This is a genomic window from Rubrimonas cliftonensis, assembly GCF_900107585.1.
Classification (GTDB): Bacteria; Pseudomonadota; Alphaproteobacteria; order Rhodobacterales; family Rhodobacteraceae; genus Rubrimonas; species Rubrimonas cliftonensis.
In genome coordinates this window covers 54028-108625 of sequence record NZ_FNQM01000011.1, presented here as the reverse complement: position 1 = coordinate 108625, position 54598 = coordinate 54028, and the positions used below count along the sequence as shown (strand labels likewise).

At 72.6% G+C, this 54598-nt stretch carries 58 protein-coding genes (2 of these 58 running past the window's edge); 46 read left to right on the top strand and 12 right to left on the bottom strand.

Features of this window, described 5'->3' with window-relative positions; translation table 11 throughout:
• The 4 genes from BLW43_RS15745 to BLW43_RS15730 form a co-directional block, all read right to left on the bottom strand.
• Positions 1–347, bottom strand: the 5' portion of a protein-coding gene (locus BLW43_RS15745; protein ID WP_093254890.1) for a DUF3775 domain-containing protein. It extends 46 nt beyond the left edge of the window; 347 of the gene's 393 nt are visible here — the first part of the coding sequence; its start codon is at positions 345–347; its stop codon lies off the left edge, out of view.
• Positions 348–516: 169 nt separating this feature from the next.
• The gene (locus BLW43_RS24395; protein ID WP_093254888.1) at positions 517–1557 is read right to left on the bottom strand and encodes a collagen-binding domain-containing protein; all 1041 of its coding nucleotides are present in this window, start codon (positions 1555–1557) and stop codon (positions 517–519) included.
• 188 nt (positions 1558–1745) lie between these two features.
• Entirely contained in the window at positions 1746–3128 is a 1383-nt protein-coding gene (locus BLW43_RS15735) for a M20/M25/M40 family metallo-hydrolase (RefSeq protein ID WP_093254887.1), read from the bottom strand.
• A 360-nt stretch (positions 3129–3488) separates the two neighbouring features.
• The gene (locus tag BLW43_RS15730; protein ID WP_093254952.1) at positions 3489–3920 is read right to left on the bottom strand and encodes a nucleoside deaminase; all 432 of its coding nucleotides are present in this window, start codon (positions 3918–3920) and stop codon (positions 3489–3491) included.
• A gap of 13 nt (positions 3921–3933) precedes the next feature.
• Here BLW43_RS15730 and BLW43_RS15725 point away from each other — a divergent pair, with 13 nt between their 5' ends.
• The 30 genes from BLW43_RS15725 to BLW43_RS15585 all read left to right on the top strand — a co-directional run bounded on the left by BLW43_RS15725 (position 3934) and on the right by BLW43_RS15585 (position 30054).
• On the top strand, positions 3934–5085 hold the full coding sequence (locus BLW43_RS15725) for a pseudouridine synthase (RefSeq protein WP_245731077.1): 1152 nt from the start codon (positions 3934–3936) through the stop codon (positions 5083–5085).
• Complete coding sequence (locus tag BLW43_RS15720; protein ID WP_139284091.1) at positions 5078–6109, top strand: hypothetical protein; 1032 nt, start codon at positions 5078–5080, stop codon at positions 6107–6109. Before BLW43_RS15725 ends, BLW43_RS15720 begins: the two co-directional genes overlap by 8 nt.
• A 47-nt stretch (positions 6110–6156) precedes the next feature.
• A complete protein-coding gene (locus BLW43_RS15715) occupies positions 6157–6840 on the top strand; it encodes an N-acetylmuramoyl-L-alanine amidase (RefSeq protein ID WP_093254951.1) in 684 nt (227 codons plus the stop codon).
• Positions 6841–6878: 38 nt separating this feature from the next.
• On the top strand, positions 6879–7337 hold the full coding sequence (locus BLW43_RS15710; protein WP_093254882.1) for a universal stress protein: 459 nt from the start codon (positions 6879–6881) through the stop codon (positions 7335–7337).
• Between the two features lie 126 nt (positions 7338–7463).
• Positions 7464–8018, top strand: coding sequence for a NifU family protein (locus tag BLW43_RS15705; protein WP_093254881.1), 555 nt, complete (start codon positions 7464–7466; stop codon positions 8016–8018).
• A gap of 78 nt (positions 8019–8096) precedes the next feature.
• Complete coding sequence (tsaB, locus tag BLW43_RS15700) at positions 8097–8711, top strand: tRNA (adenosine(37)-N6)-threonylcarbamoyltransferase complex dimerization subunit type 1 TsaB (RefSeq protein WP_093254879.1); 615 nt, start codon at positions 8097–8099, stop codon at positions 8709–8711.
• Positions 8708–9205 carry a GNAT family N-acetyltransferase gene (locus tag BLW43_RS15695; protein ID WP_245731076.1) on the top strand — a complete coding sequence of 166 codons (498 nt, stop codon included), beginning with the start codon at positions 8708–8710 and terminating at the stop codon, positions 9203–9205. Before tsaB ends, BLW43_RS15695 begins: the two co-directional genes overlap by 4 nt.
• 267 nt (positions 9206–9472) lie before the next feature.
• Entirely contained in the window at positions 9473–9886 is a 414-nt protein-coding gene (locus tag BLW43_RS15690; RefSeq protein WP_093254878.1) for a Ros/MucR family transcriptional regulator, read from the top strand.
• Between the two features lie 169 nt (positions 9887–10055).
• A complete protein-coding gene (gene miaB / locus BLW43_RS15685) occupies positions 10056–11423 on the top strand; it encodes a tRNA (N6-isopentenyl adenosine(37)-C2)-methylthiotransferase MiaB (RefSeq protein ID WP_093254876.1) in 1368 nt (455 codons plus the stop codon).
• A gap of 113 nt (positions 11424–11536) precedes the next feature.
• The gene (locus tag BLW43_RS15680; protein ID WP_093254875.1) at positions 11537–12523 is read left to right on the top strand and encodes a PhoH family protein; all 987 of its coding nucleotides are present in this window, start codon (positions 11537–11539) and stop codon (positions 12521–12523) included.
• Positions 12501–13067 carry an rRNA maturation RNase YbeY gene (ybeY, locus tag BLW43_RS15675; protein WP_093254873.1) on the top strand — a complete coding sequence of 189 codons (567 nt, stop codon included), beginning with the start codon at positions 12501–12503 and terminating at the stop codon, positions 13065–13067. Before BLW43_RS15680 ends, ybeY begins: the two co-directional genes overlap by 23 nt.
• Before the next feature lie 205 nt (positions 13068–13272).
• Complete coding sequence (locus BLW43_RS15670; protein WP_245731075.1) at positions 13273–14142, top strand: hemolysin family protein; 870 nt, start codon at positions 13273–13275, stop codon at positions 14140–14142.
• Positions 14139–15800, top strand: a complete 1662-nt coding sequence (gene lnt / locus BLW43_RS15665; protein ID WP_093254868.1) for an apolipoprotein N-acyltransferase — start codon at positions 14139–14141, stop codon at positions 15798–15800. The genes BLW43_RS15670 and lnt overlap by 4 nt, the downstream gene beginning before the upstream one ends.
• 80 nt (positions 15801–15880) lie before the next feature.
• On the top strand, positions 15881–16273 hold the full coding sequence (locus BLW43_RS15660) for a helix-turn-helix domain-containing protein (protein WP_245731074.1): 393 nt from the start codon (positions 15881–15883) through the stop codon (positions 16271–16273).
• Positions 16274–16377: 104 nt separating this feature from the next.
• On the top strand, positions 16378–17553 hold the full coding sequence (gene metK, locus BLW43_RS15655; RefSeq protein WP_093254864.1) for a methionine adenosyltransferase: 1176 nt from the start codon (positions 16378–16380) through the stop codon (positions 17551–17553).
• A gap of 53 nt (positions 17554–17606) precedes the next feature.
• Positions 17607–18308 (top strand): tRNA (guanine(46)-N(7))-methyltransferase TrmB, encoded by a 702-nt coding sequence (gene trmB, locus BLW43_RS15650; RefSeq protein ID WP_093254862.1) that lies wholly within the window; start codon positions 17607–17609, stop codon positions 18306–18308.
• Between the two features lie 70 nt (positions 18309–18378).
• Entirely contained in the window at positions 18379–18513 is a 135-nt protein-coding gene (locus BLW43_RS24620) for a hypothetical protein (RefSeq protein WP_281243546.1), read from the top strand.
• Positions 18514–18571: 58 nt separating this feature from the next.
• The gene (gene aroA / locus BLW43_RS15645; RefSeq protein WP_093254860.1) at positions 18572–19921 is read left to right on the top strand and encodes a 3-phosphoshikimate 1-carboxyvinyltransferase; all 1350 of its coding nucleotides are present in this window, start codon (positions 18572–18574) and stop codon (positions 19919–19921) included.
• Complete coding sequence (cmk, locus tag BLW43_RS15640; protein ID WP_093254858.1) at positions 19921–20547, top strand: (d)CMP kinase; 627 nt, start codon at positions 19921–19923, stop codon at positions 20545–20547. The genes aroA and cmk overlap by 1 nt, the downstream gene beginning before the upstream one ends.
• 95 nt (positions 20548–20642) lie before the next feature.
• Positions 20643–22349: a 30S ribosomal protein S1 gene (rpsA, locus tag BLW43_RS15635; protein WP_093254856.1), complete on the top strand. Its 1707-nt coding sequence runs from the start codon at positions 20643–20645 to the stop codon at positions 22347–22349.
• A 38-nt stretch (positions 22350–22387) separates the two neighbouring features.
• Positions 22388–23296 (top strand): signal peptide peptidase SppA, encoded by a 909-nt coding sequence (gene sppA / locus BLW43_RS15630; RefSeq protein WP_093254854.1) that lies wholly within the window; start codon positions 22388–22390, stop codon positions 23294–23296.
• A 96-nt stretch (positions 23297–23392) separates the two neighbouring features.
• Complete coding sequence (gene ihfB / locus BLW43_RS15625) at positions 23393–23710, top strand: integration host factor subunit beta (protein ID WP_093254851.1); 318 nt, start codon at positions 23393–23395, stop codon at positions 23708–23710.
• 118 nt (positions 23711–23828) lie between these two features.
• Positions 23829–24176, top strand: coding sequence for a hypothetical protein (locus BLW43_RS15620; RefSeq protein ID WP_093254849.1), 348 nt, complete (start codon positions 23829–23831; stop codon positions 24174–24176).
• Positions 24177–24271: 95 nt separating this feature from the next.
• The gene (locus tag BLW43_RS15615) at positions 24272–24559 is read left to right on the top strand and encodes a hypothetical protein (protein ID WP_139284090.1); all 288 of its coding nucleotides are present in this window, start codon (positions 24272–24274) and stop codon (positions 24557–24559) included.
• A complete protein-coding gene (locus BLW43_RS15610; RefSeq protein WP_093254845.1) occupies positions 24552–25193 on the top strand; it encodes a phosphoribosylanthranilate isomerase in 642 nt (213 codons plus the stop codon). The genes BLW43_RS15615 and BLW43_RS15610 overlap by 8 nt, the downstream gene beginning before the upstream one ends.
• Before the next feature lie 80 nt (positions 25194–25273).
• On the top strand, positions 25274–26494 hold the full coding sequence (gene trpB / locus BLW43_RS15605; protein ID WP_093254843.1) for a tryptophan synthase subunit beta: 1221 nt from the start codon (positions 25274–25276) through the stop codon (positions 26492–26494).
• 65 nt (positions 26495–26559) lie between these two features.
• Positions 26560–26934: a YodC family protein gene (locus tag BLW43_RS15600; protein WP_139284089.1), complete on the top strand. Its 375-nt coding sequence runs from the start codon at positions 26560–26562 to the stop codon at positions 26932–26934.
• A gap of 45 nt (positions 26935–26979) precedes the next feature.
• The gene (trpA, locus tag BLW43_RS15595) at positions 26980–27798 is read left to right on the top strand and encodes a tryptophan synthase subunit alpha (protein WP_093254839.1); all 819 of its coding nucleotides are present in this window, start codon (positions 26980–26982) and stop codon (positions 27796–27798) included.
• A gap of 13 nt (positions 27799–27811) precedes the next feature.
• Positions 27812–28726, top strand: a complete 915-nt coding sequence (gene accD / locus BLW43_RS15590; protein WP_093254948.1) for an acetyl-CoA carboxylase, carboxyltransferase subunit beta — start codon at positions 27812–27814, stop codon at positions 28724–28726.
• 8 nt (positions 28727–28734) lie between these two features.
• Complete coding sequence (locus tag BLW43_RS15585; RefSeq protein ID WP_245731073.1) at positions 28735–30054, top strand: bifunctional folylpolyglutamate synthase/dihydrofolate synthase; 1320 nt, start codon at positions 28735–28737, stop codon at positions 30052–30054.
• Between the two features lie 9 nt (positions 30055–30063).
• Here BLW43_RS15585 and BLW43_RS15580 read toward each other — a convergent pair whose 3' ends face one another.
• The gene (locus tag BLW43_RS15580; RefSeq protein ID WP_093254837.1) at positions 30064–31485 is read right to left on the bottom strand and encodes an amidase; all 1422 of its coding nucleotides are present in this window, start codon (positions 31483–31485) and stop codon (positions 30064–30066) included.
• A gap of 179 nt (positions 31486–31664) precedes the next feature.
• Positions 31665–32678, bottom strand: coding sequence for a ligase-associated DNA damage response exonuclease (locus tag BLW43_RS15575; protein ID WP_093254835.1), 1014 nt, complete (start codon positions 32676–32678; stop codon positions 31665–31667).
• Positions 32679–32850: 172 nt separating this feature from the next.
• Between BLW43_RS15575 and BLW43_RS15570 the strand changes: the two genes are divergently transcribed.
• From BLW43_RS15570 to BLW43_RS15560, 3 genes are all read left to right on the top strand, one after another.
• Positions 32851–34104: a patatin-like phospholipase family protein gene (locus BLW43_RS15570; protein WP_093254834.1), complete on the top strand. Its 1254-nt coding sequence runs from the start codon at positions 32851–32853 to the stop codon at positions 34102–34104.
• A gap of 75 nt (positions 34105–34179) precedes the next feature.
• Complete coding sequence (locus BLW43_RS15565; protein ID WP_093254833.1) at positions 34180–36084, top strand: methyl-accepting chemotaxis protein; 1905 nt, start codon at positions 34180–34182, stop codon at positions 36082–36084.
• 113 nt (positions 36085–36197) lie between these two features.
• The gene (locus tag BLW43_RS15560; RefSeq protein ID WP_217632204.1) at positions 36198–37823 is read left to right on the top strand and encodes a thiamine pyrophosphate-binding protein; all 1626 of its coding nucleotides are present in this window, start codon (positions 36198–36200) and stop codon (positions 37821–37823) included.
• A gap of 25 nt (positions 37824–37848) precedes the next feature.
• Here the strand turns inward: BLW43_RS15560 and BLW43_RS15555 are convergent, their stop codons facing one another.
• Positions 37849–38265 carry a response regulator gene (locus BLW43_RS15555; RefSeq protein WP_139284088.1) on the bottom strand — a complete coding sequence of 139 codons (417 nt, stop codon included), beginning with the start codon at positions 38263–38265 and terminating at the stop codon, positions 37849–37851.
• 74 nt (positions 38266–38339) lie between these two features.
• Between BLW43_RS15555 and BLW43_RS15550 the strand changes: the two genes are divergently transcribed.
• The 5 genes from BLW43_RS15550 to BLW43_RS15530 all read left to right on the top strand — a co-directional run bounded on the left by BLW43_RS15550 (position 38340) and on the right by BLW43_RS15530 (position 44198).
• Positions 38340–40283, top strand: a complete 1944-nt coding sequence (locus BLW43_RS15550) for an AMP-binding protein (RefSeq protein WP_175478944.1) — start codon at positions 38340–38342, stop codon at positions 40281–40283.
• Between the two features lie 223 nt (positions 40284–40506).
• A complete protein-coding gene (locus BLW43_RS15545; RefSeq protein WP_175478943.1) occupies positions 40507–41346 on the top strand; it encodes a response regulator in 840 nt (279 codons plus the stop codon).
• A gap of 7 nt (positions 41347–41353) precedes the next feature.
• Positions 41354–42799 (top strand): sigma-54-dependent transcriptional regulator, encoded by a 1446-nt coding sequence (locus BLW43_RS15540; protein ID WP_217632203.1) that lies wholly within the window; start codon positions 41354–41356, stop codon positions 42797–42799.
• A 90-nt stretch (positions 42800–42889) separates the two neighbouring features.
• A complete protein-coding gene (locus tag BLW43_RS15535) occupies positions 42890–43501 on the top strand; it encodes a nitroreductase family protein (protein ID WP_245731072.1) in 612 nt (203 codons plus the stop codon).
• 4 nt (positions 43502–43505) lie between these two features.
• The gene (locus tag BLW43_RS15530; protein ID WP_175478942.1) at positions 43506–44198 is read left to right on the top strand and encodes an EI24 domain-containing protein; all 693 of its coding nucleotides are present in this window, start codon (positions 43506–43508) and stop codon (positions 44196–44198) included.
• A 33-nt stretch (positions 44199–44231) separates the two neighbouring features.
• Here the strand turns inward: BLW43_RS15530 and BLW43_RS24615 are convergent, their stop codons facing one another.
• The 4 genes from BLW43_RS24615 to mce form a co-directional block, all read right to left on the bottom strand.
• Positions 44232–44357, bottom strand: coding sequence for a hypothetical protein (locus tag BLW43_RS24615; RefSeq protein ID WP_281243543.1), 126 nt, complete (start codon positions 44355–44357; stop codon positions 44232–44234).
• A 119-nt stretch (positions 44358–44476) separates the two neighbouring features.
• A complete protein-coding gene (locus BLW43_RS15525) occupies positions 44477–44752 on the bottom strand; it encodes a DUF167 domain-containing protein (protein WP_245731071.1) in 276 nt (91 codons plus the stop codon).
• A 5-nt stretch (positions 44753–44757) separates the two neighbouring features.
• Positions 44758–45024 carry a DUF1467 family protein gene (locus BLW43_RS15520; protein WP_093254826.1) on the bottom strand — a complete coding sequence of 89 codons (267 nt, stop codon included), beginning with the start codon at positions 45022–45024 and terminating at the stop codon, positions 44758–44760.
• 19 nt (positions 45025–45043) lie between these two features.
• Positions 45044–45448: a methylmalonyl-CoA epimerase gene (gene mce, locus BLW43_RS15515; protein ID WP_093254825.1), complete on the bottom strand. Its 405-nt coding sequence runs from the start codon at positions 45446–45448 to the stop codon at positions 45044–45046.
• A 129-nt stretch (positions 45449–45577) separates the two neighbouring features.
• Between mce and mtnA the strand changes: the two genes are divergently transcribed.
• From mtnA to phnF, 5 genes are all read left to right on the top strand, one after another.
• A complete protein-coding gene (mtnA, locus tag BLW43_RS15510) occupies positions 45578–46672 on the top strand; it encodes an S-methyl-5-thioribose-1-phosphate isomerase (RefSeq protein WP_093254824.1) in 1095 nt (364 codons plus the stop codon).
• A gap of 5 nt (positions 46673–46677) precedes the next feature.
• Positions 46678–47577, top strand: a complete 900-nt coding sequence (locus BLW43_RS15505) for an NAD(P)/FAD-dependent oxidoreductase (protein ID WP_245731082.1) — start codon at positions 46678–46680, stop codon at positions 47575–47577.
• Positions 47578–47722: 145 nt separating this feature from the next.
• The gene (locus BLW43_RS15500) at positions 47723–49738 is read left to right on the top strand and encodes a M3 family metallopeptidase (RefSeq protein ID WP_093254821.1); all 2016 of its coding nucleotides are present in this window, start codon (positions 47723–47725) and stop codon (positions 49736–49738) included.
• Positions 49739–49803: 65 nt separating this feature from the next.
• The gene (recO, locus tag BLW43_RS15495; protein WP_217632202.1) at positions 49804–50532 is read left to right on the top strand and encodes a DNA repair protein RecO; all 729 of its coding nucleotides are present in this window, start codon (positions 49804–49806) and stop codon (positions 50530–50532) included.
• Between the two features lie 201 nt (positions 50533–50733).
• Positions 50734–51426, top strand: coding sequence for a phosphonate metabolism transcriptional regulator PhnF (gene phnF, locus BLW43_RS15490; protein ID WP_093254820.1), 693 nt, complete (start codon positions 50734–50736; stop codon positions 51424–51426).
• An 82-nt stretch (positions 51427–51508) separates the two neighbouring features.
• Here the strand turns inward: phnF and BLW43_RS15485 are convergent, their stop codons facing one another.
• Entirely contained in the window at positions 51509–51814 is a 306-nt protein-coding gene (locus tag BLW43_RS15485; RefSeq protein WP_093254819.1) for a DUF6280 family protein, read from the bottom strand.
• 398 nt (positions 51815–52212) lie between these two features.
• Here BLW43_RS15485 and BLW43_RS15480 point away from each other — a divergent pair, with 398 nt between their 5' ends.
• The 3 genes from BLW43_RS15480 to BLW43_RS15470 all read left to right on the top strand — a co-directional run.
• Positions 52213–53235 (top strand): amino acid ABC transporter substrate-binding protein, encoded by a 1023-nt coding sequence (locus BLW43_RS15480; protein ID WP_093254818.1) that lies wholly within the window; start codon positions 52213–52215, stop codon positions 53233–53235.
• 82 nt (positions 53236–53317) lie between these two features.
• Complete coding sequence (locus BLW43_RS15475; protein ID WP_093254816.1) at positions 53318–54514, top strand: amino acid ABC transporter permease; 1197 nt, start codon at positions 53318–53320, stop codon at positions 54512–54514.
• A 1-nt stretch (position 54515) separates the two neighbouring features.
• Positions 54516–54598, top strand: partial view of an amino acid ABC transporter permease gene (locus BLW43_RS15470; RefSeq protein ID WP_093254815.1) — the start only. 1222 nt of this gene lie beyond the right edge of the window; the window shows 83 of its 1305 coding nt (coding positions 1–83); the start codon lies at positions 54516–54518; the stop codon falls past the right edge of the window.

The following is a 54598-nucleotide window of genomic DNA, read 5'->3' as shown; positions in this document are numbered from 1 at the left end:
TCCAGCCCTTCCTCCAGATAGTCGCCCAGAAGAGGCTGGCCCAGCAGATAGGCGCTGGTGGAGCCGCTGCGCGCGGCCCGCGCCTGATCGACCAGCGCAGGAAAGTCGCCGGCGTCGCCGTCGCCGCGTCCCAGCCAGAAGATCGCCACCAGTTCGGCCGACTGGGTGTCGGTGAGGTCGTCGATCCAGCTCGTGAGCTCCGTGGCCGTGGGGTCGTCGGCGCGGTCCTGCAGCACGGCCATCGGGTCGTCGCTGGCGGCGCCGCCGCTGTCGTCGCCTTCCTTCACGTCGAATTCGCGGGCCTTGAGGATGATCCAGGCGACCGTGTCGAGCGGGACGGAAAGCATGGCCGTGATCCTTCTGCGCCGTGCGGCGTCAAGCGCACGCCGCGACCATGATCCTGCGCCGCCGCCGCGTCCTTGATCAAGCGCAAGCGCCGCATGGCCCGAAGGCGGCATGCGGCGCGGCAGTCGCGTCAGGGTCCGCCGGGCGACGAGGCGCCGCGGCGGCGTCCGCTCATGCGGCGGTCTTGCGGCGCGAGGCCGCGAAGAGGCCGCCGAGACCGGCGAGCAGCATCCACGCCGCGGCGGGAAGCGGAACCGGCGCCGGCAGGTCGCCGCCGAAGAGGTTGGCGTCGTTGTAGGGGCGGATCTCGGCGTTCTGCGTCATGTTGAAGCTGACGAACGTCCCGTTCACGCCGCCGCCGTTCAGCGTGACGTTGGCGAAGGGGGCGAGGAACGAGGCGTTGAACGACCTGTTGAAGGTGACGGTCTCCGCCTCGAAGAAGTTGAAGAGGAGGTTCGGCTCGTTGTTGTTGCCGTTGGCGCCGACGGTGATGTTCTTGCCGGCGATGTTGACGATGGTCGTCTGGCCCGCGAAATCGTTCACGCCGAGGAAGGTGCCGTTCGAGACGAGCGCGGAGGTCGTGTTGACGATCGCGATGGTCTCGGAGCCGCTGGTGACGCGGAGCTGGTTCTGGTCGGAGGTGCTGGCGAAGGCGCCGGCGGTGTCGGCGAGCAGCGACAGGTCGAGCGACAGGCTCTGGAACAGCGCGATCATCTCGGCGACCGGCACCGAGGGCGTCACGCCGGTGTTCGTGGCGACGGAGCCGGCGCCTTGGGCGTTCAGGGTTCCGTTGTTGGCGCCGCCGACCGAGATCGCGCCGGGCTGGGCGGTCTGCACGAACCCGTTGTTGTCGCCGCCGACGGTCACGGCGTTGTCGCCCGTCGCGCCGTTGGCGTTGATCTGCCCGTTGTTGTCGCCAGCGATCACGGTCGCGCCGTTGTTGACGTTCGGGGCGCCCCCGTTGGAGCCGCCGACGATCAGCGCGCCGGTGACGCCGCCGACCGTCGCATCGCCAAGGTTGTCGGAGTTGACAGGGGCGGCGCCGCTGTAGTTCCCGCCGACATAGACCGTTCCCTCGGTCTCCGTGCCGGCCTGCAGGTCATTCAGGACGATGTTGTTGATGGACTTCAGAAGGCTCAACGCGTCGAGCGAAGCGGCTCCGGCCGCTCCACCTGACAGGGCCAAGACGCCAGCGACAAACAGAAAACGCATTCTAGTCAACTCCAATCCAGAGGAAGGCCTGCTCCCCGATGCGCCGGGCGCCCTCCAAGATCAAGCAACTTCTTGATATTAACGATAAGTACAATTCCAGATTGACGGACGGCGCACATTTCGACACCTGAGGCTGAGCCGCGCCCGCCTGGCGGCGGGCCTGCGCCAGCAGACGCCGCCTGCCTCCCTCACGCCGCGAGCGCGGCGAGGATGCGCGCCCAGGCGCGGGCGCCCTTGCGGAAGCTCTCCATCTCGTATTTCTCGTTGGGGGAGTGGATGCGGTCGTCCTCCAGCCCGAACCCGGCCAGGATCACGTCCATGCCCAGCCCTTCCTTGAACTCGCGCGTCACCGGGATCGAGCCGCCGCAGCCGATGAACGGCGCCTCGACGCCCCATTCGGCCGAGAGCGCGCGGCGGGCCTTCTCGAAGGGCGCCGCGGCGGTGTCGAAGGCCTGCGCGCGGCCCGAGCCGTGCTCGATGAAGTCCACCTTGCAGTCGGCGGGGATGCGCGCGCGCACGAAGTCGCGGAAATGGCGGCGCACCTCATGGGGGTCCTGATCGAAGACCAGCCGGAAGCTGACCTTGGCGGAGGCCTTCGACGGGATCACGGTCTTGAAGCCGGCGCCCTGATAGCCGCCGCCCATGCCGTTCACCTCCGCGGTGGGGCGCGACCATATCATCTCCAGCGCGCTGCGCTCCTGCTCGCCGGCGGGAACGCCGAGGCCAATGGGGCCAAGGAAGCCTTCGACGTCGAAACCGAGATCGGCCCACTGGCGACGGATCGCCTCGGGGAGTTCGTGCACGCCGTCGTAGAAGTGCGGGATGGTCACGCGGCCCCGGTCGTCGTGCAGGTCGGCGAGGATGCGCGCGAGGATGTGGTTGGGGTTGGCCGCCGCCGAGCCGTAGCCGCCAGAGTGCAGGTCGCGGTCGGCGGCGGTGATCACGATCTCCTCGCCGCAGAGGCCGCGCAGCATGGTGGTGATCGCGGGAACCTCCGCGCTCCACATGCCGGTGTCGCAGATCAGGCCGATGTCGGCGCGCAGTTCGTCGGCGTGGGCGCGCATGAAGGGCGGCAGGTGCTTGCCGCCGGACTCCTCCTCGCCCTCGATCAGGATCGAGACGGGGACGGGCAGGGCGCCGGCGACCGCCTTCCAGGCGCGGCACGCCTCGACGAAGGTCATCACCTGGCCCTTGTCGTCGGCGGCGCCGCGGGCGCGGATGCACCGCGTCCCGTCGGGCCGCGTCTGGATGAAGGGCGCGAAGGGATCGTGCTCCCAGAGGTCCAGGGGGTCGACCGGCTGCACGTCGTAATGGCCGTAGAAGAGCGCCGACGGCCCGCTCGCGCTGCGGTCATGGGCGACGACGATGGGGTGGCCTTCGGTCGCGCGGGCGCTCGCGTCGAAGCCCATGCCTGCGAGATCCTCCACCAGCCAGTCGGCGGCGCGACGGCAGTCGGCGGCGTAGGCGGGGTCGGTCGAGATCGACGGGATCCGCAGCAGGTGGAACAGCCGCTCGAGGCTGGCGTCGAGATCGGCGTCAAGCCGGGCGAGAACGGCGTCGAGGTGGGACATGGGAGCTCCGGGCGCGTCAGGACGCGATCAAGCTACGCGGGCCGGGCGGTCTGCGCCAGCGCGAGAGCGTCGGCCGCGCGGCGCGAAGGCGCCGCTCCCGCCGATCGAAGACGGCCTCGCCGCCGAAACCCGCCGCGAGGCGGCGGGGCCGCCCGGGCGGGAGCCGTCGAAGTTCGCCACGGCGCAGACCGTGTCGAGGCCGAGCGGCGTGGCCGCGCGCTTCGGGCGTCTGCCGCCCTCCGGCTGTCGGTCAGGCCGCGACGGGCGGGCGAATCGACGTGCCTGCGCCTTGCGCGGGCCGCCTTGGCGCGCCCGGCCGCCGCTCGCGCGGCGCCTCCGGTTCCGGGCCGCCGCAGCGCGCTAGCGTCGCGCCGCGAAGAAGGCGGTGAGAAGGCGGCCGGCCTCGCGCTCGCGCAGCCCGTCGTAGATGTCGGGCGCGTGGTGGCACTGCGGATGGGCGAAGACGCGCGCGCCATGGGCGACGCCGCCGCTTTTCGGGTCGCTCGCGGCGTAGTAGAGACGACGCAGGCGGGCGTGGGAGATCGCTCCGGCGCACATCGCGCAGGGCTCCAGCGTCACATAGAGGTCGAGGCCGGCGAGGCGCTCGCGCCCCAGCGCGGCGCAGGCGGCGCGGATCGCGAGCATCTCCGCGTGGGCGGTCGGGTCCGCAAGTTCGCGGGCGCGGTTGCCGGCGGCGGCGAGGATGCCGCCGTCGGGCGCCACGACGACGGCGCCGACGGGCGTCTCGCCGCGCGCGGCGGCGGCTTCGGCTTCTGCGAGGGCTGCGTCCATGGGGGAGCGGAACATGGCTGACAAGGTGGGGCGCCCCCGCGGCGCGGCGCAAGGCGGCGCGGCGCAAAAGCCGCCCTCCGGCGCGGCGCAAGGCGGCGCGGCGCGAAAGGCAGGCTTTGGCGCGGCGTCGATGAAGTCGGCGGCGCCCGCCAGATCGGGCGACGCCGCGCCGGCCGGCGACGACGCGCCCGAGCGCATCGCCAAGCGGCTGGCGCGCGCGGGCGTGGCGTCGCGGCGCGACGTCGAGCGCATGATCGGCGAGGGCCGCGTGACGCTCAACGGCAGGAAGCTGACGACGCCCGCCGTCACCGTCACCCCCGCCGACCGCATCGTGGTGGACGGGGTGGAGATCGGCGCGCCCGAGCGGCCGCGGCTGTGGCGGTACCACAAGCCCGCCGGCCTCGTGACCTCGGCGCGCGACGAGAAGGGCCGGCCCACGGTGTTCGACCGGCTGCCCGAGGACATGCCGCGTGTGCTCAGCGTAGGCCGGCTCGACATCGCGTCGGAGGGGCTGCTGCTGCTGACCAATGACGGCGAGCTCAAGCGCCGGCTGGAGCTGCCCTCGACGGGATGGATGCGGAAGTACCGCGTGCGGGCGCATGGCGCCCCGTCGGAAGCCTCGCTCGACCGGCTGCGCGAGGGGATCGTTGTGGAGGGCGTCAGCTATCAGCCGATGCTGGCGCAGCTCGACAAGATCCAGGGCGCGAACTCGTGGCTGACCATCGGCATCCGCGAGGGCAAGAACCGCGAGGTGCGCCGCGCGCTGGAGGCGGTGGGGCTGATGGTCAACCGGCTGATCCGCGTCTCCTACGGACCGTTCCAGCTCGGCGAGATCGCCGAGGGCGGGGTCGAGGAGGTGCGCGGCAAGGTGCTGGCCGACCAGCTCGGCGTGTCGCGCGAGGGCTGGGCGGCGGCGGGCGGCGTCAAGAGCGCGCTCGCGAAGACCGCCGCCGCGAAGGCCGCCAAGGCGGCCGGCGGCAGGGCGCAGACCGGCGCGGGCGCCGCGCGACCCGTTGCGGAGGGCGAGCCGCCGAAGCGGCGCGCGACGGGCGCGAAAGGCGAGACGAACGCGGCTTCGCGGCTCGCCCAGAAACGCGCCGCGCCCCGCGGCCCGGGCCGGGGTGGCGATGGCCGGGGCGGCGACGGTCGGGGCGGCGATGGCTGAATTTCCACGGCTTCTCCATCACGGGCCGTTCCCGCCGGCGCCCGCGCGCGCCGAGCGGCTGGCGGCGCTGCGCGCCGACCCCGACGCCGACCCCGAGGAGGTCGCCGCGGCTGAGGCCGATCTCGCCGCATCCATCGTCGCGATCCAGCGCGACATCGGCGCGCCGGCGCAGAGCGACGGCGCGGCGCCTGCGCTCGCTGACGGGTTTCTCGCTGGGCTTTGCGGCGTCGAGGTCGTGGAGGTCGAGGCGGGACGCGACGGGCTCCGCGCCGACGACCATCCCGCCTTCGCGGCGGATCACCCCTGGGTCGCGCGCGGCGCGCGGCTGGCTGCGCTCGCCCCGGCGTCGGGATTCCTTGCGCTGCCCGGCCCGGCGCGCTGGGACGTCGCGACCGGCCGCGACGCGCCGTCCGCGCTCGCCGAGCCCGAGGCGCTGCATGCGCGGCTGGCGGCCGCGCTGGCCGAGGCGCTCCGGGCGTTGCATGGCGCCGGGGTGGCGCACATCGTCATCGACGGGCTAGCGCTGGCGCCGGGGGGCGGGCGCGCGCCTAGGCCGCTTGAGGGGCTCGCCCTGCTCGCCGCCGCGCTCGCCGACCGGCCGGTGGAGCTGCGCGTGACGCTCGCGGTCTCCCGCGCCGCCTTCGCGGCGCTGACGGCGGCGGCGGGCGATGACCCGGAGGGCGCCGCCGAGGCGCTCGCGGCGGTTCCGGCCGACGCGCTGATGGCTCCCCTGCGCGAAGCGTCGGACATGACGGCGCTCTCGGCGCTGGCGGGGGCGCCGCGGCGCATCCTGCTCGGCGCGATCGACGCGGCCGGGCGCGAGCCGCGACGCGGCGATCACGACGCTCCCCGCCGGGCGGTGGACGCGGCGGCGCGGCTGCTCGACCCCGACCGGCTCGGCCTGTGCCCGGACGGCGCCTTCGCGCTGGAGGGCGCCGCCGCGCTCGCCGAGGACGACGCCAAGCGCAAGCTCGACCTGATGGTGCGCGCGGCCGAGGCGATCTGGGGCGACGTCTCGGGGTGAGCGGCGCGATCGACCATCCCTCGCCCAACCATGGCGACCGGCGCGGCATGGCGCCCGATCTCGTGCTGATCCACTACACCGCGATGCAGACGGCGCAGGCCGCGCTGGAGCGGCTCTGCGACCCGGCTTTCGAGGTGTCGGCGCACTATCTGATCGGCGAGGACGGGCGGCTGTGGCGGTTGGTGGACGAGACGCGCCGCGCCTGGCACGCCGGCGCCGGCGCCTGGGCCGGCGCGACGGACGTCAACAGCCGCTCGCTCGGCGTGGAGCTCGCCAACCCTGGCGACGCTCCGTTCCCGCTGCCGCAGATGCGGGCCCTGGAGACGCTGCTCGACGCGATGGCGGCGCGCTGGCGCATCCCGCCCGAGCGCGTGATCGGCCACGCCTGCATGGCGCCCGAGCGCAAGCTTGACCCCGGCCCGCGATTCGACTGGCGCGCGCTGGCGCGCGGCGGCAGGGCGATATGGCTCGATCCGCCGACGCCGGCGCGCGACGGCCGCGGCGTGGCCGAACCCGGCGCGACGCAGGCCGCGGCGCGCCGCGCCGGCTATCCCGCGCTGGACACCGGGCTATGGGACGCGCCGACGCTGGCGCTCGCGGCGGCCTTCCGCGCCCGGTTCCGTCCGTGGGAGCGGGAGGCGCCCGCGCCGCTCACGCTCGCAGGGCTCGCGCATCTGGAGGCGATTTCGCGCCGCTGGCCGGCTACGACGGCGACCTGCTTGCGCGTCTAGCGGTCAGGCCGCATCCTGCGCGTGCAGGGGGAGGGTCCATGCGCAAGTTCCTCGTCGTCGTCGACAGCACGCCGGAGTGCATGAACGCCCTGCGATTCGCGGCGCGGCGCGCCGCGAACACCAATGGCGGCGTGACGATGCTCTATGTCATCGCGCCGGAGGAGTTCCAGCACTGGGCGGGCGTCGCCGAGGTGATGCGCCGCGAGCGCCGGGAGGAGGCTGAGGCGCGACTCTCGGCGCTGGCGGACGAGGTGCGCGCGCTCGCCGGCGTGATGCCGGAGTTCGCCATCCGCGAAGGCGAGGCGGCCGAGGAGGTGCTTGCGCATATCCACGAGAACCCCGACATCGGCGTTCTGGTGCTGGGCGCGGCGGAGGACGGCGACGGGCCGGGGCCGCTCGTCTCGACCCTCGTCTCCAAGCGCGGCGGCCGGATGCCGGCGCCGGTGACGGTGGTGCCGGGGGGGCTCTCGCTCGAGCAGATCGACGAGATCACCTGAGCGCCGGCCGTCCCGCGACGGCGGTGATCGTCCCGCGGCGCGCGCAACGCCGCCGCCCGTTTCCGGCGTCGTTCTTGATTTCGGCGGCGGCGGGGCGCATCTGAAGCCGGGATAAGGAGACGCTGCATGTTCATCCAGACCGAATCGACGCCGAACCCCGCGACGCTGAAGTTCCTGCCCGGCCAGACGGTGCTGCACGACGGTGCGGCGGACTTCCCGACTCGCGACAGCGCAGGGGCCTCGCCGCTGGCGCGCAGGCTGTTCGCGGTCGAGGGCGTCGACGGCGTGTTTCTCGGGGCCGACTTCATCACCGTCACGCGCGGCGACGTCGAGTGGGCGCATCTGAAGCCTGCCGTGCTCGGCGCGATCATGGAGCACTACTCGTCCGGCGAGCCGGCCATGGAGGGCGCGGCGCAGGCGGCCCACGCCGAGCATGACGGCCCCGACGGAGAGATCGTGAACCAGATCAAGGAACTGCTCGACACGCGGGTGCGCCCGGCGGTGGCGCAGGACGGCGGCGACATCACCTTCCACGGCTTCGAGCGCGGGGTGGTCTATCTGACGATGCGCGGCGCCTGCGCCGGCTGCCCGTCCTCGACGATGACGCTGAAGATGGGCATCGAGAACCTGCTGCGGCACTACATTCCCGAAGTGACGGAAGTGCGCCCCGTCGGCGTCTGATCCCGTCCTGCGCCGCGCCGGCGCCACCTATCGGGCCTTCGGCGCCGGGTGCTCCGGGGGCTTTCCGGAATTACCATCATGACCCTGATCCTCGTGCTCGACACCTGCGACGCGCGCTGCGCCGCCGGCGTCGCGCGCGACGGCGCGATTCTGGTCGAGCGCGCCGAAGCGATGCGGCGCGGCCATGCCGAGCGGCTGTTCGCGCTGATCTCGGAGGCGTTGGCGGCGTGCGGCGTCGCTCCGGCGGACCTCGCCGGCGTGGCGGTCGCCACCGGTCCCGGCGGGTTCACGGGCGGACGCATCGGCGTCGCCGCCGCGCGCGGGCTCGCCCTGGGCGTGGGGCGGCCTGTGGTCGGCGTCGACTGGTTCGCGGCGATGGCGTTCGGCGTTCCGGGCCGGGTTCGCGTCGCGCTGCCGGGCGGCGGCGCGACATGGGCGCAGGAGTTCGAGAGCGGCCGCGCGCTGGGTCCGCCTGCGCGGTGGCCGCCCGGTCTTCCCGGCGACGCCGCCGAAGCCGACGTCGCCGCGACGATCGATGCGGCCGGGCGAGACGCCGCCGGCCTCGCGCCGCTGGCGCTGGCGGCGACGGCTGCGCTGAAGCAGGGCGGCGCACGCCCCAGGCCGCTCTATCTACGGCCGCCAGACGCGCTCGCGCCCGCGCCCTCGGCCGCCGCGACCGTCGCGCCCCGGTGACGCGCCGCGCGGCGCCGGCGGTCGTGGCGGCGGGCCCCGCCGAACCGCGGGCCTTCTGGTCGGCGCTCTCGCGGCTGCACTGGCGCGCCTTCGCCGGCCGGGAGCGGCGCTGGTCCGCCGGCGAGCTGGACGCCCTTGCGGCGTCGCCCGGCGTCCGCGTCTGGAGCGTGCGGCGCGGCGCGGCGGCGCCGCTCGGCTTCGTCGCGATGCGCGTCGTCGGCGACGAGGCGGAAATCCTGACGATCGCCGTGGCGCGGGGCGCGCGGCGCCGCGGCCTGGGCCGCGGGTTGCTTCTCGAGGCGGAATACTCCGCGCGCGGCGCCGGCGCATCGAAGATCATTCTCGAAGTCGCCGAAAGCGCGGCCCCCGCGAGGGCGCTCTATGCGCGACTTGGATACGGCGAGGTCGGTCGGCGGCGCGCGTATTACGCGGGCCCGCCAGTCGATGACGCGCTGGTTCTGGCGCGATCATTCTTTCCGACGAAACCTGTATGAACCAGTGGATGACCTCATACATCGAGGTTTGGACGCGATTTGACGACGCAGTGGAATACTCCGGTCGTCAACGTATCAAATCAGACTTTGGGCTAGAGCGCCTGATGAATATTGACCTGGCCATTTGACAAACCAGCTTGCGTAAGCGAAGATTATATCGATACAGATATTGGGGTGCTTCGCTCGTCATCGCGTGAAATTGAGGGGCGGGCATTTTTGCCCCAGAGACCGCAGAGGTTGCGGTCAGAGGGATCATCGGGAGAGAACATGTCTAACGAGCAGGCGAGCACATCGGAGCTTCTGGCGCTGACATCGCAGATCGTTGCGAGTCATGTGTCGAACAATTCCGTCGGCATGGCTGATTTGCCGCAGCTCATCGAGCAGGTCTATGGCGCGTTGCACGGGCTGATCGCACCGCCGCAAGAGCCGAAGGAAGAGCTTCGCCCGGCGGTGCCGGTCAAGAAGTCGGTGACGGATGACTACATCATCTGTCTTGAGGACGGCAAGAAGATGAAGATGCTCAAGCGCCACCTGTCCACCGCTTACGGCATGACGCCGGAGCAGTATCGCGAGAAGTGGGGCCTTCCCGCCGACTATCCCATGGTGGCGCCGACCTATTCGCTGAAGCGTCAGCGGCTGGCCAAGGAGAACGGGCTGGGCCGCAACCGCGGCAAGGCCTGATCGCCGCCTCGGACGCCCTGTCGTCGCGCGCGTTGCGCGCGAGGTCGGGCTGCGATAACTCACGGCGCGCCCGGCGGGGCGCGCCGTTCGCGTCTCTGCGGACGCAGGCGGCTCCCGCAACGGCGGGCGACGGCCCTCGCGGGGCGCCACGGCTCATGGGGAGGCGGCGATGTCGGCGGGCGACAGGCGCGTGTTCATCAAGACCTACGGGTGCCAGATGAACGTCTATGACAGCGAGCGCATGGCTGACGCGCTGGCGCCGGGCGGCTGGCGCGCGGTCGACAGCGCCGAGGACGCCGACCTCGTGGTGCTGAACACCTGTCACATCCGCGAGAAGGCCGCCGAGAAGGTCTATTCCGACATCGGGCGCCTGCGCGAGATCTCCCAGGCGCGCAGCGCCGAGGGCGGCCGGCTGACCATCGGCGTCGCCGGCTGCGTGGCGCAGGCCGAGGGCGCGGAGATCGCCCGGCGCGCGCCCCTGGTGGATTTCGTCGTCGGCCCGCAGGCCTATCACCGGCTGCCTCAGTTGGTGGCGCAGGTCGGGGCGCGCGGCGCGGCGGGCGGCGCGGCGCTGGTGGAGACGGAGTTCGCGCCGGAGGAGAAGTTCGCGCGGCTCGGCGCCCGCGCGGCGCGCGGCCCGGCGGCGTTTCTCACCGTGCAGGAGGGCTGCGACAAGTTCTGCGCGTTCTGCGTCGTGCCCTACACCCGCGGCGCCGAGATATCGCGCCCCGTCGAGCGGGTTCTGGCGGAGGCCCGGGCGCTGCTCGAGGCCGGCGTCGTCGAGATCACGCTGCTCGGCCAGAACGTCAACGCCTACCATGGCGAGGGCCCCGGCGGGCCATGGGGCCTCGCGCGGCTGATCCGGGCGCTGGCGGCGGAAGGCGTCGGCCGCATCCGCTACACGACGTCCCACCCCAACGACATGGACGACGACCTCATCGCGGCCCATGGCGACGCGCCGGCGCTGATGCCCTATCTGCACCTGCCGGTGCAGTCCGGCTCGGACCGCGTGCTCAGGGCGATGAACCGCCGGCACACGGCGGAGGGGTATCTCGCCATCATCGCGAAGGTTCGCGCCGCGCGGCCGGACATCGCGATCTCGGGGGACTTCATCGTGGGCTTCCCCGGCGAGACCGAGGCGGAGTTCGAGGAGACGATGGCGCTGGCGTCGGCCGTGCGCCACGCGCACGCCTACAGCTTCAAGTATTCCGAGCGGCCGGGCACCCCGGCGGCGGATGCGCCCGGTCAGGTTCCCGAAGCGGTGAAGGCGGAGCGTCTCGCCCGGTTGCAGGCGCTGCTGGCCGCCGACCAGGCGCGGTTCAACGCCGCCTGCGTGGGCCGCGAGACGGAGGTTCTGCTGGAGAGGCCGGGGCGCCTGCCCGGGCAGCTCGTCGGGCGCTCGCCGTGGCTGCAGTCGGTGCATCTGGACGCGCCGGCGTCGCTGATGGGGCGCGCCGCGCGGGTCCTTCTGGCGTCGGCGGGTCCGAACTCGCTGGCCGGCGCGCTTGTCGGGCCGCAGGCCGCCCCGCGCGCGTGACCAGAGCGCGTGAGGCGTCACACGGAATTCGCTTGCGGCGCGGGCTGCGGCTCGTCCACCATTGCAGTCGAACAGGCTGGCTGACGGAGGCGAAGTGGGCGTGACGGCGACGCATGGGTGATCTGGAACAGCTCGTCGAGCAGCGGCTCGAGTTCGCCGACAACCGCAAGCTCGCCGACATGCTCGGCGCCTATGACAGCACGCTCGTGGCGGTCGAATCGCAGCTTGGCGTCAAGGCGCTGCGGCGGGGCAATCAGGTCACGGTTCAGGGCGAGGAGGGCGCGGTGGCGCGCGCCTGCGAGGCGCTGAACGCGCTTTACGCGCGGATCGAGGCGGGCCGCGCGGTCGAGCCGGGAGACGTCGCGGCGGCGCTGCGCGCGCCGCAGCTGGCGGCGGCGCAGGCGCGGGCCGCCGACCAGCCGGACCTCTTCGGCGGCGGGCGCGTCGAGATCCACACCCGCAAGAAGACCGTGGAGCCGCGCACCGAGGCCCAGCGCGCCTACGCCCGCGCGCTCTTCAGCCATGAGCTCGTCTTCGGCATCGGTCCCGCCGGCACCGGCAAGACCTATCTCGCCGTGGCGGCGGCGGTGTCGATGTTCATCGAGGGCCGCGTCGACAAGATCATCCTCAGCCGCCCGGCGGTGGAGGCGGGGGAACGGCTCGGCTTCCTGCCCGGCGACATGAAGGAGAAGATCGACCCCTATCTGCGCCCGCTCTACGACGCGATCCACGACATGCTCCCGGGCCGTCAGCTCCAGAAGGAGATGGAGAGCGGCGCCGTCGAGGTCGCCCCGCTCGCCTTCATGCGCGGGCGCACGCTCTCCAACGCCTTCGTGGTGCTGGACGAGGCGCAGAACACCACCGAGATGCAGATGAAGATGTTCCTGACCCGGCTCGGCGAGGGCTCGCGCATGGCGATCACCGGCGACCCGACGCAGGTCGACCTGCCGCGGGGCGTGAACTCCGGCCTCGTCGAGGCCGCTCGGGTGCTGAACGGGGTGAAGGGCATGGCGTTCTGCCATTTCGGGGCGGCCGACGTGGTGCGCCACCCGCTCGTCGCCCGCATCGTCGAAGCCTATGACCGCGCCTCCGCCCGCTGACATCCCGCACCCGGACGCGCTAGGCGAAGCGCAGGACGATCCGCTCGTCGAGGCGCTTGTCGAGGACGACGCCTGGGGCCCGGAACACGCCCTGCTCCCGAAGGCCGAGGCCGCCGCCGCGGCGGCTCTCCGGGCCGCCGGCGTCGACCCGGCGACGGTGAGCGTGAGCATGCTGTTCGCCGGCGACGAGGCCCTTGCGCGCCTGAACGCGGCTTTCAGGGGCAGGTCCGCGCCGACCAACGTGCTCTCGTGGCCCGCGTTCCCGCTGGCGCCCGGAGCGCCGGGCGCCCGGCCGCCGCCGCCGCCGCTGGCGTCGACGAGCGGGCGAACGCCCATCGGCGACGTCGCTCTCGCCTCGGGGGTGGTCCTGGCCGAGGCCGAAGCCCGGAAGCTTGCGGTTGATGCGCATGTCGCGCATTTAATCGCGCACGGCGTGCTTCATCTGTTAGGCTATGACCACGAGAATGACGCCGACGCAGCTGTGATGGAAGGGTTGGAGCGGGTTGCGCTTGCTGAACTGGGGATCGACGACCCCCATGCCTGAGCGCCCGCCGAGAATGGGATCGATGGACGGAAGTCGGATGGGCGCTGCGCCCGAGAGGATGGGCGCTGCGCCCGAGAGGTCGGGGCGCGCCGCCCTGGCCGGGGGCGAAGGCGCTGAAGAACCGCCAAGTCTTCTCGCGCGGCTTTTCGGTTGCGCCTCGCGAAGGAAGACGGCGTCGCACCAGCAGGGCGCCGGCGACGCCGGCGTGGACGCCGCGGCGCTGGAGGAGGAGCGCGATCTCCTCGCCAACGTGAAACGGATGCGGGACCAGCGCGTGGAGGACGTGATGATCCCCCGCGCCGACATCGTCTCGGCCCCGGCCTCGGCCACGCTGGAGGAGCTGGTGGCGGTGTTCCGGGACGCGTCGCTGACCCGGGTGCCGGTGTTCCGCGAGACGCTGGACGACCCGATCGGCTTCATCCACCTGAAGGATCTCGCCTTCGCCTACGGCTTCGACGGCGCCGAGGCGCGCGCGAAGTTCGACATCCACCGCCACATGCGCCCCCTGCTCTACGTGCCGCCGTCGATGCCGACTGCGAAGCTGCTGCAGCGGATGCAGGCCAGCCGCAAGCACATCGCGCTGATCATCGACGAGTATGGCGGCGTCGACGGGCTGGTGACGATCGAGGATCTCGTGGAGCAGATCGTCGGCGAGATCGACGACGAGCACGACGGCGCCGACCCTGCGCCCTGGCGCGAGGAGAGCAAGGGCGTCTTCGTCGCCCTTGCGCGCGCCGACGTGGCCGCCTTCGAGGAGGCCGCGGGCGTGGACCTGCTGCCGCCCGATCTCGACGAGGACGTGGACACCCTGGGCGGTCTCGTCTTCATGCTCTCCAACCGCGTGCCGGAGCGCGGCGAGGTGATCGAGACGCCGGACGGCCACGAGTTCGAGGTCATCGAGGCCGATCCGCGGCGCATCAAGCGCCTCCGCGTCACCCTCGCGGGCAGCGGGCCGGATCGCGGCGTCAAGCGCCCGGCGCGTCCGGCGGGCGGCGACGCCCCGCCTGCGCAGGGCGGCGCCGACGCCGCGCCGACGCCGGATCGCAAGGACGGCGCGACGTCGGAAGCGGCGTGACGGCGGGGCCGGGGCCCGGAGAACTCGAAGGACGGCCGGAAGGCGGGGGGGACGGGCCGGAGGCGGGGCGTCGAACCACGGCGGCCGCGGCCGAGGCCCCGTCGCGGCGGCTTCGGTGGGGGCGGCTGGGCGGGCTGGCTTTCGGGTGCGGCGCGCTGCTTGTGCTGGCGCAGCCGCCGCTCGGCCTTTGGCCGGCGCTGTTTCTCGCATGGCCGGCGCTGCTGCGGCTGATCTCCCGCGCGCCTACGAGGCGTGCGGCGGCGGGCGCCGGCTTCTTCGCCGGCCTGGGGTTCTTCGCGAGCGGGCTCTACTGGATCGGGGAGGCGTTCCTGGTCGAGGCCGGGAAGGTCTGGTGGTATGCGCCGGTGATGCCCTTCGCGGTGCTGTCGCTGGCCGTGGTGCTCTCTGGTTTCTGGGCGGCGGCGTTCTGGGGGGCGAAGGCGCTCTGGCGGCCCGGCTGGCGGGGGGCGGCGGCGCTCGCCGCGGCGATGCTCGCGGCGGAGACGGCGCGGGGCTGGGCGCTGACCGGCTTTCCCTGGGCGCTGCAGTCCTACGCCTGGATCGACACGCCGGTGATGCAGGCGGCCGCCTTCGTCGGCTCGCCGACGCTCGGCGCGCTGACGGTCTTCGCCGCCGCCGCGGCGGGAACGGTGGACTGGCGGCGGCGCGAGGGGCTGGCGCGGCGCGCGGCGCCTGCGGCGCTGGCTCTGGTCGCGCTCGGGGCGGTCTGGGTCGGCGGCGCGGTCCGTCTGGCGGCGGCCCCGGCGGTGGAGGGCGACGGGCCGCTGATCCGGCTCGTGCAGCCCAACACCGGGCAGCGCGACAAGTGGGCGCCGCAGAACGCGCGCGCGATCCTCGACCGTCTGCTCGCGCTGTCGGCCACGCCGCATCAGGCGGGGGCCGCGCCCGCGCTCGTGGTCTGGCCCGAGGTCGCCGTCACGTTCCTGTTCGACGAGAGCGCCGCCGCGCAGGAGGCGGCCGCGGCGGCGACGCCGCAGGGCGCGTCGCTGGCCGTGGGCGCCGTGCGGCGCGTCGGGGGCGAGCTGCGCAATGCGCTGCTGTTCTACGGGCCGGACGGCGCCGCGCTCGACGTCTACGACAAGCGCCGGCTGGCGCCCTTCGGCGAGTACGTCCCCTACAAGTGGATCCTGGGGCGCATCGGGCTCGGCACCCTTGGCGACGGGCTGAGCGGCTTCGAGCCCGGCGTCCGCCGCGACCCGGTCGCCCTGCCCGGCCTCGCGCCCGCCGCGCCGCTGATCTGCTACGAGGTGATCTTTCCCGGCGAGGTCGCGGCGGCGGCCGACGGCGCCGGCTGGTTCCTGCAGGTCACGAACGACGCCTGGTTCGGCCAGACGGCGGGGCCGTGGCAGCACCTCGCCCAGGCGCAGGCGCGCGCGATTGAGCAGGGCATGCCGCTGGCGCGCGCCGCCAACACCGGGGTCTCGGCGATGATCGACCCCCACGGGCGCATCCGGGCCTTCCTGCCGCTCGACGTCGCGGGCGCGCTCGATTCGCGCCTGCCCGCCCCTCTGGCCGGCGGCACGCCCTATGGGCGCTTCGGCGACTGGCCCTTTCTGGCGATGGCGGCCGCCCTCGCGGCGCTGGCTCTCGCTGCGCGTGCAGAAAGGGGCGATGGTGAGCGCCATGGGCGTGCATGATTGATTAACACACTGCATTATATGTTTTTTTTCGTAAAAGCTGGATGCACTGTCGGCGTGTGCAGAGTGGAGTGTTCGCCGTGTCCCGTACGCCTGACCAGATTGACATGCATGTCGCCGCCCGGCTGCGACTGCGCCGGACGATGCTTGGCGTGAGCCAGGAGGCGCTCGCCGCGCGAATCGGCGTGACTTTCCAGCAGATCCAGAAATACGAGAAGGGGCAGAATCGCGTCGGCGCGAGCCGCCTCTACCAGCTCGCCGCGGCGCTCCAGAGCCCCGTGGAGTTCTTCTTCGAGGGGCTGAACGGCGCCGCCGGGCTCGACGCCGACGATGAGGCAAGCAAGGTGGCGCTCGCGATGCTGTCGACCCCGGAGGGCGTCCAACTCCACCTCGCGTTCAGCCGGATCTCGAGCGCGAACACGCGCCGCCGGATCGTGGACCTGCTCGCCGCGCTGAGCTCGGAGGCCGCCTGAACCCCCTCCGGCGGGCCCCTGCCCCTGTTGACCGTGGGACGCCCCGCGCATAGAGGGCATAGTCGGCGCGGCGACGGCGCCAGCTAAATCCGAGGGGCCGCATCATGGCGCGACAGGACTATCTCTTCACGTCGGAATCCGTATCCGAGGGGCACCCCGACAAGGTGTGCGACCAGATCTCGGATGCAGTGGTCGACCTGATCATCGGCCGTGAGCCAGAGGCGCGCGTCGCTATCGAGACCGCCGCGACAACGAACACCGTGGTTCTGATGGGCGAAGTGAAGATCAGCGAAGAGAACGCCGTGTCGCCCGAAGAGATCGCCGGCGTCGCGCGCGAGGTTATTCGCGACATCGGCTACCAGCAGAAGGGCTTCCACTTCCGCACCGCCAAGATCGAGTGCCTCGTCCACGAGCAGTCGGCCGACATCGCGCAGGGCGTGGACGCCTCTGACAACAAGGACGAGGGCGCCGGCGACCAGGGGATCATGTTCGGCTTCGCGACGAACGAGACCCCCGAACTCATGCCCGCGCCGATCTTCTACAGCCACAAGATTCTGAAGCTGCTGTCGGAGGCGCGCCACTCCGGCGCCGAGCCCTATCTCGGCCCCGACGCCAAGAGCCAGATGACGGTGGAGTATCGCGGCGGCAAGCCGGTCCGCGCCCACACCATCGTGCTCTCGACCCAGCACCTCAAGGAGGACATGACCTCCGAGGACGTGCGCGCCGTCGCCGAGCCCTACATCCGCAAGGCCCTGCCCGACGGCTGGATCGACGCCAGGACCGCCTGGCACGTCAACCCGACCGGGCGCTTCGTGATCGGCGGGCCCGACGGCGACGCCGGGCTCACCGGCCGCAAGATCATCGTCGACACCTATGGCGGCGCCGCGCCCCATGGCGGCGGCGCGTTTTCCGGCAAGGATCCGACCAAGGTCGACCGCTCGGCCGCCTACGCCGCGCGCTACCTCGCGAAGAACGTCGTGGCGGCCGGCATGGCGGAGAAGTGCACCATCCAGCTCAGCTACGCCATCGGGGTCGCTGAGCCGCTCTCGGTCTATGTCGACATGCACGGCACCGGCGAAGTCGCCGAGGACGTCGTGGAGAAGGCGATCCGAGCCTCGATGTCGCTCACGCCGCGCGGCATCCGCACCCATCTCGGGCTGAACCGCCCGATCTATCGCCGCACCGCCGCCTACGGCCATTTCGGCCGGGCGCCGGAGGCGGATGGCGGCTTTTCCTGGGAGAAGACCGACCTCGTCGACGCGTTGAAGGCCGCGGTCTGAGGCTTCGCGCCGCGCCGCTCTCCGGGGCCGGCGCGGCGGCGTTGGAGAAGCGCATGGCCGAGCATCTTCGCGAGGACGGCGCGCGGTGGGTGAACTTCTACGGCCGCCGGCGCGGCAAGCGCCTGCGGCCGAACCGGGCCGCGCTGATCGACGGCCGCCTCTCCGGCCTCGCGCCGGACGCGGGGCTTGAGGAGGGCGCGATGATCGCGCCCGAGGCGCTGTTTCCGGGCAGGCGCGCGCTCTGGATGGAGATCGGCTTCGGCGCCGGCGAGCATCTGCTGAGCCTTGCGGCGGCGCATCGCGACGTCGGCTTCATCGGCTGCGAGCCCTTCCTCAACGGCGTCGCGGCGTTTCTCTCCGGCCTTGAGGCCGACCGGCTCGACAATGTGCGGGTCCACGCCGACGATGCACGCTTTCTCTTCGACATGCTGCCCGAAAGCGCGGTGGGCAGGGTCTATCTGCTTTATCCCGACCCCTGGCCCAAGCGCCGCCATGCGCCGCGCCGCTTCGTCAACGACGACAACCTCGACCTGCTGAGCCCGATCATGGCCCGCGGCGCCGAGCTGCGGATCGCGACCGACGTGGCGGACTACATGCGCCATGTGCGCAAGGTCATGGCGGGCCGCGCGGATTTCGAGCCGCTCTCCGACGACGCCGCGCCGTGGGACGGCTGGCCGGGCACGCGATACGAGGCCAAGGCGCTGCGGGAAGGGCGTGCGCCGCGCTATCTCCGCTTCGCGCGCAAGCCGCGCTAGGCCCGCCGGCCTTGACCGGCGGGGGCGCGCGCTATCTTGGCCGGTGGACGAATTGTCGCGGGATGTCGGGATGTCTGTCGCCGTGAAGCTGATGTGGTTCGCCGTGGTCGTGTTCGCCACGCTGCGGCCCTGCGGTCGGCCCCGCTTCGCACCGCGCGCCGCTGGCCACGGCGCGGCGGTCGACAGCGGCGCGCCGGGCGCGTAAGAGGCGCGCGTCCTCACCGCCGGAGCGTTTCTTCGGCGGGCCGCCGCCGGAGCCCAACATGTCCTCCCATGCCGCCGCCGACCGCGTGACCGCCCTGAAGTCAGGCCCGCTGAGAGGCGAGGCCGTCACGCCCGGCGACAAGTCGGTGTCCCACCGCGCGCTGATCTTCGGCGCGCTCAGCATCGGCGAGACCAGGGTGACGGGCCTGCTCGAAGGCGAGGACGTGCTGAACACCGCCGCCGCGATGCGGTCCTTCGGCGCCGACGTCGAGCGCACCGGGTCCGGCGCCTGGCGCATCCGCGGCGTGGGCGTCGGCGGCTTCTCCGAGCCCGAGAACGTCATCGACTGCGGCAACTCCGGCACCGGCGTCCGGTTGATCATGGGCGCCATGGCGACGACGCCGATCGCGGCGACCTTCACCGGCGACGCCTCGCTGCGCGGGCGGCCGATGGGGCGCGTCACCGAGCCGCTGGCGGAGTTCGGGGCGCAGGCCTGCGGCCGCAGCGGCGGGCGGCTGCCGCTGACCCTGATGGGCGCCGCCAATCCCGGCCCGGTGGAGCATCGGCTGCGGGTCGCCTCGGCGCAGGTGAAGTCGGCGATGCTGCTGGCGGGCCTCAACGCGCCGGGCGTCACCACGATCATCGAGCCGGAGCCGACGCGCGACCACACCGAACGGATGCTGCGCGGCTTCGGCGCCGAGGTCTCGGTGGAGGAGACGAAGGATGGCCGCGTGATCCGCCTTGTCGGCCAGCCCGAGCTGCGGGCGCAGACGGTCGCCGCCCCGCGCGACCCGTCCTCGGCGGCCTTCCCGGTCTGCGCCGCGCTGATCGTGGAGGGCTCGGACGTGCTGGCGCCGTCGATCTGCCTGAACCCCACCCGCGCCGGGCTCTACCACACGCTGCGCGAGATGGGCGCGGATCTGACCTTCGAGAACCTGCGCGAGGAGGGCGGCGAACCGGTCGCCGACCTGCGCGCCCGCTTCTCCGCGCTGAAGGGCGTCGAGACGCCGCCGGACCGGGCGCCGAGCATGATCGACGAATACCCGGTGCTCGCCGTCGTCGCCGCCTTCGCCGAGGGGCCGACCGTCATGCGCGGCGTGGCGGAGCTGCGCGTGAAGGAGAGCGACCGCATCGACGCGATGGCCCGCGCGCTGGAGGCCTGCGGCGTGAAGGTGCAGGAGGACGCCGACACGCTGATCGTCCATGGCCGCGGCGCCGACGGCGTGGCTGGCGGGGCGACGGTCGCCTCGCGGCTCGACCACCGCATCGCCATGGCCAATCTGGTGATGGGCCTCGCGGCCCGCGACGGCGTGACGGTGGACGACGCCAGCCCGATCGCCACAAGCTTCCCCGGTTTCGAGGCGCTGATGACCGGGCTTGGGGCCCGGTTCGGCCGGGAGGGCGCGTGATGGAATTCTGCGTGGCGATCGACGGACCGGCCGCCGCCGGCAAGGGCACGATCTCGAAGGCGGTCGCGAAGCAGTTCGGCTTCGCGCATCTCGACACCGGGGCGCTCTATCGCGCGGTGGCGGCCAAGATGCTGGAGGACGACGAGGATCTCGACGACGCCGGCGCGGCGTCGCGGGTCGCGCGCTTCCTGACGGAAGAGGACATGTCCCATGCGGACCTGCGCAGCGAGCGGGCCGGGTCCGGCGCGTCGCGGATCGCCGGCGTGCCCGCGGTGCGCAGGGCGCTGCTCGAGTTCCAGCGCGACTTCTCTCACAGGAAGGGCGGGGCGGTGCTGGACGGGCGCGACATCGGAACGGTCGTGCGGCCCGACGCGAACGTGAAGATCTACGTCACCGCCTCGCCCGAGGCGCGGGCGGCGCGCCGCGCGGCGGAGCTGGGGACCGACCCCGCCGAGGTGCTGCAGCAGCTCATCGAGCGCGACAAGCGCGATGCGGAGCGCGCGGCGGCCCCGATGAAGCCGGCGGCGGACGCATACTTGCTCGACACCACCGATCTCAGTATAGACGCCGCAGTCGCGGAAGCCGCGGCCAGGATCGACGAGGCGCTGCGCCGATCCGGGGGCTGAACCCCGGGCGGCGCGGCGCGTCGTCATGAAATCAACGCCAGCCAAGACCGCCGGAGACAACCGGCAGGCCGGTCAACAAAACGGAGAACTCATCTATGCCGCAGACCTCCATGGAGGAATTCGAGGCGCTTCTCAACGAGAGCTTCACGCTCGACACGCTTGAGGAAGGGGCCGTGGTCAAGGGCCGCGTGCTCGCGATCGAGAACGGCCAGGCCATCGTCGACATTGGCTACAAGATGGAAGGGCGCATCGAACTCAAGGAGTTCGCGCGACCGGGCCACGGCGCCGACCTCGCGGTGGGCGACGAGGTCGAAGTCTATCTCGACCGTGTCGAGAACGCGCGCGGCGAGGCCGTGCTCAGCCGTGAGAAGGCCCGCCGCGAGGAGGCCTGGGATCGTCTCGAGGCCGCCAACGACAAGCAGGAGCGCGTCGAGGGACAGATATTCGGGCGCGTGAAGGGCGGCTTCACCGTCGATCTCGGCGGCGCCGTGGCGTTCCTGCCCGGCTCCCAGGTCGACGTGCGCCCGGTGCGCGACGTCGGCCCGCTGATGGGCATTCCGCAGCCGTTCCAGATCCTCAAGATGGACCGCCGCCGCGGCAACATCGTCGTGTCGCGCCGCGCCGTGCTTGAGGAGAGCCGCGCCGAGCAGCGCGCCGAGATCGTCGGCAAGCTGGCCGAGGGCGACATCATCGACGGCGTGGTGAAGAACATCACCGATTACGGCGCGTTCGTGGACCTCGGCGGCGTCGACGGCCTGCTGCACGTCACCGACATGGCGTGGCGCCGCGTCAACCACCCGTCCGAGATCCTGAACATCGGCGAGACCGTCAAGGTCCAGGTGGTGAAGGTCAACAAGGACACCCAGCGCATCAGCCTCGGCATGAAGCAGCTGATGTCCGACCCGTGGGACGGCGTCGCCGCCAAGTACCCGATGGGCAGCAAGTGGACCGGCCGCGTCACCAACATCACCGACTACGGCGCCTTCGTTGAGCTTGAGGCCGGCGTCGAGGGCCTCGTCCACGTCTCCGAGATGAGCTGGACCAAGAAGAACGTCCACCCCGGCAAGATCGTCTCCACCTCCCAGGAGGTCGAGGTGATGGTGCTGGACGTGGACAGCCAGAAGCGCCGCGTCTCGCTCGGCCTCAAGCAGTGCCTGCGCAACCCGTGGGAGGTCTTCGCCGAGACCCACCCCGCCGGCGCCTTGGTTGAGGGCGAGGTCAAGAACATCACCGAGTTCGGCCTCTTCATCGGGCTGGACGGCGACATCGACGGCATGGTGCACCTGTCGGATCTCGACTGGCGCCGCGCCGGCGAGGAGGCGATCCAGGACTACAAGAAGGGCGACATGGTGAAGGCGCAGGTTCTCGACGTCGACGTCGAGAAGGAGCGCATCTCGCTCGGCGTCAAGCAGCTCGAGGACGGCGGCGCCGGCGCCTCGGCGGGCGGCGCGGCGGCTACGCCGGCCGGCGGGCTGCGCAAGAACGCCGTCGTCACCGCGACCGTCACGGCGGTCGAGGAGGGCGGCGTGGAGGTCGAGGTCGAGGGCATGAAGGGCTTCATCCGCCGTTCGGACCTGGGTCGCGACCGCGCCGACCAGCGCCCGGAGCGATTCTCGCTGGGCGACAAGCTGGACGCCCGCGTGCTGAACGTGGACAAGGCCGCCCGCCGCGTGGGCCTCTCCGTCAAGGCGCTCCAGATCGCCGAGGAGAAGGAGGCCGTCGCGCAGTACGGCTCGTCGGACAGCGGCGCGTCGCTGGGCGACATCCTCGGCGCGGCGCTGAAGGAGCGTCAGGGCAACTGAGGCCCTGACCACGACGCTGGCGCGGGGCGGGATGCGCGATGAGTGAACTCGACCCCGACGCCGTCATCGAACGCCGGCGCCTGCGCCGGCGGCTCGGCTTCTGGCGGATCGTCGCCATCGTGGCGGTGCTCGCGGCCGTGGGCGCCGCGGTCTGGCGGGCGGCGCCGACCGGCCCCTATGTCGCACGCTTCGACGTGACGGGGGCGATCTTCGACGACCCCGAGCGCGACGCCACCCTGCGCGAGCTCGCCCGCGACGAGGACGTGCGCGCCGTCATCCTGCGAATCAACAGCCCAGGCGGCTCGGTGGCCGGTTCCGAGGCGCTGCACGAGGCGCTGCGCGCCGTCAGCGAGGCGAAGCCGCTTGTGGCCGTGCTGGGCGAGGTCGCCGCCTCGGGGGGCTACATCGCGGCGATCGCGGCGGACCATGTCATCGCGCGCGGCGGCACCGTCACCGGCTCCATCGGCGTCATCGCCGAGTTTCCCAACGTCGAAGGGCTGCTCGACACGCTCGGCGTGGACGTGGCCCGCGTCGCGTCGGCCCCGCTGAAGGCGGAGCCATCGCCTTTCCGCGAACCGAGCGCGGCGGCGCTGGCCGCGCAGCGCTCGCTGATCGAGGACAGCTACGACTGGTTCCTGTCGCTCGTGGCCGCCCGCCGCGGGCTCGCGCCCGAAGACGCCCGCCGCCTGGGCGACGGGCGCGTGTTCACGGGCCGTCAGGCGGTGGCGGAGGGCCTGATCGACGCCATCGGCGGCGAGCCGGCTGCGCGCGACTGGCTGGAGTCGGCGCGCGACGTGCCGCGCGCGCTGCCGGTGCGCGGCGTGGAGATCGAGCGCGAGGACGAGGGCCTTCTCGGGCCGCTCGGCGGCGCGACGCTGCGGCTGCGGCTGCGCAAGGCGGCGGCCGAACTCGGCGCCGGGCCGGCGCTGATGGCCATCCTGCGATAAACCCTTGGCGTTGACGCGCGAATTTCAGCGTGAGACTGTGCTTTGGCGCGATTGGGGCGGCGCGTGAGCACGGGTATTTAGGGGGGGGTGCCGGCGATGATCAAGTCCGAGCTGATCCAGCGCATCGCCGACGAGAACCCGCACCTGTTCCAGAGGGACGTCGAGCGTATCGTTTCGACGATCTTCGACGAGATCGCGGGGGCGCTTTCGCGCGGCGACCGGGTCGAGTTGCGCGGTTTCGGCGCTTTCTCGGTCAAGAGCCGTGACGCGCGCATGGGCCGCAACCCGCGCACCGGCGAGGCCGTCCATGTCCCCGAGAAGCGCGTGCCGTTCTTCAAGACCGGCAAGGAGCTTCGCGAGCGTCTGAACGGCGGACGCGCCGGCGACGAAGACGAGGACGACGACGAGATGTGACGCGCCCTGCGCGGCGTCCCGCCCTCTTGCAGCGAGGCGGGGGCCGGCGCGATGGTGACGCTAGCGGACCGAAAGCCCAACGTCGGCGCGCCGCCGCCGCGCCCAGCCGGAGACGACCATGCGCATCCTGACCTACCTGCTGATCGGCATCGTCGCGATCGTGGTGATCGCCCTGTCAGTGGCGAACCGGCATGTGGTCGACGTGGGCGTGGCGCCTGACTTCTCGGCCTACGGGCTTCCGCCCTCGCCGCGCTTCGGCCTGCCGCTCTATGTGCTCGCGCTGGCCTGCGGCGCGCTGGGCTTCGTGCTGGGCGCGGCGCGCGAGTACATCCGCGAAGGTCGGGTGCGCCGGCGCGCCGCCGCGGCGCGGCGCGAGGTCGGCGAACTCAAGCGCGAGGTCTCGAAGTTGAAGCGCGACCAGAACCTCGACGAGGACGACGAGATCATCGCGCTGACCTCGCGGTGACGGCAAGCGCCGCCTGTGTCGCCGCCGTCGCGTCCGCCACGGCCGGTCCGACGCCGGCCGGGAGCGCACTCGTCAGGCTGGCCGAGGCGGCGATCATGATGGAGGCTCGCCGCGCGGCGACGCTCTCGGCATGCGCCACGCCAGACAATTTGGGCGCACTCGCATCGGGCCTGAGCGGCGCAAGCTGCCCGCCGGGGCGCGTCGCGGCGCGGTTCGCCGCCGCGACGCTCGCGACGCCCGCCTTCGTCACCGGCGGGAACCACGTCTTCGGGCTGTGCACAGAGACGTTCCGGCTCCAGGTCTCGGTGCATGGGGCGGACGTCGTGGCGCCGGCATGGGCGGGCGGCGCTAAGTCGCCGGATGGCGCCTGCTTCCATGGATGAGCCCGTCCGCGTCAAGATCTGCGGGGTGCGCACCCCGCTCGACCTCGAGGCCTGCGTTGCCGCGCGGGTGGACTATGTGGGGCTCAACCTGTTTCCGCCCTCGCCGCGCTACGTCGCCCCGGACGCCTTGCGCGCCCTCGCGGCGGCGGCGCCGCCGGGGCTGTGCAAGGTGGCGCTCGTGGTGGACCCCGACGCCGCCGCGCTGGAGGCGCTCGCCGCGCTGCCGGTGGACATGGTGCAGCTCCATGGCCGCGAGGACCCTGCGCGCGTCGCCGCGATCCGCGCCCGGCTCGGCCTGCCGGTGATGAAGACGGTCGCGGTCGCCGGGCCGCAGGACGTTGCGGCCATCGCCGCGTTCGAGGCGGTGGCGGACCAGATCCTCGTCGAAGGCCGCCCGCCGGAGGGCGCCGACCTTCCCGGCGGCGTGGGCGCAGGCTTCGACTGGCGGCTGGTGGCCGGGCGGCGCTGGGCGCGGCCCTGGATGCTCGCCGGCGGACTGAAGCCGGACAACGTGACCGAGGCGGTCGCCGTCTCGGGCGCGCGGCAGGTTGACGTCGCCTCCGGCGTCGAGCGCGCGCGCGGCGTGAAGGACGCCGCGCTGATCGCCGCCTTCGCCGCCGCCGCGCGGCGCTGAGCGCGCCCTCTCGCGCGCCCCTCTCGCGCCCGGGCGCGCGCTGCGCTAGACAGGGCCGCCAGACAGAGACGGAGCGCGCGATGGCCGCCGAGATGCTGAACTCCTACCGCACCGGGCCCGATGAGAAGGGTCGTTTCGGCATGTTCGGCGGCCGCTTCGTCGCCGAGACGCTGATGCCGCTGATCCTCGAACTCGAAGCCGAATACGGCCGCGCCAGGAACGACCCGGCCTTCACGGCGCAGATGGAGGATCTCTGGACCCATTACGTCGGCCGGCCCAGCCCGCTCTACTTCGCCGAGCGCCTCACCGAGGAGTTCGGCGGCGCGAAGATCTATCTCAAGCGCGACGAACTGAACCACACCGGCGCGCACAAGATCAACAACGTGCTCGGCCAGATCCTGCTCGCCCGCCGCATGGGCAAGACGCGGATCATCGCCGAGACCGGCGCCGGCCAGCACGGCGTGGCGACGGCGACGGTCTGCGCCCGCTTCGGCCTCAAGTGCGTGGTGTTCATGGGCGCCACCGACGTCGAGCGCCAGAAGCCCAACGTGTTCCGCATGAAGCTGCTCGGCGCGGAGGTCGTGCCCGTCACCTCCGGCCGCGCCACCCTGAAGGACGCGATGAACGAGGCGCTGCGCGACTGGGTCACGAACGTCGCCGACACCTTCTACTGCATCGGCACCGTCGCCGGCCCGCATCCCTATCCGGCGATGGTGCGGGACTTCCAGTCGGTGATCGGCCGCGAGGCGCGGGCGCAGATGCTGGAGCGCGAGGGGCGGCTGCCCGACAGCCTGGTGGCTTGCATCGGCGGCGGCTCCAACGCGATGGGCCTGTTCCACCCGTTCCTCGACGACAAGGACGTGCGCATCATCGGCGTGGAGGCGGGCGGGCACGGCGTCGACGACCGGATGGAGCACGCGGCGAGCCTCACCGGCGGCCGCCCCGGCGTGCTGCACGGCAACCGCACCTATCTGCTGCAGGACGCGGACGGGCAGATCCTGGAGGGCCACTCCATCTCCGCCGGGCTCGACTATCCCGGCATCGGGCCGGAGCATTCCTGGCTGCATGACATCGGCCGCGTCGAGTACGTCTCGGCCACCGACGACGAGGCGCTGGCCGCGTTCCAGCTCTGCTGCCGGACCGAGGGCATCATCCCGGCCCTTGAACCCAGCCACGCCTTGGCGCATGTAGCGCGCCTTGCGCCGACCCTGCCCGGGGATCATCTCATGATCCTCAACATGTGCGGGCGCGGCGACAAGGACATCTTCACGGTGGCCGAGGCGCTCGGCGACCGCATGTGACCACGCCGGACGCCGGCGCAGTCTCAACCGCGCCGGCCGCAGGCGCTGACCGATCGGAGGCCATGGTGGCCGAATTTGCGCCGGGCGATGTCGTCGTCCTCAAGTCTGGCTCGATGCGGATGCTCGTCGAGCGCATCGAGGGCGAGAACGCCGCGGTGGTGTGGGCCAACGACGGCGGCATCGGGCGGGACGTCCTGCCGATCTTCGCGCTCAACAAGTGGGAGCACCGGCCCGACGCCGGCGACAGGCCGGCGCCGCGCCCGCGCCCTCGCGAGGACGGCGACCGCCCGGCCCGACCGTTCGGCGGCGACCGCAAGGGGCCTTCGAAGCCCTATGGCAAGCCGGCCGACCGCGACGGCCCGCGTGACGGTCCTCGGCCGCCGAAGCCCGGCATGGACGGCAAGCCGCGCCAGAAGACCCACTTCCGCAAGGACGATTGAGGCGCGCGGCTGGAAACCCGCGCAGAACAGGACGAGGGGCGCGCGATGACGCAACCGGCTGAAACCCGCCTGACCCGGCGCTTTTCGAAACTGAAGGCGGAAAAGCGCGCGGCCTTCGTCGCCTACATCATGGCCGGCGATCCCGACCACGAGACCGCGATCGAGATCGCCTGCGGCCTGCCGGAGTCCGGCGTCGACGTGATCGAGCTCGGCCTGCCCTTCACCGACCCGATGGCCGACGGCCCGGCGATCCAGGCGGCCGCCATGCGCTCGCTCGCGGCGGGCGGCACGCTGGCGCGCACGCTGGAGACCGCGCGCGCCGTCCGCGCGCGCCACCCGGACACGCCGATCATCCTGATGGGCTACTACAACCCGATCTATTCGCGGGGCGTGGAGCGCTTCCTCGCGGAGGCCGGTGAGGCCGGCGTCGACGGGATGATCGTGGTCGATCTTCCGCCGGAGGAGGACGAGGAGCTGTGCCTGCCGGCCAACGCCGCGGGCCTGCACTTCATCCGCCTCGCCACCCCGACCACGGACGACGCGCGGCTGCCTGCGGTGCTGAACAACACCTCCGGCTTCGTCTACTACGTCTCGATCACCGGCATCACCGGCGCGGCCGAGGCCAGCGCCGAGGCGGTGGCCCCGGAAGTCGCCCGGATCAAGCGCGCGACCAACCTGCCCGTCTGCGTGGGCTTCGGCGTCAGGACGCCCGAGGGGGCCCGCGCCATCGCCGCCGTGGCGGACGGCGTGGTGGTCGGCTCGGCCATCGTCTCGCGCATCGGCGCCGGCGACAGCCCCCGGAAGGTGCTGGAGTTCGTGCGCAGCCTCGCCGCCGGCGTGCGCGGGGAGGCCGAGCATGTCTGACAGCGGCTATGGCATGAACTGGCTGACGGACTATGTCCGTCCGAAGCTCAATTCGCTGTTCTCGCGCCGGGACATGCCGGAGAACCTCTGGCGGAAATGCGACAACTGCGGGCAGATGATCTTCCACCGGGAACTGTCGGAGGCGCTCCACGTCTGCTCCAACTGCAACCATCACATGCAGATCAGCCCGCGCGAGCGCTTCAACGCGCTGTTCGACGGCGGCGCCTGGATCGAGACGCCGCTGGCCGACGCGCCGGCCGACCCGCTGAAGTTCCGCGACCAGAAGCGCTACCCCGACCGCATCCGCGAGGCGCGCGCCAACACCGGCGAGCATGAGGCGATGCTGGTGGCGCGCGGCGAGATCAGCGGACTGACGACCGTGGCCGCCTGCCAGAACTTCGCCTTCCTCGCCGGTTCGATGGGCATGGCGGTGGGCGACGCGCTGCTCGCCGCCGCCGACGCCGCCGTGGCCGCGAAGGCGCCGCTGGTGGTGTTCTGCGCCGCCGGCGGCGCGCGGATGCAGGAGGGCATCCTCTCGCTGATGCAGATGCCGCGCACGACCATCGCGGCGCAGACGGTCGCCGAGGCCGGGCTGCCCTTCGTCACCGTGCTGACCAACCCCACGACAGGCGGCGTCACCGCGTCATACGCGATGCTCGGCGACGTGCAGATCGCCGAGCCGGGCGCGCTGATCTGCTTCGCGGGCCCGCGCGTCATCGAGCAGACCATCGGCGAGAAGCTGCCCGAAGGCTTCCAGCGCAGCGAATACCTCCATGAGCACGGGATGCTGGACCGCGTCACCCATCGCCACGCGATGCGCGACGAGCTGGCCGTGATCCTGCGGATGCTGATGCGCGCCCCGCGCCGCATCACCGGCGATCTGCCCGCGCCCGAAGCCCAGGCGGCGGACGCCGCCAGGGCCGGCTGAGCCGATCCGTGAGCGTTTCCGAAAAGACGAGCCTGCGCGCCGGCGCGCGGCGTTCGCAGAGCGACGCGATCCTGGAGCGGCTGCTCGCGCTGCACCCGAAGATCATCGACCTGACGCTCGACAGGATGTGGCGGCTGCTCGCGGCCATGGGAAGCCCGGAGAAGCGGCTGCCGCCCGTGATCCACATCGCCGGCACCAACGGCAAGGGCTCCACCCAGGCGATGATCCGCGCCGGGGTGGAGGCCGCCGGGAACACGGCGCACGCCTACACCTCGCCGCATCTGGCGCGCTTCCACGAGCGCATCCGGGTGGCGGGAGAACTGATCGGGGAGCCGGCGCTCGCCGCGCTGCTGGCGGAATGCGAGGCGGCGAACGGCGGCGAGCCGATCACCTTCTTCGAGATCACCACAGTCGCCGCGCTTGAGGCCTATGCCCGCACGCCGGCCGACTGGCTGCTGCTCGAGGTGGGCCTCGGCGGGCGGCTGGACGCGACCAATGTGGTCGCGGCGCCGCGGCTGACGGTGATCACGCCCGTCTCCTACGACCACCAGCAGTATCTCGGCGAGACGCTGGGCGCGATCGCCTTCGAGAAGGCGGGCATCCTCAAGCCCGGCGCCCCCTGCGTCGTGGCCCGGCAGGCGCCGGAGGCGCTTGCGGTGATCGAGGCGCGGGCGGCGGAGATCGGCGCGCCGCTGATCGCGGCGGGGCGCGACTGGACGGCGCGGCGCGATGGCGCGGGCCTCGTCTTCGAGGACGGCGCCGGCCGGCTGGATCTGCCGGCGCCGCGCCTGCTCGGCCCGCACCAGACCGACAACGCCGGCGCCGCGGTGGCGGCGCTGCGGGCGCTGGGCTTCGGGGCCGACGCCTGCGCGGCGGCGATGACCGACGCCGAATGGCCCGCACGGCTGCAAAGGCTGCGCGAAGGGCCGCTCGTGGCGACGGCCGAGGCGGCGGGCGTGGCGCTGTGGCTGGACGGCGGCCACAACCTCGCCGCCGGCGAGGCGGTGGCGGCGCACTGGCGCGCGCAAGGCGCGGCGCCGCTCGCGCTGGTCTGCGGGATGCTCGACACCAAGGACTGCGCGGGGTTCCTGCGCTGCTTCGCCGGCGTCGCCGCGGCGGCGCGCACGGTCGACATCCCCGACACGGTGTCGAGCGTGCCCGCCGGGCGGCTCGCGGCCTTCGCCGAGGGCGCGGGCGTCCCCGCTGCGGCGAGCCCCGACGTCGCCACCGCCGTCGCCGAGGCCGCGGCGCTGGCCGGCGCGGGCGGCCGCGTGATGATCTGCGGCTCGCTCTATCTCGCCGGCTCGGTGCTGCGCGAGAACGGCTGAGGCGGCCGCTCAGGCGAGCGGCGCGGGCTCCGGCGCCAGAATCTCGCCGGCCGTGAGCAGCAGGTCCTCGCGGAAATGGCTCGCCAGAAGCTGCACGCCGACCGGGCTCTCGCCCAGCGGCGTCGCCACGGCGCCGGTCGTGACGGTCAGCCCCGGAAGCCCCATGAAGGGCGGCGCGATCTGCGGCAGCTGCGCCTCGATCACGGCGTCAAAGCCCGCCTGATCGCCGACGTCGGCATGGTCGGGGAACGGAAGCGCGCCGGAGACCGGCAGCAGCAGCACGGGGTGCTCCTCAAAGAACATCCGCCAGGCGCGCACCAGCGCGGCGCGGGCCTGCAGCGCGTCCATGAAGGCGTCGAGGTCGGGCGCCGGGGCGAGCGCACAGAGTCGGCCATAAACGATGCGCGTGTCGGGGTCGTCCTCCGCGGCGACGGGCGCGCCGCCGAGCCGGCGCAGCTCCGAGAGCCACAGGACGAGCTGCTTCGCCGCCGCCTCGCGGAGCGGCGGGCAGGGCCGCTCCGCGACGCTCCAGCCCGCGTCCGACAGCCTGTCGGCGGCGGCGCGCAGCGCGTCGCGGACCTCCGGCGCGACGGTCATGCCGTCGGGCGCGAGGCACAGCGCGGCGCGCCTCGGCGCCGGCGGGCCTTCGAGCGGCGCGGGCGTCCACCACGGGTCGCGCAGGTCGCGCGCAGCCATGGCCTGCAGGCCCGCGCGCAGGTCCGCGACGCTGCGCGCGATCGGCCCCGACACCGCCATGAGCTGCGCGCCGATGTGCCGGTCGCGCCCCGAGAAGTTGTGCGCCGCGACCCGGCCGAGCGACGGGCGCAGGCCGTGCAGGCCGCAGGCGTAGGCGGGGTAGCGCACCGAGCCGGCGATGTCGGTCCCGTGGCCGAGCGCGCCCATCCCCGCCGCCACCGCCGACGCCGCGCCGCCCGAGGAGCCGCCGGGCGTCAGCCGCGGATTGCGCGGGTTCACGGTCGCGCCGTGGATGCTGTTGCGCGTGAACCAGCGCAGCGAGAAGGCGGGCGTGTTGGTGCGGCCGACGATGACGGCGCCGGCCCGCCGCAGGTTTGCGACCACCGGGTTGTCCTCGGCCGCGACGAGCCCCGCCTGCGTGCGCAGCCCGTTGGTCATGGCCTGTCCCGCCTGATCGACGTTCACCTTCGTCGTGACCGGAACGCCGGCCAGCGGGCCGAGATGCGGGCCCTCGGGAAGCCCCGCGGCGCGCGCGGCGTCGAGCGCGTCCGCCGCGGCGAGCGCCTCCGCGTCGCAGCGCTGGACGACCGCGTTGAGCGCGGGGTTGGCGGCCTCGATGCGGCCCAGGGCGCTCTCGGCGATCTCGCGCGCGCTGAGACGGCCCTCGGCGAAGGCGGTGCGCGCCTGTGTCGCGGTGAGGGACCACGGGGCGGTTTCCGATGCGGGACTGGTCAAGAGGGGGGCTATCGCTTCTTCAGGGGGGCGGCTGGACGCTGCATCCTTTCACCCCGCGCCGCGTTTCGCAAACCCCGTGACGGCGCGTCGCGCAGCTTGGCCGGGAGAGTCGTTCGTCCGGCGCGCGTTCGCGCGCATCCGCCAAGACCGGCGCGCTTTGGCGCCGGCGCTTGCGGCGGTCACTCCGCCTCGGCCTCCTCCTCGCCCAGCCCGGCGACGCCGAGCGGGCGGGCGCGGACGCCGCGGCCGGCGCACCAGTGGCAGAGGGCCTCCTCCGCGCCGTGCGTCACCCAGACTTCCGCCGCGCCGGTCTCGACGATGGTTTCGGTAAGTTCGTCCCAGTCTGCGTGGTCGGAGACGATCATGGGCAGCTCGACGCCGCGCTGGCGGGCGCGCTGGCGCACCCGCATCCAGCCGGAGGCGGCGGCGATCACCGGGTCGGGCAGGCGCCGCGCCCAGCGGTCGGCGAGCGCAGAGGGCGGCGCCAGCACGACGGCGCCGGCCATCGCCGCACGGTCCGCGAGCCTGGCCTCGGCCAGCGGGCCCAGCGCCACGCCCTCGGCCTCGTAGAGCGCGCAGAGCTTCGTGAGCGCGCCGTGCAGGTGGATCGGGCGGTCGTAGCCGGCGCGCCGCAGCTCCGCGATCAGCCGCTGAGCCTTGCCGAGCGCATAGACGCCGACGGCGTGCGCCCGCTCGGGAAAGCGCGCGACCGAGGCGAGCAGCTTGGCGACCTCCGAGCCCGCATCGGGGTGTCGGAACACCGGCAGGCCGAAGGTCGCCTCGGTCACGAACAGGTCGCAGGCTACCGGCTCGAAGGGCGCGCAGGTGGGGTCGTCGCGGCGCTTGTAGTCGCCGGAGACGACCGCGCGCGTCCTCGCCGTCTCCAAGACGACCTGCGCGGAGCCGAGCACATGGCCGGCGGGGACGAGCCGCAGCGTCGCATCCCCGATGCGGAGGCTCTCGCCATAGTCGAGCGTCTGCACCGATCCGAAGGCGCCCTCGCCGTAGCGCGCGCGGGCGATCCGGGCGGTCTGCGGCGTGGCCAGCAGGGCCGCGGCGCCGGGCCGGCAATGGTCGGCGTGGCCGTGGGTCACGACGGCGCGGGGCGTCGGGCGCGCGGGGTCGATGTGGAAGTCGCCGGCGGGGCAGTAGAGCCCCTCGGGCGTCAGGGTCAGGACGTCTCCGGCGCGCATGACGCCATCCTAGCAGCCGGCTCGGCGGGCGCAAACGCGCCGTGCGGCGACCCTTCGGGCGAGAGTGCGGCGGCGCTGGCGTCTCTCTGGCCCGTTGCGACGCGGGCCGCTTCGGGCGAGGTTGGCGCCCATCGTCGCCAGCGTGTCGCCGGGCGCTGCGAGGGAGGGCGTGATGGCGCATGATCGATCGGCGCGGGGGCCTGCGCGCGCGCTCCGCGCCGCGGCGGCGGCGGCTTCGGTGGCGGTCTCCGTGGCGGCGTGCGCCGTCGTGGCGCCGCCGCGCGTTCCGCCGCCGTCGGCGCTCTACGAGCAGGCGCAGCCGCTCGCGGCGCCGGGCGTGCGGATCTGGGGAGACGACCTCGACCCGACGAGGGCCGCCGAAATCTCGGCCTCCCTGCGCGCCGGTCTGGTGGCGGAGTGGCGCGCCGCCGGCGCGCCGCCGGACGGCGCCGCGCTGGACGTCCTTGCGCTCTCGGGCGGCGGGCCGGACGGCGCCTACGCCGCCGGGCTGCTCACCGGCCTCACGCTCGCCGGCGAGCGCCCGGACTTCGACATCGTCACCGGCATCTCGGTCGGCGCGCTGATCGCGCCCTTCGCCTTCGCCGGCCCGGACCACGACGACGAACTGGAGACGATGTTCACACGGTTCGACACTGACGACATCGCGGAGCTGCAGATCTTCGCCGTGCTCCAGGGCGCGCTCGGCGTGGCCGACACCCAGCCGATGCGCAACCAGATTCGCAGTCTCGTCGACGAACGCCTGCTGGCGCGCATCGCCGCGCGCCATGCCGCAGGAAAGCTCCTGCTCGTCGGCACGACGAACATCGACGCTGCGCGGCCGGTGATCTGGAACATGGGGGCCATCGCGCAGGCCGGCGCGACGGAACTGTTCCGGCAGGTGATGCTCGCCTCCGCCTCCATACCCGGCGCCTTTCCGCCCGTCGCCATTCCCGTGATCGCCGGCGGCGAGACGTTCACCGAGCTGCATGTCGACGGCGGGGTGACGCGCTCGGTGTTCGTCGGCCCGCCCGGCTTCGCGGACGCGGCGCCGCGAAACCTGCCTTTCCCGCTGCGCCGCACCATTTATGTCATTCAGAACAACTCTCTCACGCCGAACTACGACCCGGCGCCGGCGCGGCTCGCGACGATCGCCGGCCGCTCGCTCAGCGCGCTGATCCGGGCGCAGAGCGAAGGCGACCTCGCGCGGATCGCGCAGGGGGCCGACGCCATGGGGGCGGAATTCCGCCTCGCCTTCGTTCCGCCGGGCTTCACCCCGCCGTCTCCCACGAGCTTCGACAGGGCCTACATGACCGGTCTCTTCAACGCCGCGCAGGAGGCCGCGGGCGGCGGCGGCTTCGGGTGGCTTCACGCGCCGCCGGGTCTTGTCGCCAGAAGCCGTCTCATCTTGGAATTATCGAAACTCTGAGGCGCTCGTTCATCTCCTTTTCAACTCGCGCGCCAAAAGTGCCCGCGGAACGAGGTCTTGAATGGGAGTGCGTGCATGTCGGTGCGGGTGAAGTTCACGGCGCTGCTCGCCGGCGTGATAGTGCTGGGCGCCGCCTTGGTGATCGTGGTCGAAGCCGGACGCGCCGTGCTTTACGCCAAGAGCAGCGCGATGCGCATACAGCAGGAGAGCGTCCGCGTGCTCGCAACGGCGTTCGACTACGCCCTGCCGGGAACGCAGGTGCGCTTCGGCGCCTCCGGAGACGTCGAGCGGCTTTCCTGGGACGCCCCGCCGGGCTTCGACGACCACACCATGATCGATCGCGTCGGTTCGGCCACCGGGGAGACGGCGACGATCTTCGTGCGCACGCCCGAGGATGGCGAATTCGTCCGCCGCAGCACCAACATCGTGAAGCCCGACGGCGCCCGCGCCGTCGGCACGGTGCTGGGCAAGGACGGCGCGGTTCATCCGGTCGTCGCGGCCGGCGGCGTGTTCTCCGGCGAGGCGACGATCCTCGGGCGCGAGTATTTCACGATCTACATGCCGATCTACGACGCGGCCGGCGAGGTCGACGGCGTCCTCTATGTGGGCGCGGCCAAGCCTGACGCGGTCGCGGTGTTCTTCGGCAAGGCGGTCGAGATGGTCCCGAGCGCGCTCGCCGCGCTGGCGCTCTGTCTCGCGATCGCATGGCCCGTCTCCGGCCGGGCGATGGCGATGCTCGACGGCGTCAGGGCCACGCTGGCGCGCATGACGTCGGGCGATGTCGAGACGCCCGCCGCCGACGTCGAGCGCGACGACGAGATCGGCGCGCTGGCGCGCGACCTCGAGAGCCTGCGCAGCGCCCTCGCCCTGGCCGACGACCGGCGCGCGGAGGCCGAGACGGCGCGCGAGGCGCTGCTCGACCGCCTTGCGGACCGCATCGGCGGCGTCGTCGACGCGGCTGCCCGGGGCGACTATGCCGCGCGCGTCTGCGAAGCCTTCGACGAGCCGCAGCTCATGCGCCTGGCGACCGGCGTCAACGCCATCGTCGAGGGGTCGTCGGCGTTCCTCGACGACCTCGGCGCGACGCTGCAGGCGATGGCCGACGGCGACCTGCGCCGCAAGGTGCAGGGTCGTTACATGGGACGTCTCGGCGAAGTCGCAGCGGCCGCCGACTCGGGCATCGATCATCTCGCGGCGCTGGTGAGCCAGGTGCACGCCGCGGCCGAGGTGGGCGCCGGCGCCGTGGACAAGATCAACGACGGCGCGCGCGATCTCTCCAGCCGCGCCGAAAGCCAGGCGGCGTCGCTCGAGGAGACCGCCGCCACGATGGAGGAGATGGCCGCCTCGGTGCGGTCGAACGCCGCCGCCCTGCAGGAGGCAGACCGCCTCGCAGCCGACGTCACGGCGCGCACCCAGAGCGGCTCCGGCACGGTCGCCGACGCCATAGCCTCGGTGAACCGCATCAAGCAGAGCTCCGACAAGATCTCGGGCATTATCGAGATGATCGAGTCGATCGCGTGGCAGACCAACCTGCTGGCGCTCAACGCCTCGGTCGAGGCCGCGCGCGCTGGCGAGGCCGGCCGCGGCTTCGCGGTCGTCGCGTCCGAGGTCCGGGCGCTCGCCCAGCGCGCCACCGACGCGGCGGCGGAGATTTCCGGGCTGGTGCAGACGAGCGCCTCCAACGTCACCGAAGGCATCGGCATGGTCGAGAAGACCGGCGCGGCGCTCGACGGCATCTCGCGCGCCATCGTGCAGCTCGCCGAGCGGCTCGCCAGCGTGTCCGCGGCAGGCTCGGAGCAGGCGACGGGCGTGGACGAGATCAACGGCAGCATCTCGCAGATGGACCGGATCACGCAGGAGAACGCGGCGCTCACCGACCGCTTCGTGTCGGAGGCGTCGACGCTGGGCGAGCGCATGGCGGGGCTTCGCAAGTCGGTCGCGAGCTTCGCGTTCGACCAGCGGTCGAACCGGGCCGCCTGACCCTCGCACGGCGCGCACGTTCGGCTGAGCGCGCCGTCGCGGCCCTTGCCTGAGGCCCGCCGCCGGCCATGATGCCGCCCGCGCCCCGGCCCGGAGCGCGGGAGGGCTGGAAGATGGCGAACATGCAGGAGCGGCCGAGCGCCGTGGAGATCGTGGCGTCGCGCCTCGCCGAAGCCGGCTGCCGCCATGCCTTCGGCGTGCCCGGCGGCGAGGTGCTTGCGATGATGCAGGCGCTGGACGCCGCCGGCGTCGCGTTCCGGCTCGTCAAGCACGAGAACGCCGGCGCGGTGATGGCCGAGGCGACCTGGGCGATGACCGGCGCGCCGGGCGTGCTGCTCGCCACCATCGGGCCGGGGCTCGCCAACGCGGTGAACGCCACCCTCAACGCCCTGCAGGAGCAGGTTCCGCTCATCGTGCTGTCGGGCTGCGTCGATGCGGCGGAGGCGGAGCGCTACACCCATCAGGTGCTCGACCAGCAGGCGCTGATGCGCCCCGTGACCAAGGCGAGCTTCCGGCTGGTCGACGGCGCCGTGGCGACGATGGTGGACAAGGCCCTGGCCATTGCGCTGGCCGACCCGCAGGGGCCGGTGCACATCGACATCCCCGTGAGCCTCGCCGCGCGACCGCAGCCGGCGCCGCGCGCTCGCCTGACGCCGCCCGCCGCGCCGATGGCGCCCGCTCCCGGCCCGGCGCTGGCGGCCGCGCGCGCCCGCCTCGCCGCCGCCCGCAGGCCGGTCGTCGTGGCGGGGCTCGGCGCGGTCGCCCATGGCGCCGGGCCGGCGCTCACGGCGCTCTGCGAGCGGCTCGGCGCGCCGCTCGTGACGACCTACAAGGCCAAGGGGCTGATGGACGAGGGGCGCCCGCTCAGCCTCGGCGGCCACGGTCTCTCGCCGAAATCGGACCGCATCGTGCTGCCGCTGCTCGCGCAGGCGGACTGTGTGCTGACCGCAGGCTACGACCCCATCGAGATGCGGCCCGGCTGGCGCGACCCCTGGGCGCCGGAGGTCTGCGTCGCGCTCGACCACCTGCCGAACCGCCACGGCATGCACGGCGCCGCCGTGTCGTTCGTGGGCGACGTCGCCGCCGGCGTCGCCGCTTTGGGCGACGGGCTGGCGCCGAATGCGCCGTCCTGGCCCGGCGGCGAGCCGGCTGCGGCGCGCGCGGCGCTGGACGAGGCGTTCGGGGACCGGCCCGAATGGGGCCCGCACGCCGCTTTCGCCGCCGCCGCGCGGGCCCTGCCGGCGGATGCGGTCGTGACCGCCGACAGCGGCGCCCATCGCATCCTGCTCAGCCAGATGTGGCGCTGCGCGGCGCCGCGCAGCCTGCTCCAGAGCGCGGCCTTCTGCACCATGGGCGTCGCGCTGCCGCTGGCGATCGGCGCGCGGATCGCGGCGGCCGACCGGCCGGTGCTCGCCGTCATGGGCGACGCGGGGCTGGAGATGGTGCTCGGCGAACTCGCCACGCTGCGCGATCTCGCGGCGCCGCTTGCGGTGCTGGTCATGGTCGACGAGAGCCTGACGCTGATCGAGATGAAGCAGCGCGGCGCCGGCCTGCCGAACCTCGGCGTGGACTTCCCAGGGACGGACTGGCCGGCGGTCGCGGCGGCCTTCGGCGGCCATGGCGCCTGGGCGCGCGACGCCTCGGCGGTGGAGCGCGAGGTAGCGGCGTCGCTCGGTCGCGACCGCTTCACGCTCATCGCCGCGGCGATCGGCCGGCGGGCCTACGAAGGCGCGTTCTGAACCGGCCGCGGGAGCCCCGCCTGCGTCACGGAAGGCCGCATGTCGCGCGCAGGACGTCCGCCACAGCCTCCAGCGTCAGGGGCTTGATCAGGCAGGCGTCGAAACCGAGCTCGACCAGAGCGGCCGCGTCCTCTGGCAGCGCATGGGCGGTGCAGGCCACTGCGGGCGCGCGGGGCAGGCCGAGCCGCGCCTCGCTCTCGCGGATCGCCTTCAAGGCGGCCGGACCGTCGACGTTCGGCATCGAGATGTCGAGCAGCAGCAGGTCGAAGTCATGCTCCGTCCGCAGGGCGATCGCCTCCTCGCCGCCCGCAGCCTCAACGCTGCGCACTCCGAAATGCGAGAGCATTTCGGTGATGACGATGCGGTTGATCTCGTTATCGTCGGCGATCAGCGCGCAGAGCGGACCGTCCGCGACCGGCGTCGGATCGCTGTCATCGTGCATCGCGAAAACCTCCGGCTGACGGCGCGGCGTCTCGCCGAATTGCACCGCGCGCGATGTTGAGACTACGACCTTCCATGGCGACCGACAAATACGTCAAGAACGGTCCGGGGGGGATAGGCATGGCGACCTACAAGGAAATCTACGGCGCGTGGCGCGCTGATCCCGAAGCTTTCTGGCTGCGCGCCGCCGGGGCGGTCGACTGGTTCGACAGGCCGACGCGCGCGCTCGACGACCGCCGCAAGCCGTTCTACGACTGGTTCACGGACGGCGTGGCGAACACCTGCTGGAACGCCGTCGATCGCCATGTCGCGGCGGGAGCGGGAGACCGCACGGCGCTGATCCACGAGAGCCCCGTGACCGGCTCGAGCGCCGAGATCAGCTACGCCGAGCTGCAGGAGCGCGTCGCGCGCCTGGGCGGCGCGCTCGAGGCGCGCGGCGTGAAGGCCGGAGACCGCGTGCTCATCTACATGCCGATGATCCCCGAGGCGGTCGTGGCGATGCTCGCCTGCGCGCGCATCGGCGCCATCCATTCGGTCGTGTTCGGCGGCTTCGCCGCCAACGAGCTGGCGGTGCGCATCGACGACGCGAAGCCCAAGGCGGTGCTGTCGGCCTCCTGCGGCGTCGAGCCGAGCCGGATGGTGCCGTACAAGCCTCTGCTCGACGGCGCCATCGCGATGGCGAAGCACAAGCCGAAGTTCTGCATCGTCAAGCAGCGGGCGCAGCTCGCCGCCGAGCTCGACCCCGAGCGCGACGTCGACTGGGATGCCGCGGTCGCCGACGCGCCTTTCAGCGAATGCGCCCAGCTCAAGGGCTCGCATCCGCTCTACATCCTCTACACCTCCGGCACGACCGGCGCGCCGAAGGGCGTGGTTCGCTCGTCCGGCGGGCACATGGTCGCGCTGGCCTGGAGCATGGCCAACATCTACGACATCGGGGCCGGGGACGTGTTCTGGGCGGCGTCCGACGTCGGCTGGGTCGTCGGCCACAGCTACATCGTCTATGCGCCGCTGATCGTCGGCGCGACGACGATTCTCTTCGAGGGCAAGCCGGTGGGCACGCCCGACGCCGCCATCTATTGGCGCATCTGTTCGCAGCGCCGCGTCAAGGCGCTGTTCACCGCGCCGACCGCCCTGCGCGCCATCAAGCGCGAGGACAGCGAGGGCAGGCTCCCCGCCGGTTTCGACCTTTCGACGCTCAGGACGCTGTTCCTGGCGGGCGAGCGGGCCGACCCCGACAGCATCGCCTGGGCCGAGCGGGCGCTCGGCGTGCCGGTCATCGACCACTGGTGGCAGACCGAGACGGGCTGGGCGATCGCCGCCAACCCGGTCGGGATCGAACTGCTTCCCGTCAAGCACGGCTCGCCCGCCGTGCCGATGCCGGGCTACGACGTCGCGATCCTAGACGAGACGGGGACGCCGGCGCCGGTGGGGACGCTGGGCTCGATCGCGATTCGCCTGCCGCTGCCGCCGGGCTGCCTGCCCACGCTGTGGAACGCCGACGAGCGCTTCCGCAAGAGCTATCTCTCGACCTATCCCGGCTACTACGAGACCGGCGACGCCGGCATGGCGGACGAGGACGGTTACATCTACGTCATGGCGCGCACCGACGACGTGATCAACGTGGCCGGCCACCGGCTCAGCACCGGCGCGATGGAGGAGGTGCTGGCGAGTCACCCCGACGTCGCCGAATGCGCCGTGATCGGCGCGGCGGACGCGCTCAAGGGCCAGCAGCCGGTGGGGTTCCTGTGCCTGAACGCCGGCTGCGACCGTCCGCACGACGCCGTCGCGGCGGAATGCGTGGCGCTGGTGCGCGAACGCATCGGCCCGGTGGCCGCCTTCAAGACCGCCATCGTCGTGGCGCGCCTGCCGAAAACCCGTTCCGGCAAGGTGTTGCGGGGGGTGATGGCGCGCATCGCCGACGGGGCCGAGCCGCGCGCGCCGGCGACGATCGACGACCCTGCGGTGCTCGACGAGATCGGCGCCGCCCTCGGGCGCGCGGGCCTCGGCGAAATGGCCTGATTGTGTGCGGCGCTACGGTTCAACCTGCAATATTCTCGCTTCATTAACCCGCGCCATTTTATGTGGTTTCCATCACGTCGCTGATGGAGCGTCGGTGGACGTCGAAAGGGGCCGAAGTGTCGGGACGCCGCGTGGCGAGGCTGGAAGAGCCTCTTGTTGACGGCGCGCGCCCGGGCGCTGAAAACTGCGGGCTCTTTGTGCTCTGGGGGTGGGGATGGCGGTGATGACGTCGGGCAAGAACAAGGCGTCTGGCGCTGGCGTCGGATGGCTCCGCGACAAGCGCGTGCTCCTCGCCGAGGACAACATCACCAACCAGATGGTCGCCACCCAGATGCTCGACGCGCTGGGCGCCAAGGTGGACGTCGCCAATGACGGGGCCGAGGCGCTCGAGATGATCGCGGCGGCCCCCTACGACCTATTCCTGATCGACATCGAGATGCCGCGCGTCTCGGGCCTCGACGTGATCCGGTCGATCCGCAACTCGACGGCGCCGCTGTGCGACGCGCCGGTGATCGCCGTCACCGCCTACGCGCTGCGCGAGCACCGCGAGAAGATCACCGAGGCTGGAGCGGACGGCCTGATTCCGAAGCCGCTGCTGGGCATCGAGCAGTTCGGGCGCGACATCGTCAATCTCGCCGACCGCGGCGGGGCTGGCGTCGGGCGGGCGGCCGCCGCAGAGCCGCCGCGAGTCGAGCAGCCCGAAGGACCGGCGACCGCCATCGTCTCGATGGAGATCTACGGCCAGCTCAAGGACGCCATCGGCGAGGACGCGATGGCCGACCTGCTCGGAAAGATCGATGGCGACCTCGCGGCCGCCCACGACCGTCTCAGCAGCGGCGTCTCGGACGGAAGCCGCGACGAGATCGCCGCCGCGTCGCACGTCCTGATCTCGGTGGCCGGGGCGATCGGCGCCACGCCGTTGCAGGTGCTGGCCCAGAAGGTCTCCGGCATCGCGTCGGGCCGCGGCTCGGGCGACCTCATGCCCCTTGCCCGACAGGCGGTCGGCCAGATCGGTGCGGTTCGCGCGTTCGTGAAGGGCCAGCTCGAGGACTTCGGCCGCTAGGGCCGCCATGGCCGTCATGCAGGATGCGACGGGCGTTGGGCCGATCCTCCTCGTCGAGGACACTCCCTCGCTATCCGCCTATTACGCGGCCCTCCTGCGCAAGGCCGGCCTTGACGTGCACTGCGCGATGACCGCCGCGGAGGCGGTGGCCCGGCATTCCGAGCATCGCCACCGGGTCGTGCTGCTCGACCTCATGCTGCCGGATGGAGACGGGCTGGACGTCCTGCGCGAGATGCGCGCCGCCGACCCCGACGTGGCCGCCATCGTGATCACGGCCAACGGCTCGATCAACCGCGCGGTCGCGGCCATGCGCGGCGGGGCGCACGACTTCCTCGTGAAGCCCTTCGACGAGGCGCGGCTGCTGCGCTCGGTGGAGGCGGCCGTGGCCATGGCCCGCGCCCCGTCCGGCCCGCGCGTGGCCGAGACGCGACCGGGGCTGGCCGGCTTCATCGGCTCCTCCGAGACGATGCGCGAGATCCAGGAGACCGTGCGCGAGGTCGCCCGCTCCACCGCCACCGTGTTCATCACCGGTGAGAGCGGCACCGGCAAGGAGGTCTGCGCGCAGGCGATCCATGCCGAGTCGCCGCGCCGCGACGCCGCCTTCATACCGCTGAACTGCGGCGCCATCCCGCGCGACCTGATCGAATCGGAGGTGTTCGGCCACCTAAAGGGCTCCTTCACCGGCGCCATCGCCGACAAGCCCGGCGCCGCCCAGGCGGCGGACGGCGGCACGCTGTTTCTCGACGAGGTCTGCGAGATGGAGCCGAACCTCCAGACCAAGCTGCTGCGCTTCCTGCAGAGCGGCTCGATCCAGCCGGTCGGCTCGGCGACGGCGCGCAAGGTCGACGTGCGCATCGTCTGCGCCACCAATCGCGACCCGCAGGCGGAGGTCGCCGCGGGGCGCTTCCGTTCGGACCTTTTCTACCGCCTGTTCGTCGTGCCGGTGCACCTGCCTCCGCTGCGCGAGCGCGGGCGCGACGTCGTCGAGATCGGCGAAGCGCTGCTCGCGCGCTACGCCGGTGAGGAGGGCAAGGCGTTCCGCCGGCTGTCGCCGGAGGTGGAGGCCGCGTTCCTCGGTTACGGCTGGCCCGGCAACATCCGCGAGTTGCAGAACGTGCTGCGCAACATCGCCGTGCTGCGCGACGGCGACGCGGTGACGCTGTCGATGCTGCCGGACAGGATCGCGGAGGGCGCGGCGTCTCCCGCTCGGCTCGGCGACGGGCTGATCGACCCCGCGTCCGCCGCCGCGCCCCCCACCCCGGCGGCGGACGCCGCGCCCCCGCTGCGGGACCGGCTGCGGCCGCTCGTCGGCGCCGCGCTGGCGCAGATGGAGCGCGAATTCATCGAGGCGACGATCGAAGCCTGCGAAGGCTCGATCCCGCGCGCGGCGCGGATTCTGGAGGTCAGCCCCTCCACGCTGTACCGCAAGCGCGAGGGCTGGACGAAGGGATGACGCCGCCGGCCACGGACCGCTCCGCCGCTTGACAGCGCCGGCGCCGCGGGCCAGCACCATGCTCCAGCCCCGACGCCCGGAGACCCGACCATGGCCGACATGCAAGCTGCGACGGCGCTCGCCGCCCCCCTGTCGCGCGACGCGGCGGCGCTCGACTTCCTCGCGCGCCGCCGGTCCCGCCCGGCCAGGACGCTGGGGACGCGCGGCCCCGACCGCGCCGAACTCGCCATGCTGCTGACGCTGGCCGCCCGCGCGCCGGACCACGGTAAGCTCGAGCCGTGGCGCTTCGTGGCGCTGGAGCGGCCCGCCATGGCGCGGATGGCGACGATCGTCGGCGCCCGCGCCGCGGCGCTGGGGCAGGATGCGGTCTCCATCGAGAAGGCCGTCGCGGCCTTCGGGCAGGGCGCCGTCGTCGTCGCGGTGCTGGCGTCGCCCAAGCCTTCGGAGAAGATCCCCGAGTGGGAACAGCTGATGTCCGCCGGCGCGGTCTGCCTCGGCCTGCTCAACGCCGCGCTCGCGGCGGGCTGGGGCGCCAACTGGCTGAGCGGCTGGATGGCGCGCGACGCGGAAATCCTCGGGGCGCTGGGCGCGGCGGGGCCGGAATTCGTCGCCGGCTTCATCCATATCGGCGAGGAGACCGCGCCCCCTCCGGAACGCCCCCGCCCCGACATCGCCGCGCTGACCACCTATCTCGAAGGCTGACCCCGTGCCCGGCGATCTGCTGCGCGCGCTGGGCGACCTGCGCGACCCCAGGCTGTGGGGCGTCATGATGAAGGCGGCGCTGCTCACGCTGGCGCTGCTCGCGCTCGGCGTCGTCGGGCTCGGCTGGGCGCTGGGCGTCGGGGGCGACCTGACGCTGAACGCCCCGTGGATCGGCACGATCGATTTCGGCGCGCTCGGCTTCTTCGCCTACCTGGCTGCGGCGACGCTCGCATCGGCGTTTCTCACGCCCTTCGTCGCTGCGCTCTTCGTCGGCCTGCTGCTCGACGACGTGGTGGAGGCGGTGGAGCGGCGGAGGTATCCCGGCCTCGGCCGGGCCAGCCCGGTGCCCTTCGCGCGCCAGATGGGCGCCGCGGTCAAGCTGCTGGGTCTGATGATCGTCGCGAACCTGCTGGGGCTGGCGGTCTACCTGCTGTTCCCGCCCTTCGCGCCAGCGGTCTTCCTGACTTTGAACGGTTACCTGATCGGCCGCGAGTATGTGGAGCTGGTGGCCTTCAGGCGCATGAGTGCGACCGACGCCCGGCGTCTCAGGCGGAGGGAGCGTCTGGGCGCAACCCTGATCGGCGCCGCCGTGGCGGCGACCCTGTCGGTGCCCTTCGTCAACCTTCTGGCGCCGATGGTCGGCGTGGCCGCCGCCACGCACCTCTTGCACCGGGCGACGGCGCGCGCCGCGGCATGATCGGGCGGCGGCGGCCGCCGCCCGGAGCGTCGGTCAGCTGCCGACGGTCGGCGTCTCGACGATCGGCGTCTGCGCAGACTTGGGGCTGTAGCCCGAGCACTGCGCGAAGGCGGCGCCGGCGAACGCGGCGACGGCGGCGGCGAGGACGATGGTCTTCATGGCGCGATCTCCCGTGTTGCAAGTGTTTGAAGGTTAGCACGCGCGGGCCCGCAGGAAAGGGTTATTGCGCGACGCCGTGCGCCGACGCGATGGGCCGAGGATCGTCGCGGCGGGCGCCGCTAGCGCCGGTCGATGCGCAGCAGCTTGTCGCGGCCGGTCTCGCCCCGAACGATGGTCAGGGCCGACTTCGGGACGCCGAGCGCCTTCGCGGCGAGCGCGATCACGGCTGCGTTCGCCTTGCCGCCCTCCGCCGGTGCGGCGACGCGGACAAGGGCGAGAGGGGTCTCGCCCTCCGCGCAGGGAGCCATGGCGATGGATTCGGCCGCCGCCCGCGGCGTGACGCGCAGGCGCAGGAGATCGCCGTCGAAGGCGATCGGCTCGGGCCGCCGGGCCACGCGCGTCAGTCGAACGGCGCGAAGCCGCGGATGTCCTCGCGCGTGATCACGCCGAACACGATGACGCAGTAGACGACTGCCCACACGACCGCCGCAACGCCCGTCGCCCACAGCATCTTGCGCCCGATCATGGGCGTCTCCGGAGCGCCGGCCGGCGTGCCCGGCGCGACGTCGCCGGCTTCCTCCTGGCTGCGCACGCCGATCGGCAGCAGCATCAGGAGCACGATGAACCACGTCACCGCGTACAGCACGAGGGCGGATGTGAAGGACATCGGCGCGTTCTCCCTGCGGTCAGGCCTGCTCCAGCTCGACCAGCGTTCCGTTGAAGTCCTTGGGGTGGAGGAACAGCACCGGCTTGCCATGGGCGCCGATCTTCGGCTCCCCGTCGCCGAGCACGCGGGCGCCGCCGGTCTTCAGCCGGTCGCGCGCGGCGAGGATGTCGTCGACCTCGTAGCACACATGGTGGATGCCGCCGGAAGGGTTCTTGGCGAGGAAGGCCGCGATGGGGCTGGCCTCGCCAAGCGGTTCGAGCAGCTCGATCTTGGTGTTGGGCAGCTCGATGAACACCACCGTCACGCCATGGTCGGGTTCCGCCTGCGGCGCTGAGACGGTCGCGCCCAGGGTGTCGCGGTAGAGCGCCGCGCCGGCCGCGAGATCGGGCACCGCGATGGCGACATGGTTGAGACGTCCGATCATTGCTGGCTCCCCGACTTTCGCTTCCGCATCCGTTCTCCGCGACCGGCGCGGGATTGTCGAGACGCGGTGGGGCGGTTTCTAGCGCAGGCGCGAACCGCTATATGGAGCGGGAGGCAGCAGGAGGCAGCGATGAAGGTCAACGGGACGCACCACCGCCCGATCTGGGAGTCCGAGGGGCCGCAGGGCCCAGAGGTCCGCATCATCGATCAGACGAGGCTTCCCTTCGCGTTCGAGACCATGGCGCTGCCGAGCGAGGCCGAGGCCGTGCGCGCCATCGCCGACATGCTGGTGCGCGGCGCGCCGCTGATCGGAGCGACGGCGGCCTACGGGCTGGCGCTGGCGATGCGGGAAGACCCCTCCGACGCCAACCTCTCCGCCGCCTACGACCGGCTGTTCCGCTCGCGCCCGACGGCGGTGAACCTGCGCTGGGCCATCGACGACGTCGCCGCGCGGCTGCGCCCGCTGGCGCCGGCCGAGCGCGAAGCCGCCGCCTTCGCCCGCGCCCGCGCCATCGCTGAGGAGGACGTCGAGCTCTGCCGCATGATCGGCGTCCACGGCCTGCCTCTGATCGAGGAGATCGCGGCGCGCAAGGGCCGCGTGAACATCCTCACCCACTGCAACGCGGGCTGGCTCGCCACCTGCGACTGGGGCACGGCGACCAGCCCGATCTACCAGGCCTTCGACAAGGGCCTCGACGTGCATGTTTGGGTTGATGAGACGCGGCCCCGCAACCAGGGCGGGTTTCTCACTGCGTGGGAGCTCGGCCAGCACGGGGTGCCGCATACGGTGGTCGTGGACAACGCTGGCGGCCACCTGATGCAGCGCGGCGACGTCGACATCTGCTTCGTGGGCACCGACCGCACGACGCGGGAGGGCGACGTCTGCAACAAGATCGGCACCTATCTCAAGGCGCTGGCGGCGAAGGATTGCAGCGTGCCGTTCTACGTCTGCCTGCCCTCGCCGACGATCGACTGGACGGTGCGCGACGGGCTGAGCGAGATCCCCATCGAGGAGCGGCGCCCCGAGGAGGTGACGGAGGTGCAGGGTCTCGGCCCGGAGGGCGTGCGCACGGTGCGCGTGGTCGCGCCGGGCTCTCCGGCGGCCAACCCCGCCTTCGACGTGACGCCTGCGCGGCTCGTCACCGGGCTCGTCACCGAGCGCGGCGTGGCCGAGGCGAGCGAGGCGGGGCTGCTGGCGCTCTATCCGGAGCGAAAGGCCGCGTGAGCGGCATGCGCGTCGGAGTCGTCGGGGCCGGGATCGCGGGGCTGGCGGCCGCGCGGGCGCTCGCAGAACGGGGCTGCGCGGTCGCGGTGTTCGAGAAGAGCCGCGGGCTCGGCGGGAGGCTCGCGACGCGGCGCACGCGCGACGGTCTTGAATACGACCATGGCGCGCCGGAGGTTCCCGACGCCCAGGGGCCGCTGGCGGCCTATCTTGCGGAGGCCGGCGCCGCGGGCGCGGCGGCCCGCCATGGCGGGGGCTGGGTCGGAACGCCCGGCATGAGCGCGCTGGTCGGGCCGCTGGCGCAGGGGCTCGACATCCGCCACGGCGCGACCGTCGCCGCGGTGACGCCGGCGGGCGCGGGGTGGGCGGTGGACGGCGAGGCGTTCGACGCCGTGGTGTGCGCCGCGCCGGCGCCCCAGACGGCCGCGCTCTGCGCCGCCTCCGGGCCCGTGAGCGCCGCGGCGCGCTCGGCGGAGATGGACCCGTGCTGGACGCTGATGGCCGCATGGGAGGCCGAGGTGGCCGCGCCTGCGGCGCTCACGGGCCCGGAGGCCGCGCCCTTCGAGAAACTCGTCGCGATGGCGGGCCGGCCGGGCAGGGCCGCGACGCCGGACCGCTGGGTCGCCCACGCCGACCTCGCCTGGACGCGCGCGCATCTCGAGCTCGACAAGGAGGCAGCGGCGGCGGCGCTGCTGGCGCCCCTGCGCGCGGCGCTGGGCGTGGGCGCGCCAGTGCACGCCGTCGCCCATCGCTGGCGCTACGCGCGCGTCTCGCGGCCGGTGGGCCAGCCCTGCGCGCAGGACGGGCGTCTGGTCGCCTGCGGCGACTGGCTGCTCGGGCCGGACGCCTCGGACGCCTACGCCTCCGGCCGCGCCGCCGCCGCCGCGCTCGCCGCGGTCATCGCCTGAGCGCGCCCCTCAGGCGGCGGCGGGCGTCTGGCGGGCCGCATCTGGCGGGCCCCATCTGGCGGGCCCCATCTGGCGGGCCCCATCTGGCGGGGAGGCGTCATCCGGCCTAGCTGTTGAGCGCCGATCTTTCGCCGAGGGCCCGACCATGACCAATCCGCTGACGACCGACTGGACCGGCCCCTTCGGCCTGCCCCCGTTCGGGGCGATCAACCCCGACCACTTCCGTGAGGCGTTCGACGCGGGGCTGGCGCAGGCCGAGGCCGAGCGCGACGCCATCGCCGCCGACCCGGCGGAGCCCGATTTCGCCAACACGGTCGCGGCGATGGAGCGTTCGGGCCGCCTGCTCTCGCGCACCGCCTCGACCTTCTTCAATCTCGTGGGCGCGGACAGCTCCGACGCGCTGGAGGCGATACAGACGGAAATCTCGCCGAGGCTGGCGCGCTACGCCTCCCAGACGTTCACCCACCCCGCGCTTTTTGCTCGGGTCGAGGCGCTTACGGCGCGGCGCGAGGGCCTCGGCCTGACGGCGGAGCAGGACCGCGTGCTCTACCTCACCCACCGCCGCTTCGTGCGCGCGGGCGCGCGGCTCGACGCGGCGGGCAGGGCGCGCATGGGCGAGATCATGCAGCGGCTCGCGGCGCTCGGGACGAAGTTCTCCCAGAACGTGCTGGCCGACGAGCGGGCGTGGTCGATGGCGCTGGAGGGCGACGACCTCGCGGGGCTGCCGGACTTCGTGCTGGACGCCGCGCGCGGGGCGGCCTCGGCGCGGGGCGTCGAAGGCCATGTCGTGACGCTGTCGCGCTCGCTGATCGAGCCGTTCCTGACCTTCTCCGCCCGGCGCGACCTGCGCGAGAAGGCCTGGGCGGCGTGGGTGGCGCGCGGGGCGAACGGCGGCGAGACCGACACCGCAGCGCTGATCGCGGAGACGCTGGCGCTGCGGGCCGAGCGCGCCGCGCTGCTCGGCTACCCCAGCTACGCCGCCTACAAGCTCGACACCGAGATGGCGGGTTCGCCCGAGGCCGTGCGCGGCCTGCTGGAGCGGGTGTGGACGGCGGCGAAGGCGCGGGCGGGCGAGGAGGCGGAGCGGCTGCGCGCGCTGATCGCCGCTGACGGCGCCAACCACCCGCTCGCCGCCTGGGACTGGCGCTTCTACGCCGAGAAGCTGCGCGCGCAGGACTACGCGCTCTCCGAGGGCGAGCTGAAGCCCTACCTGCAACTTGACCGGGTGATCGAGGCGGCGTTCGACGTGGCCGGGCGCCTGTTCGGGCTGAGCTTCGCGCCGCTGCCCGACGCGCCGCGCTATCACCCCGACGTGCGGTTGTGGGAAGTCACGCGCGGTGGCGCCCATGTCGGCGTCTTCATGGGCGACTACTTCAACCGTCCCTCGAAGCGCTCCGGCGCCTGGTCCACCAGCTTCCGCAGCCAGAACCGGCTGATGGGCGAGGCGCCCGTGGTGCTCAACGTGATGAACTTCGCGCGCGGCGGCGACGGCCCGGCGCTGCTGACCTGGGACGACGCCCGGACGCTGTTTCACGAACTCGGCCACGGCCTGCACAGCCTGCTGTCGAACGTGGAGCACCCCTCCGTCAGCGGCACGTCGGTCTCGCGCGATTTCGTGGAGCTGCCGTCGCAGCTCTTCGAGCACTGGCTCGGCGAGCCGCAGGTGCTGGCGCGGCACGCGGTGAACGCCCGAGGCGAGGCGATGCCGGCGGACCTCATCGCGCGGCTGCGCGCGGCGGAGACCTTCAATCAGGGCTTTGCGACAGTGGAGTATGTGGGCTCGGCGCTGGTCGACCTTGCGCTCCACGAGGGCGCGCCGCCCGCCGATCCGCTGGCGGCCGAGGCGGCGGCGCTGGCCGCGATCGGCATGCCTGCGGAGGTCGGGATGCGCCACCGCTCGTCCCACTTCCAGCACGTCTTCGCCGGCGAGGGCTACGCCTCGGGCTACTACAGCTACATGTGGTCGGAGGTGATGGACGCCGACGCCTACGCGGCCTTCGAGGAGGCGGGCGACCCGTTCGACCCCGAGACGGCGCGGCGGCTGGAGGCGGAGATCCTCTCCGTCGGCGGCTCGCGCGACGCGGCCGAGGCGTGGAAGGCGTTCCGCGGCCGGGCGCCGGAGCCCGCGGCGATGCTGAAGGGCCGCGGTCTAGCGGCCTAGGCGCGCGACCCTGTCGGACGACGGTCGGTCGGGCGGGCGACGGTCGGGCGGACGAGGGGCTGGCGATGATCGTATGGGCCGACGAGGCGCTTCTGCTCTCGACCCGCCGCCATGGCGAGGGCGACGCCGTGCTCGACGCGCTGACCGCAGTCCATGGCCGGGTGGCCGCCGTGGTCAAGGGCGGCGGCGGGCGGCGGCGCGCCGCGCTCCAGCCCGGCGCCGACATCCGCCTCGAATACCGTGCGCGGCTGGAGGCGCATCTGGGCGCCGCACGGGTGGAGACGGCGCGCGACCGGGCGGGCGCGGTCATGGCGGACGCCGGCGCGCTCGCCGCGCTTTCCTCCGCCGCGGCGCTGCTGACGACGCTGACGCCCGAGCGCGAGCCCTGCCCGGAGCTCTACGCCGCCACGCGCGCGCTCTTCGACCGCCTGGCGGACCCGGGCGGCGACAACGCGCAGGGCTGGGCTGCGGCCTATGCGCGCTGGGAGCTGGGGCTGCTCTCCGCGCTCGGCTACGGGCTCGACCTCAGCGCCTGCGCCGCCACGGGAGCGACGGAGAACCTCGTCTGGGTGTCGCCGCGCACCGGGCGCGCGGTCAGCGCGCAGGCCGGCGCGCCCTATGCCGAGCGGCTGCTGGCGCTGCCGGCCTTCCTGCGCGACGGCGGCCTCGCGGCGCCCGAGGACGTCGCCGCGGCGCTGCGGCTCACCGGCTGCTTCCTGGAGCGCATCGAGCCGCGCGGCGCTCCCGTCCCGGCTGCGCGTCGGCGGCTTGCGGCGCGCTTCGGGGTCTCCTGACCAGCCGCTTGCATCGCCACATGGCTGCGTCGGCATATACAAATCGACAGAAGCCATTGCGCAGGCATCAGTAAATTAGTCTGTTCCCCGCAGTGAGGGCGCTGTGATTCGCACCCGGCTCGACAGGGCGGGTACGCCATCGCCAAAATCAAGAAGACGCGACCTCCGCTTTCGCGCGGGCGCGCGTAGGAAGCAGGCTCCATGGCCATCTGGCGAAAAATCCACGAAACGCTGCGCGGCGAGATCACCGAAGGCCTCTACAAGACCGGCGATCGCCTTCCGACGGAGAAGGAGCTCTCGGAACGCTTCGGCGTGAACCGGCACACCGTTCGGCGCGCGCTGGCGGAGATGACGGCCGAGGGCGCCATCTCAGTGAGGCGCGGCTCGGGCGCCTATGTCGCCGAGGGCGTCGTGGACTATCGGCTCGGGCAGCGCGTCCGCTTCAGCCAGAACGTCACCGAGCTTGGCCGGACGCCCGCGCACCGGCTCGTCCGCTCGGAGGCGAGGGCCCCCGACGATCGCGAGGCGGAGCACTTGCGGCTTCGGCCGGGCGCCGAGGTTCTGGTGCTGGAGATGGTCAGCGAGGTGGACGGGCTGCCGGTGCTCTACGCCGCCCACTCGTTTCCGGCCGCCAGGTTTCCGCGGCTTGCGCAGGATTTCGACGAGACGCGCTCGATCACGGCGTCGCTCCGGCGCTACGGCGTCATCGACTACACGCGGGAATGGACGCGGATCACGGCGCGTTCGCCCTCCCGCAAGGTCGCCGCGCAGCTTCGGCAGATCGAGAGCCAGCCGGTCCTGCGCGTCGAGGCGCTGAACCTCGACATGAGCGGCGAGCCGATCGAGCACGCCGTCGGTTGGTGGGCGAGCGCGCGGACGCAGTTCGTGGTCTGAGGGCCGATGGCGGATCCGGCCCCTCGAAAAGCAGGCGCCGGCCCGAACGGACCGGCGCTTCGTCGACGCGGCGGTGCGGGGTTCAGGCGGCCATGGCGTCGCCGTCGCCGAGACGCAGCGCGCTCGACACGCGCTCGCCGCGGCGGACGAATTCCGCAAGCCCGCCGACCGCGCGCTCGGTGGGGTCGATGCCGGCGCAGGACAGCACGAGCCGCCCGTCCTTGCTGCGCGCCCAACGCGTGATGCTCTCGACGCCCGCGCCGGGGCCGATCTTCTTCTCGTCGCGCACCGCATCGTCGAGCACCGCCAGAACGACGGCGCTGAACAGCTTCCGCGCCCGATCGCCCTGAGCCTGACCCCAGGCGAGGGCGTCCATCTCGTCAAACATGCAAGTTCTCCACCTGTCGGCGCGTCGGAGCGCTGCCAGACCGTCCGTCGTTTTCGCTGCTTTATATAAGACGTCGCAATTCAGTCACGTCATCCCATTGAATGCAAGCCTGTCATGCGAAAATAGCATGGCTCGCGCCAATCATTCGTGACGCTGCAGGGGCGACGCAGCCGGCAGGCGCAGTTTGCGCCCTTGCGCTCTCCGAAAGCGCATTGTGCGTGCTGAGTTTGGCGGGTTGATGAATTTCGCGGCTTTAACCTTTGTGAACGCGCTGCGCCGCTTGACGCGCGTTGAGCGCATTGATCTTGTGCCTGACACATGTGCGCCGAACCGTAATCACGGCGGCGCATGAAGGAATGACGAACGCCCGGGACCGGGCAACAGGGAAGAGGTTTTCCATGACACCGACGATCATCGCCGGCGCCGTCGCGAGCGCCGTCGCGCTCGCAGCGTCAGGCGCGGCCGCCGCCACGCTCGACGACGTGAAGTCGCGCGGCAATCTTCAGTGTGGCGTCTCGTCAGGCGTCGCCGGCTTCTCCTACACGGAGGCCGACGGCAGCTGGGCCGGGTTCGACGTCGCCGTATGCCGCGCCGTCGCCGCCGCCATCTTCGGCGACGCCCAGGCCGCGCAGTTCACGCCCACCACCGGCAAGACGCGCTTCACCGCGCTGGCCTCCGGCGAGATCGACATGCTCGCCCGCAACACGACCTGGACGTTCTCCCGCGACGTCGACCTCAAGTTCGAGTTCGTCGGCGTGAACTACTATGACGGCCAGGGCTTCATGGTGCCGAAGGCGCTCGGCGTGACCTCCGCGCTCGAGCTGGACGGCGCCACCGTCTGCATCCAGACCGGCACCACGACCGAGCTCAACCTCGCGGACTATTTCCGCGCCAACAACATGAGCTACGACCCGGTGCCGATCGAGACCAACGCCGAGGCGCAGCAGAAGTACCTCGCCAACGCCTGCGACGTGTACACCACCGACGCGTCCGGCCTCGCCGCCACGCGCTCGACCTTCGAGGCGCCGACCGACCACATCATCCTGCCCGAGATCATCTCCAAGGAGCCGCTCGGCCCGCTCGTGCGGCACGGCGACCCCGAGTGGGGCGACATCGTCCGCTGGACCTTCAACGCGATGGTCATCGCCGAGGAGCTCGGCGTCACCTCCGCGAACGTAGCCGAGCTCGCGGCGGGCCCGACCGACAACCCCGAGGTCAACCGCCTGCTCGGCACCGAGGGCGAGTACGGCGCCATGCTCGGCCTCGAGAAGGACTGGGCCGTTAAGGTGATCTCCCAGGTCGGCAATTACGGCGAGGTGTTCGACCGCTACATCGGCGAGAGCACGCCGGTCGGCCTCGCCCGCGGCCTGAACGCCCTCTACACCAAGGGCGGCATCCTCTACGCGGCGCCCTTCCGCTGATCGGACCCCGCCCGGGCGCGCAGGCCGCGCCCGGGCGACGCGTTGACGCCGCGACAGCGGCCGCCGATCGGGGAGACTGCTCATGAGCATGACCGCAACGCCGCCGCAGGAGAGTTTCCGCGTCGACATGCTCTGGAACGACGCGCGCTACCGCTCGACGTTCATCCAGACCATCGCCCTGATGCTCGTGATGCTCGCCGTCGCTTGGCTCGCCAGCAACGCCGTTCGCAACCTTGAGGCGCTGGGCAAGGACTTCAACTTCTCGTTCCTCTGGCAGCCGGCGTCCTACGACATCAACCAGCGCCTGATCGAGTACGACAGCCGCGACAGCAACGCCCGCGCGGCGCTGCTCGGCATCCTCAACACCCTGCTCGTCGCGGCGATGGGCATCGTCACGGCCACGGTGATCGGCGTGGTGGCGGGGGTGCTGCGCCTTTCGAAGAACTGGATCGTCTCGCGGCTCATGGCCGTCTATGTCGAGGCGTTCCGCAACGTGCCGCTGCTGATCTGGATCCTGATGATCGCCGCGGCGGTCAACGAGACGCTGCCGGCGCCGAGCGCCTTCCGCGGCGTCGAGACCGGGGCCTTCGTCGCCACCAACCGCGGCCTCTACGTTCCCGCGCCGATCTTCGGGGAAGGCTCGACGCCGATCGTCGCGATCTTCCTCGCGTCGCTCGCGGGACTTTTCCTGCTCAGGCGCTGGGCGGCGAAGCGCCAGGCCGAGACCGGCGAGCAGTTCCCCGTGTTCTGGGCCGGCCTCGCCCTGCTGGTCGCGCCGGCGACGCTGGCGTTCCTCGCCCTCGGCCGGCCGATCGATCTGGAGCTGCCCGAACTCGCCGGCTTCAACTTCCGCGGCGGCTTCTTCCTGCGCGACAGCCTCGTGGCGATGTGGCTGGCGCTGTCGCTCTACACCGGCGCCTTCATCGCCGAGACCGTGCGCGCCGGCATCCTGGCGGTCAGCCACGGCCAGAGCGAGGCCGCCTACGCCCTCGGGCTGCGCCCGAACCGGGCGATGAGCCTCGTGGTGCTGCCGCAGGCGCTGCGCGTGATCGTTCCGCCACTGATCTCGCAGTATCTCAACCTCACCAAGAACAGCTCGCTGGCCATCGCTGTGGGCTACATGGACGCGACCGGCACGCTGGGCGGCATCACGCTGAACCAGACCGGGCGCGAGATGGAGTGCATCCTGCTGCTGATGGCGTTCTACCTCACGGTGTCGCTGCTCATCTCCGGCGTCATGAACTGGTACAACACCCGCGTGAAACTGGTGGAGCGGTGACATGAGCGGAACGCACGCCCACACGGTCGCCTTCGTCGCCGACGGCAAGCTGCCGGACCTGCCGCCGCCGCCGGGCGCCTCCGG

Excerpts from the sequence above, each read along its gene's own strand:
- BLW43_RS24395 (WP_093254888.1), bottom strand. The coding sequence starts at position 1,557 with ATGCGTTTTCTGTTTGTCGCTGGCGTCTTGGCCCTGTCAGGTGGAGCG.
- BLW43_RS15735 (WP_093254887.1), bottom strand. The coding sequence starts at position 3,128 with ATGTCCCACCTCGACGCCGTTCTCGCCCGGCTTGACGCCGATCTCGAC.
- BLW43_RS15730 (WP_093254952.1), bottom strand. The coding sequence starts at position 3,920 with ATGGACGCAGCCCTCGCAGAAGCCGAAGCCGCCGCCGCGCGCGGCGAG.
- BLW43_RS15725 (WP_245731077.1), top strand. The coding sequence starts at position 3,934 with ATGGCTGACAAGGTGGGGCGCCCCCGCGGCGCGGCGCAAGGCGGCGCG.
- BLW43_RS15720 (WP_139284091.1), top strand. The coding sequence starts at position 5,078 with ATGGCTGAATTTCCACGGCTTCTCCATCACGGGCCGTTCCCGCCGGCG.
- BLW43_RS15715 (WP_093254951.1), top strand. The coding sequence starts at position 6,157 with ATGGCGCCCGATCTCGTGCTGATCCACTACACCGCGATGCAGACGGCG.
- BLW43_RS15710 (WP_093254882.1), top strand. The coding sequence starts at position 6,879 with ATGCGCAAGTTCCTCGTCGTCGTCGACAGCACGCCGGAGTGCATGAAC.
- BLW43_RS15705 (WP_093254881.1), top strand. The coding sequence starts at position 7,464 with ATGTTCATCCAGACCGAATCGACGCCGAACCCCGCGACGCTGAAGTTC.
- tsaB (WP_093254879.1), top strand. The coding sequence starts at position 8,097 with ATGACCCTGATCCTCGTGCTCGACACCTGCGACGCGCGCTGCGCCGCC.
- BLW43_RS15690 (WP_093254878.1), top strand. The coding sequence starts at position 9,473 with ATGTCTAACGAGCAGGCGAGCACATCGGAGCTTCTGGCGCTGACATCG.
- miaB (WP_093254876.1), top strand. The coding sequence starts at position 10,056 with ATGTCGGCGGGCGACAGGCGCGTGTTCATCAAGACCTACGGGTGCCAG.
- BLW43_RS15680 (WP_093254875.1), top strand. The coding sequence starts at position 11,537 with ATGGGTGATCTGGAACAGCTCGTCGAGCAGCGGCTCGAGTTCGCCGAC.
- ybeY (WP_093254873.1), top strand. The coding sequence starts at position 12,501 with ATGACCGCGCCTCCGCCCGCTGACATCCCGCACCCGGACGCGCTAGGC.
- metK (WP_093254864.1), top strand. The coding sequence starts at position 16,378 with ATGGCGCGACAGGACTATCTCTTCACGTCGGAATCCGTATCCGAGGGG.
- trmB (WP_093254862.1), top strand. The coding sequence starts at position 17,607 with ATGGCCGAGCATCTTCGCGAGGACGGCGCGCGGTGGGTGAACTTCTAC.
- BLW43_RS24620 (WP_281243546.1), top strand. The coding sequence starts at position 18,379 with ATGTCTGTCGCCGTGAAGCTGATGTGGTTCGCCGTGGTCGTGTTCGCC.
- aroA (WP_093254860.1), top strand. The coding sequence starts at position 18,572 with ATGTCCTCCCATGCCGCCGCCGACCGCGTGACCGCCCTGAAGTCAGGC.
- cmk (WP_093254858.1), top strand. The coding sequence starts at position 19,921 with ATGGAATTCTGCGTGGCGATCGACGGACCGGCCGCCGCCGGCAAGGGC.
- rpsA (WP_093254856.1), top strand. The coding sequence starts at position 20,643 with ATGCCGCAGACCTCCATGGAGGAATTCGAGGCGCTTCTCAACGAGAGC.
- sppA (WP_093254854.1), top strand. The coding sequence starts at position 22,388 with ATGAGTGAACTCGACCCCGACGCCGTCATCGAACGCCGGCGCCTGCGC.
- ihfB (WP_093254851.1), top strand. The coding sequence starts at position 23,393 with ATGATCAAGTCCGAGCTGATCCAGCGCATCGCCGACGAGAACCCGCAC.
- BLW43_RS15620 (WP_093254849.1), top strand. The coding sequence starts at position 23,829 with ATGCGCATCCTGACCTACCTGCTGATCGGCATCGTCGCGATCGTGGTG.
- BLW43_RS15615 (WP_139284090.1), top strand. The coding sequence starts at position 24,272 with ATGATGGAGGCTCGCCGCGCGGCGACGCTCTCGGCATGCGCCACGCCA.
- BLW43_RS15610 (WP_093254845.1), top strand. The coding sequence starts at position 24,552 with ATGGATGAGCCCGTCCGCGTCAAGATCTGCGGGGTGCGCACCCCGCTC.
- trpB (WP_093254843.1), top strand. The coding sequence starts at position 25,274 with ATGGCCGCCGAGATGCTGAACTCCTACCGCACCGGGCCCGATGAGAAG.
- trpA (WP_093254839.1), top strand. The coding sequence starts at position 26,980 with ATGACGCAACCGGCTGAAACCCGCCTGACCCGGCGCTTTTCGAAACTG.
- accD (WP_093254948.1), top strand. The coding sequence starts at position 27,812 with ATGAACTGGCTGACGGACTATGTCCGTCCGAAGCTCAATTCGCTGTTC.
- BLW43_RS15575 (WP_093254835.1), bottom strand. The coding sequence starts at position 32,678 with ATGCGCGCCGGAGACGTCCTGACCCTGACGCCCGAGGGGCTCTACTGC.
- BLW43_RS15570 (WP_093254834.1), top strand. The coding sequence starts at position 32,851 with ATGGCGCATGATCGATCGGCGCGGGGGCCTGCGCGCGCGCTCCGCGCC.
- BLW43_RS15565 (WP_093254833.1), top strand. The coding sequence starts at position 34,180 with ATGTCGGTGCGGGTGAAGTTCACGGCGCTGCTCGCCGGCGTGATAGTG.
- BLW43_RS15560 (WP_217632204.1), top strand. The coding sequence starts at position 36,198 with ATGGCGAACATGCAGGAGCGGCCGAGCGCCGTGGAGATCGTGGCGTCG.
- BLW43_RS15555 (WP_139284088.1), bottom strand. The coding sequence starts at position 38,265 with ATGCACGATGACAGCGATCCGACGCCGGTCGCGGACGGTCCGCTCTGC.
- BLW43_RS15550 (WP_175478944.1), top strand. The coding sequence starts at position 38,340 with ATGGCGACCGACAAATACGTCAAGAACGGTCCGGGGGGGATAGGCATG.
- BLW43_RS15545 (WP_175478943.1), top strand. The coding sequence starts at position 40,507 with ATGACGTCGGGCAAGAACAAGGCGTCTGGCGCTGGCGTCGGATGGCTC.
- BLW43_RS15540 (WP_217632203.1), top strand. The coding sequence starts at position 41,354 with ATGGCCGTCATGCAGGATGCGACGGGCGTTGGGCCGATCCTCCTCGTC.
- BLW43_RS15535 (WP_245731072.1), top strand. The coding sequence starts at position 42,890 with ATGGCCGACATGCAAGCTGCGACGGCGCTCGCCGCCCCCCTGTCGCGC.
- BLW43_RS24615 (WP_281243543.1), bottom strand. The coding sequence starts at position 44,357 with ATGAAGACCATCGTCCTCGCCGCCGCCGTCGCCGCGTTCGCCGGCGCC.
- BLW43_RS15520 (WP_093254826.1), bottom strand. The coding sequence starts at position 45,024 with ATGTCCTTCACATCCGCCCTCGTGCTGTACGCGGTGACGTGGTTCATC.
- mce (WP_093254825.1), bottom strand. The coding sequence starts at position 45,448 with ATGATCGGACGTCTCAACCATGTCGCCATCGCGGTGCCCGATCTCGCG.
- mtnA (WP_093254824.1), top strand. The coding sequence starts at position 45,578 with ATGAAGGTCAACGGGACGCACCACCGCCCGATCTGGGAGTCCGAGGGG.
- BLW43_RS15505 (WP_245731082.1), top strand. The coding sequence starts at position 46,678 with ATGCGCGTCGGAGTCGTCGGGGCCGGGATCGCGGGGCTGGCGGCCGCG.
- BLW43_RS15500 (WP_093254821.1), top strand. The coding sequence starts at position 47,723 with ATGACCAATCCGCTGACGACCGACTGGACCGGCCCCTTCGGCCTGCCC.
- recO (WP_217632202.1), top strand. The coding sequence starts at position 49,804 with ATGATCGTATGGGCCGACGAGGCGCTTCTGCTCTCGACCCGCCGCCAT.
- phnF (WP_093254820.1), top strand. The coding sequence starts at position 50,734 with ATGGCCATCTGGCGAAAAATCCACGAAACGCTGCGCGGCGAGATCACC.
- BLW43_RS15485 (WP_093254819.1), bottom strand. The coding sequence starts at position 51,814 with ATGTTTGACGAGATGGACGCCCTCGCCTGGGGTCAGGCTCAGGGCGAT.
- BLW43_RS15480 (WP_093254818.1), top strand. The coding sequence starts at position 52,213 with ATGACACCGACGATCATCGCCGGCGCCGTCGCGAGCGCCGTCGCGCTC.
- BLW43_RS15475 (WP_093254816.1), top strand. The coding sequence starts at position 53,318 with ATGAGCATGACCGCAACGCCGCCGCAGGAGAGTTTCCGCGTCGACATG.